This window comes from Micromonospora sp. NPDC051006 (genome assembly GCF_044456245.1).
Classification (GTDB): Bacteria; Actinomycetota; Actinomycetes; order Mycobacteriales; family Micromonosporaceae; genus Micromonospora.
Map to the genome: position 1 here is coordinate 88,486 of NZ_JBITFP010000017.1, position 55,906 is coordinate 144,391.

36 protein-coding genes and 1 pseudogene (1 of these 37 cut by a window edge) are annotated in these 55,906 nt (G+C 69.4%); 27 read left to right on the forward strand and 10 right to left on the reverse strand.

What is annotated here, in order from left to right; all coding sequences use genetic code 11:
* The 4 genes in view from ACIBBA_RS23440 to ACIBBA_RS23455 are tightly spaced (at most 52 nt apart) and all read left to right on the forward strand, a layout consistent with a single transcriptional unit that may run on beyond the window.
* Positions 1-3,512: the 3' portion of a class I SAM-dependent DNA methyltransferase gene (locus tag ACIBBA_RS23440; RefSeq protein WP_396700102.1), read on the forward strand. It extends 1,240 nt beyond the left edge of the window; only the last 3,512 of its 4,752 coding nucleotides appear in the window; the start codon falls outside the window, past its left edge; it ends in the stop codon at positions 3,510-3,512.
* Entirely contained in the window at positions 3,497-9,928 is a 6,432-nt protein-coding gene (locus ACIBBA_RS23445; RefSeq protein ID WP_396700103.1) for a DEAD/DEAH box helicase, read from the forward strand. The genes ACIBBA_RS23440 and ACIBBA_RS23445 overlap by 16 nt, the downstream gene beginning before the upstream one ends.
* Entirely contained in the window at positions 9,925-12,099 is a 2,175-nt protein-coding gene (locus ACIBBA_RS23450; protein WP_396700104.1) for a UvrD-helicase domain-containing protein, read from the forward strand. The genes ACIBBA_RS23445 and ACIBBA_RS23450 overlap by 4 nt, the downstream gene beginning before the upstream one ends.
* A gap of 52 nt (positions 12,100-12,151) precedes the next feature.
* Entirely contained in the window at positions 12,152-13,387 is a 1,236-nt protein-coding gene (locus ACIBBA_RS23455; RefSeq protein WP_396700105.1) for a protein kinase, read from the forward strand.
* Between the two features lie 3 nt (positions 13,388-13,390).
* On the opposite strand, the gene ACIBBA_RS23460 is transcribed toward ACIBBA_RS23455, so the two are convergent.
* Entirely contained in the window at positions 13,391-13,807 is a 417-nt protein-coding gene (locus ACIBBA_RS23460; RefSeq protein ID WP_396700106.1) for a GntR family transcriptional regulator, read from the reverse strand.
* Between the two features lie 244 nt (positions 13,808-14,051).
* Here ACIBBA_RS23460 and ACIBBA_RS23465 point away from each other — a divergent pair, with 244 nt between their 5' ends.
* Complete coding sequence (locus ACIBBA_RS23465) at positions 14,052-14,351, forward strand: DivIVA domain-containing protein (protein ID WP_396700107.1); 300 nt, start codon at positions 14,052-14,054, stop codon at positions 14,349-14,351.
* Entirely contained in the window at positions 14,348-14,599 is a 252-nt protein-coding gene (locus tag ACIBBA_RS23470) for a hypothetical protein (RefSeq protein WP_396700108.1), read from the forward strand. The genes ACIBBA_RS23465 and ACIBBA_RS23470 overlap by 4 nt, the downstream gene beginning before the upstream one ends.
* A gap of 184 nt (positions 14,600-14,783) precedes the next feature.
* Here ACIBBA_RS23470 and ACIBBA_RS23475 read toward each other — a convergent pair whose 3' ends face one another.
* Positions 14,784-15,281 (reverse strand): hypothetical protein, encoded by a 498-nt coding sequence (locus ACIBBA_RS23475; protein ID WP_396700109.1) that lies wholly within the window; start codon positions 15,279-15,281, stop codon positions 14,784-14,786.
* A 278-nt stretch (positions 15,282-15,559) separates the two neighbouring features.
* Here ACIBBA_RS23475 and ACIBBA_RS23480 point away from each other — a divergent pair, with 278 nt between their 5' ends.
* From ACIBBA_RS23480 to ACIBBA_RS23490, 3 genes are all read left to right on the forward strand, one after another.
* Positions 15,560-18,427: an AAA domain-containing protein gene (locus ACIBBA_RS23480; RefSeq protein ID WP_396700110.1), complete on the forward strand. Its 2,868-nt coding sequence runs from the start codon at positions 15,560-15,562 to the stop codon at positions 18,425-18,427.
* 107 nt (positions 18,428-18,534) lie between these two features.
* On the forward strand, positions 18,535-24,525 hold the full coding sequence (locus ACIBBA_RS23485) for a DUF4011 domain-containing protein (protein WP_396700111.1): 5,991 nt from the start codon (positions 18,535-18,537) through the stop codon (positions 24,523-24,525).
* 204 nt (positions 24,526-24,729) lie between these two features.
* Positions 24,730-26,943 carry an AAA family ATPase gene (locus ACIBBA_RS23490; protein WP_396700112.1) on the forward strand — a complete coding sequence of 738 codons (2,214 nt, stop codon included), beginning with the start codon at positions 24,730-24,732 and terminating at the stop codon, positions 26,941-26,943.
* Between the two features lie 880 nt (positions 26,944-27,823).
* Here ACIBBA_RS23490 and ACIBBA_RS23495 read toward each other — a convergent pair.
* Together ACIBBA_RS23495 and ACIBBA_RS23500 are read right to left on the reverse strand one after the other, a co-directional pair.
* A complete protein-coding gene (locus ACIBBA_RS23495) occupies positions 27,824-28,768 on the reverse strand; it encodes a replication-relaxation family protein (RefSeq protein WP_396700113.1) in 945 nt (314 codons plus the stop codon).
* 447 nt (positions 28,769-29,215) lie between these two features.
* Positions 29,216-30,070: a DUF2637 domain-containing protein gene (locus ACIBBA_RS23500; RefSeq protein ID WP_396700114.1), complete on the reverse strand. Its 855-nt coding sequence runs from the start codon at positions 30,068-30,070 to the stop codon at positions 29,216-29,218.
* A gap of 1,015 nt (positions 30,071-31,085) precedes the next feature.
* Here ACIBBA_RS23500 and ACIBBA_RS23505 point away from each other — a divergent pair.
* From ACIBBA_RS23505 to ACIBBA_RS23515, 3 genes are all read left to right on the forward strand, one after another.
* Positions 31,086-31,511, forward strand: coding sequence for a DUF2267 domain-containing protein (locus ACIBBA_RS23505; protein ID WP_396700115.1), 426 nt, complete (start codon positions 31,086-31,088; stop codon positions 31,509-31,511).
* Positions 31,512-31,747: 236 nt separating this feature from the next.
* Complete coding sequence (locus ACIBBA_RS23510; protein WP_396700116.1) at positions 31,748-32,140, forward strand: DUF2267 domain-containing protein; 393 nt, start codon at positions 31,748-31,750, stop codon at positions 32,138-32,140.
* A gap of 40 nt (positions 32,141-32,180) precedes the next feature.
* On the forward strand, positions 32,181-33,092 hold the full coding sequence (locus ACIBBA_RS23515) for a TIGR03619 family F420-dependent LLM class oxidoreductase (protein WP_396700117.1): 912 nt from the start codon (positions 32,181-32,183) through the stop codon (positions 33,090-33,092).
* Positions 33,093-33,108: 16 nt separating this feature from the next.
* On the opposite strand, the gene ACIBBA_RS23520 is transcribed toward ACIBBA_RS23515, so the two are convergent.
* A complete protein-coding gene (locus ACIBBA_RS23520) occupies positions 33,109-33,543 on the reverse strand; it encodes a TIGR03668 family PPOX class F420-dependent oxidoreductase (protein WP_396700118.1) in 435 nt (144 codons plus the stop codon).
* A 275-nt stretch (positions 33,544-33,818) separates the two neighbouring features.
* Here ACIBBA_RS23520 and ACIBBA_RS23525 point away from each other — a divergent pair, with 275 nt between their 5' ends.
* A complete protein-coding gene (locus ACIBBA_RS23525; protein WP_396700119.1) occupies positions 33,819-35,822 on the forward strand; it encodes a beta-propeller domain-containing protein in 2,004 nt (667 codons plus the stop codon).
* Positions 35,823-35,953: 131 nt separating this feature from the next.
* Entirely contained in the window at positions 35,954-36,304 is a 351-nt protein-coding gene (locus ACIBBA_RS23530) for a PRC-barrel domain-containing protein (RefSeq protein ID WP_396700120.1), read from the forward strand.
* A gap of 29 nt (positions 36,305-36,333) precedes the next feature.
* Here ACIBBA_RS23530 and ACIBBA_RS23535 read toward each other — a convergent pair whose 3' ends face one another.
* Entirely contained in the window at positions 36,334-37,269 is a 936-nt protein-coding gene (locus tag ACIBBA_RS23535; RefSeq protein ID WP_396700121.1) for an NAD(P)-dependent oxidoreductase, read from the reverse strand.
* Between the two features lie 92 nt (positions 37,270-37,361).
* Here ACIBBA_RS23535 and ACIBBA_RS23540 point away from each other — a divergent pair, with 92 nt between their 5' ends.
* Entirely contained in the window at positions 37,362-37,841 is a 480-nt protein-coding gene (locus tag ACIBBA_RS23540; protein WP_396700122.1) for a nitroreductase family deazaflavin-dependent oxidoreductase, read from the forward strand.
* A gap of 86 nt (positions 37,842-37,927) precedes the next feature.
* On the opposite strand, the gene ACIBBA_RS23545 is transcribed toward ACIBBA_RS23540, so the two are convergent.
* Entirely contained in the window at positions 37,928-38,917 is a 990-nt protein-coding gene (locus ACIBBA_RS23545) for an SDR family oxidoreductase (protein ID WP_396700123.1), read from the reverse strand.
* Positions 38,918-39,506: 589 nt separating this feature from the next.
* Between ACIBBA_RS23545 and ACIBBA_RS23550 the strand changes: the two genes are divergently transcribed.
* Positions 39,507-40,622: a WD40/YVTN/BNR-like repeat-containing protein gene (locus ACIBBA_RS23550; protein WP_396700124.1), complete on the forward strand. Its 1,116-nt coding sequence runs from the start codon at positions 39,507-39,509 to the stop codon at positions 40,620-40,622.
* Positions 40,619-40,915, forward strand: a complete 297-nt coding sequence (locus ACIBBA_RS23555; protein ID WP_357054756.1) for a MoaD/ThiS family protein — start codon at positions 40,619-40,621, stop codon at positions 40,913-40,915. The genes ACIBBA_RS23550 and ACIBBA_RS23555 overlap by 4 nt, the downstream gene beginning before the upstream one ends.
* A gap of 45 nt (positions 40,916-40,960) precedes the next feature.
* Here ACIBBA_RS23555 and ACIBBA_RS23560 read toward each other — a convergent pair.
* A pseudogene (locus tag ACIBBA_RS23560) lies at positions 40,961-41,554 on the reverse strand (endonuclease/exonuclease/phosphatase family protein); the annotation flags it as partial.
* 53 nt (positions 41,555-41,607) lie between these two features.
* Between ACIBBA_RS23560 and ACIBBA_RS23565 the strand changes: the two are divergent.
* Entirely contained in the window at positions 41,608-41,991 is a 384-nt protein-coding gene (locus tag ACIBBA_RS23565; RefSeq protein WP_396700125.1) for an alkaline phosphatase D family protein, read from the forward strand.
* Positions 41,992-42,341: 350 nt separating this feature from the next.
* Here ACIBBA_RS23565 and ACIBBA_RS23570 read toward each other — a convergent pair whose 3' ends face one another.
* Positions 42,342-42,713 carry a VOC family protein gene (locus ACIBBA_RS23570; protein WP_350873821.1) on the reverse strand — a complete coding sequence of 124 codons (372 nt, stop codon included), beginning with the start codon at positions 42,711-42,713 and terminating at the stop codon, positions 42,342-42,344.
* Positions 42,714-43,277: 564 nt separating this feature from the next.
* Between ACIBBA_RS23570 and ACIBBA_RS23575 the strand changes: the two genes are divergently transcribed.
* The 9 genes from ACIBBA_RS23575 (at position 43,278) to ACIBBA_RS23615 (ending at position 54,151) form a co-directional block, all read left to right on the forward strand.
* Positions 43,278-44,300, forward strand: a complete 1,023-nt coding sequence (locus ACIBBA_RS23575) for a LacI family DNA-binding transcriptional regulator (RefSeq protein ID WP_396700126.1) — start codon at positions 43,278-43,280, stop codon at positions 44,298-44,300.
* Between the two features lie 128 nt (positions 44,301-44,428).
* Positions 44,429-46,108 (forward strand): ABC transporter substrate-binding protein, encoded by a 1,680-nt coding sequence (locus tag ACIBBA_RS23580; protein ID WP_396700127.1) that lies wholly within the window; start codon positions 44,429-44,431, stop codon positions 46,106-46,108.
* Between the two features lie 114 nt (positions 46,109-46,222).
* Positions 46,223-47,353 carry an ABC transporter ATP-binding protein gene (locus ACIBBA_RS23585; RefSeq protein WP_396700128.1) on the forward strand — a complete coding sequence of 377 codons (1,131 nt, stop codon included), beginning with the start codon at positions 46,223-46,225 and terminating at the stop codon, positions 47,351-47,353.
* Entirely contained in the window at positions 47,350-48,330 is a 981-nt protein-coding gene (locus tag ACIBBA_RS23590; RefSeq protein ID WP_396700129.1) for an ABC transporter permease, read from the forward strand. Before ACIBBA_RS23585 ends, ACIBBA_RS23590 begins: the two co-directional genes overlap by 4 nt.
* A gap of 3 nt (positions 48,331-48,333) precedes the next feature.
* Positions 48,334-49,407 carry an ABC transporter permease gene (locus ACIBBA_RS23595; RefSeq protein ID WP_357054739.1) on the forward strand — a complete coding sequence of 358 codons (1,074 nt, stop codon included), beginning with the start codon at positions 48,334-48,336 and terminating at the stop codon, positions 49,405-49,407.
* A complete protein-coding gene (locus tag ACIBBA_RS23600) occupies positions 49,404-50,432 on the forward strand; it encodes an ABC transporter ATP-binding protein (protein ID WP_350873826.1) in 1,029 nt (342 codons plus the stop codon). Before ACIBBA_RS23595 ends, ACIBBA_RS23600 begins: the two co-directional genes overlap by 4 nt.
* Before the next feature lie 8 nt (positions 50,433-50,440).
* Entirely contained in the window at positions 50,441-51,853 is a 1,413-nt protein-coding gene (locus ACIBBA_RS23605) for a GH1 family beta-glucosidase (RefSeq protein ID WP_396700130.1), read from the forward strand.
* Between the two features lie 25 nt (positions 51,854-51,878).
* Positions 51,879-53,246, forward strand: coding sequence for a GH1 family beta-glucosidase (locus tag ACIBBA_RS23610; protein WP_396700131.1), 1,368 nt, complete (start codon positions 51,879-51,881; stop codon positions 53,244-53,246).
* 620 nt (positions 53,247-53,866) lie between these two features.
* Positions 53,867-54,151 (forward strand): DUF6817 domain-containing protein, encoded by a 285-nt coding sequence (locus ACIBBA_RS23615; RefSeq protein ID WP_396700132.1) that lies wholly within the window; start codon positions 53,867-53,869, stop codon positions 54,149-54,151.
* A gap of 448 nt (positions 54,152-54,599) precedes the next feature.
* On the opposite strand, the gene ACIBBA_RS23620 is transcribed toward ACIBBA_RS23615, so the two are convergent.
* On the reverse strand, positions 54,600-55,775 hold the full coding sequence (locus ACIBBA_RS23620; protein ID WP_396700133.1) for an RNA polymerase sigma factor: 1,176 nt from the start codon (positions 55,773-55,775) through the stop codon (positions 54,600-54,602).
* Between the last annotated feature and the right edge of the window lie 131 nt (positions 55,776-55,906).

Consider the following 55,906-nt stretch of genomic DNA (forward strand, 5'->3'; position numbering starts at 1 on the left):
ACGAGGGACTGATGTCCTACACCGGGTTCGTCGCCACCGAGCAGCTCTACGAGGTGGCCAAGAACGGCGAGCCCAAGGACGGCTCCTGGATGATCCCGGCCTCCAAGGTCGACGAGTACGACGACGGCGTCTTCGTCTACAAGGAGGACCCCTACACCGGCGTCCGCAGCCGGGTCACCTACGCCCCGGGCGCGTTCGTTTACCGGCTCGCCGGCCGGGACCGGCAGACCAGCGCCTCCTACTACACGCCGCAGTCCCTGACCGAGGTCACAGTCCAGCTTGCCCTGAAGTACCGACTCGACCAGGACGGCACCGTCACCAAGGCCCGCGAGCTGCTGAACTGGACGATCTGCGAGCCGGCGCTCGGCTCCGGCGCGTTCCTCAACGAGGCGATCAACCAGGTCGCCGCCGAATACCTGCGCCGCCGGCAGGAGGAGCTGGGCGTCAGCCTCGACCCGGAGCAGTACCACCTCGAACTCCAGCGGGTGAAGGCGTACATCGCCCTGCACAACTGCTACGGCGTGGACCTCAACCGCACCGCCGTGGAGCTGGCCGAGGTCTCGCTCTGGCTCAACGTCATGCACGCCGGCCTCCAAGCGCCCTGGTTCGGCCTGCACCTCCAGCGCGGCAACTCGCTCATCGGCGGTGGTCGAAAGCTCTACAGCCCGAAGCAGCTCGCCGACAAGTCCTGGCTGACCACCGTGCCGCAGGACAAGCCGTTCCGGGACGGCCCGATCGACGAGGGCACCATCCACCACTTCCTGCTCCCCGCTGACGGCTGGGGCGCCGTCGCGGGGGACAAGGAAGCCCGCGAGCTGGCGCCGGCCGAGACCGAGCGGCTCAAGAGGTGGCGTACGGCGATGAAGCGGGTGCCGACGGCCAAGGGAAAGAACTCGCAGCTCAAGCGGCTGCAGGCACTGGCCCGGCGGGTCGAGTTCCTGTGGGACCTCGTGCAACAGCGGCTGGCCATCTCGGAGCGGGAAATTCGCCGCGACATTGAGGTCTGGGAAGCTGAGGGCCTGTCGAAGGTGACGGAGGCCGTTCCGCGGGAGAAGATTCTGGCGGATCTGAACGCGCCGGGCACGCCCTACTGGCGACTCAAGACGCTGATGGACGTCTGGTGCGCCCTCTGGTTCTGGTCGCTGGATCAGGTCGGCCTGCTCGACGGGTCAGCCTCGGCCTACCCTGCAGCGCCCGTCGAGGTCGCCCACGTGAAGGACCTGCCGGTGTACGAGGAGCCGGCGACCTTCGAACTGCAGGACATCTTCGGTCAAGTGGCACCGCAGCAGCTCAAGCTGCCGACAAAGCCCACCGGCACCCGCAAGGTCACAGTAGCCGAGCAGCTCCGCAAGCAGGTCCCGCTGGCCGACCTCGATGACTGGCTCACCTTCGCCGAGGCGCTCATCGGCCGCGCGGACATTCCTGCCGAATCGCTGCTCAGCGGCTTTTCGTCGCTGGCGGAGCTGGGCGAGTACGAGGACATGCTCCCGGCCTTGATGGGCATGGACGAGTCCTACCGGCTCGCCGACCGGTTCCCCTGGCTGCAGGCCGCTGAGGCGATAGCCGACGAGCAGGGCTTCTTCCACTGGGAACTGAATTTCGCCCAGACATTCGCGAAGGGCGGCTTCGATCTTCAGGTGGGTAATCCGCCATGGGTGCGGCCCGACTGGAAGGAAGACGTCATCCTCGCGGAGCGCGATCCGTGGTTCCGGCTTGTCGACAAGCCCGAAACGAAGACCTGGAACGCACGTAGAGGCGATCTGATCACTCGCACCCCCGGCGTCAGCCGCTATTTGTTGCGGCAGTTGGAAGCTAACGGCGGCCTCGTGTTCTTCCTGACGGCGGCGGCCACGTACCCGCTTCTCGTCGGTACCCGCCCTGACCTCTACAGGGCCTTCATGTGTCAGGTGTGGGCACACGCCAACGCCTGCGGCACAGCCGGTCTCGTCCATCCGGACACCCACTTCGCTGGCGTGCGAGAGCGACACCTTCGCGCTTCGTCCTACCAACGACTGAGGCTGCACGCCCACTTCCACAACCGCCGGGGAATATTCCCGGAAATCCATTCCAACACCGAATTTGGTGTTCATGTCTACGGTCACCCCGGTCCGGTGGACTTCACGCACGTGAGCTGGCTGTTTGACACATCGACCCTCACTGGTTCGCTGCAAAGGGAGGGTGGGGCGTACGTCCCTGGCATTAAGCACGCTGGGTCGTGGGATATCAGGCCGCATGAGACGCGGCTTATCGAGGTTGACGCGGAGGTGTTGGCCGAATGGGTCGAACTCGCCGGTGAGGTTGAAGCCTCAGCGGCGGAGGCAAAGATGCTGTACCCGGTGAGTTCCGCGGAGTTGGACGCGATGCGAGTTCTCGGCAGACCCAGCGTCCGGCTGAAGGATCGCGGGCCGAGTGTCAGTCTCGGGTTCGACGAGGGAAAAGCCAAGAAGGACGGGTTGATCCGTTGGGACACGAGCACCGCGGACGACTGGTCTAAAGTCGTGCTGCAGGGGCCGCACATCTCGATAGCGACCCCTGCTTCGAAGCAGCCGAATCTTCCATGCCGGTCGAACAGAGACTGGACCGCGCCTTACTTCGTGCGACTGCCGGTCGACTACGTTCCGCGCACCAACTACCTCCGGGCGACGAGCCAACAGGTCTTTGAACGTGCGCAGGATGTCTGGCGGGGACGACTGTCTTCGGATTACTTCCGACTCGCCTGGCGGATGATGATTCCGTTCGATACGGAGAGGAGCCTTTACAGCGCGCTGATCCCGCCGGGACCGACACACGTCGACGCGATCAACACCCTGGCTGCCGCCTCCGATGAAGAGACCGCCCTGATCGCGGGGTTCTGGGCGGCGCTCCCCCTGGACTACCTTCTCCGGGTCAGAGGGAAGGGACAGTTCCGGATGACGGAGGCGCAGAACCTGCCCTCCCCGGACCCAGGGCACCCCCTGGCGCTGGAACTGCTGCTGCGGCTTCTACGGTTGACATGTCAGACCAAAGCCTTCGCGCCGCTGTGGAACGACCTCTTTCACAGGGAATGCTTCGCGACCACGGACTGGGCTGTCGACTGGCCCAACATCGCGCCGTTGGCACAGGGTCGTGCGACGTGGGAGGCGGGCACGTCGTTGCGTACCGAGTACGAGCGGCGCGCGGCGCTGGTGGAGATCGACGCACTCGTGTCGTGCTGGCTCGGCTTGACCGCCGAGCAGCTCGTTGCGCTCTACCGTGCCCGGTACCCGATCCTCGCTGACTATGACACTGCCACCTGGTTCGACATGAATGGCCGGAAGATCGCGAAGAATCACCACGCCTTCGGTTTCGGTCAAGACAAAGAGCACTACGAGCAGCTCATGGAGTACCTGGAGGACCCGGGACGGAGCCGGGTGCCGGCGGGCTACGTGGCCCCCTTCTACAAGGCGGATCGGGAGAACGAGTACCGGCAGGCGCACGCGGTCTTCAGCAAGCGGCTCCAGGACGCTATCGACGCCGGATGGCAGCTGTCATGAGGCCGACCATCGCCGCCGACACCCTCCAGCGCGCCCTCACCCAGTACCTGACCACCACCTTCGGTCTGACCGAGGAGGGCGTCCGCCACGGATTGGAGGGCTTCCTATCCCACCCGGAGCAGGGCATCTTCCGCGGGCCGTACCTGCGGATCCGCACGCCCTTCCGCCCAGCGGACGGCGACTGGGTGGCGAGCCTGGGCTGGGCGCCGGACGACTTCACGCCCTACCTGCACCAGGCGAAGGCATTTGCCCGCCTGTCGACGAAGGGCAAGGCGGCCGAGCCGACGCTGATCACCACGGGCACCGGCTCTGGCAAGACGGAGTCGTTCCTGATCCCGGTGCTCGACCACTGCCGCCGGCAGAGGCAGCAGGGGAGGGCCGGGATCAAAGCGATCCTGCTCTACCCGATGAACGCGCTGGCCACCGACCAGACGCAGCGCATCAACGAGCTGCTTTCCGATCCGGCGCTCAGCCAGGTCACCGCCGGCCTCTACATCGGTGACGTGGCGGCCATCGAGTACCCGCACGTGATGACGAAGCGGTCCGAGATGCGCCGCACGCCACCGGACATCCTGATCACCAACTACAAGATGCTCGACCTGCTGCTCCAGCGCGCCGATGACCTGCCGCTGTGGGAGGGCGCCGAGCCGGCGTACGTGGTGCTGGACGAGTTCCACACCTATGACGGCGCACAGGGCACCGACGTCGCGATGCTGCTGCGCCGGCTCGCCGCCGCGCTCGGTCTCGACCAGCCGGAGCGTCCGTTGGGGCCGATCTGCCCGGTCGCCACCTCGGCCACGCTCGGCGAGGGCGGCGGTCGGGACGGCCGCACCGCGATCCGCGAGGTCGCCGAGCAGGTCTTCGGGGTCGGCTTCGACGCCGGCTCGCTGGTCGGCGAGGACCGCTACGAGCCCGGGGAGTTCATCGCCCACCAGGACTTCAGCCTGCCGCTGCCCAGCCCGGAGCAGCTCGCCGCCGTCGACGACCGCGACCCGGACCGGATGATCGCCGACGTCGCCGAGTTGCTGCTCGGCGAGCGCTGCGCCGACAACCCGACCCGGCTCGGTGAGCTGCTGCGCCGGCACCCGCTGACCAAGGCGGTCCTCGACTCGCTCGGCCCGATGCCGCGCACCCTCGAAGAAGTCATCGACGTGCTGCCCCGCAAGAACGCCACCGGCTGGGGGAGCGCGATGAAGACCCCACCGGCGATCACCGCCAAGGCCCTGGCTCGGTTCGTCGGCCTGCTCTCCGAGGCGCAGAACCCGGAGGAGCCGGGCCGTCCGCTGCTCAACATCGAAACCCACCTGTGGGTACGCGCCGTCTCCCGGCTGCTGCGCGGCACCTCCCACCAGGCCGCCTTCGGCTGGTACGGCGAAGCGCCCCGGGAGTTGGACCCGTACGCGTCCGAGGTCGACGCGGTGGTGGCCGACAACCGCTACCCGCGGCTGCCCGCGATCTACTGCCGGCACTGCGGCCGTTCCGGCTGGATGGCGATCTCGCCGGAGAAGGACCCGCAGGAGCTGGAGATCGACCCGGACAAGGTCTACCGGGCCAGCGTCGGACGGGACAAGCGGCGGGTCCGTGCCCTAATCGCCGCCACCGAGGACGAGGTGCGGCAGCGATCGGGCGGCCTGCTGGTGCTGGAACACGGCCGGCGGGTGCGCCCCTTCGACCCGCAGCGGGACCACACGCCCACTGATGATTCGGTCGTCGTGCTCGGTGACACCCAGGACATCAACGCGGCCGAGAAGGACCGCTGCCCTTCCTGCGAGCTGGACCACGGCATCCGCTTCCTCGGCGCCGGACTGGCGACCCTCGCGTCCGTGTCGATCACCCAGCTCTTCACCGGCGGCGAGCTGAGTGAGGCCGAGAAGAAGACGCTGCTCTTCAACGACTCGGTCCAGGACGCCGCGCACCGCGCCGGCTTCGTCGCCAACCGGTCGTACTCCTTCTCGCTGCGCTCCCTGCTCGCCAGCCAGCTGCGGCCGGGGGAGTCGGTCGGGCTGGACGACCTCTTCGTCAACATGATCGAGGCGGCGGCCGATCCGCGAATCCTCTCCACCGTCGTGCCGCCGGATCTGCACGATCAGCCGGGGGTGGACAGCCTGCTCGCCGGTGAGCACACCGGCAGCCGCGACACCTGGTCGCTGATCAGCGAGCGGCTCGTCTTCGCCACCGTGATGGAGACCGGCCTGCGCGCCCGTCAGGGTCGCACCCTGGAGCTGACCCGCAGCGTCGCCGTGGAGGTCGCCCTCGACGACCCGGCGAAGGCCGCCACCGTCTGCCGGGACGTCCAGCTCACCGGCCCCGGCCACCTCGGCGGCGCACCGCCGGACGACGCGCGCTACCTCGCCTTCCTGCGCGGGCTGCTGGAGCGGCTGCGCACGCGCGGCGCGGTGTACCACGAGTGGCTGGCGCCGTACCTGAAGCGGGGTGGCACCCGCTGGCAGATCTGGGGCGGACGGCCCGCCGGCATGCCCGCGTTCCCCAGGGGGCTCTCGGCGCCCGCGTTCCTGCTCGCCACTCCGAAGTCCCGCTCCGAGTTCGACGCGATCACCGCGCGCGGCAACTGGTACCAGGACTGGACCTCCCGCTGCCTGGGCCTTGACCACGGCGAGGCCGCCGGCTACCTCTCCCGGCTGCTGCCCGCCCTGGCCGCCGACGGCATCATCGCCGCCGGCGACACCGAGGACGGCAACACCGTGTACGGGCTGATGCCCGGCCACCTGCGCGTCACCCGCCTCGACGACGCGGCGGCCGTCACCGCCGGGGTTGGCTGCGACACCTGCCACTGGCAGCAGACCGAACACCCGGACCGGGTGGCCGACTGGATCGGCCAACCGTGCCGGCAGTACCGCTGCGCCGGCCGCCTCCAGGCAGCCGTGGACGACACCGCGCCCGACGACTACTACCGGCGGCTCTACCTGGAGAGCCCGGTGTTCCGGGTGGTGACCGGCGAGCACACCGGCATGCTGACCCGGGCCCAGCGGGAAACCGTCGAGAAGCAGTTCCGCGAGGGTGACCGCTACACCGACCCGAACGTCCTCTCCTGCACGCCGACGCTGGAGATGGGCATCGACATCGGCGCCCTCTCCGCGGTGGTGCTGGCGTCGTTGCCGCACGGGCCGGCCAACTACGTCCAGCGTGCCGGCCGCGCCGGTCGTAAGAGCGGCAACGCGCTCGTGCTGACCCTGGTCGGCCGGACCGAGCGGGACCGTTACTACCTGACCGACCCGCGGGACATGATCGCCGGGCAGATCGTCCCGCCCGGCTGTTTCCTCTCCGCCGTGGAGATCCTGCGCCGGCAGTACCTCGCCCACCTGATCGACCTGGCCGCCCGCGACCGGCTGCCCGGCGTACTGCCGATGCCCCGCCGGGCACACGTCCTCTTCGGCCCGAGCGGATGGCTGACCAACCTGGCCGAGGCCGGACGCCGCGACGGCCCCCGGCTGGTGGAGGATTTCCTCGGCCTCTTCGGCGACAAGGTGCTCCCGGCCGCCGCCGACCAGCTGCGGGAGTTCGCGGTGGACGGCATCGTCCACCGGGTCAAGGAAGCCGGCGAGTCGTGGGAGGTCCGCCTGGCCGACCTGCGGCGCCGCCTCCAGGAGATCGACACGGCCCGCGGCACCCTGGTCCCGAGCGACCCGGACCACGCCCGCGAACTAAGGATGCTGAAGGCGGAGGCCGGCGCCGTCCGCAAGCGGCTGCGTGAGGTCAGCTCCGCCGCCGCGCACGGCACCCTGGTCGAGTTCGGCCTGCTGCCGAACTACGCGCTGATCGACACCCGGACCGATCTGGAAGCGGCCCTGACCTGGGAGGAGAAGACCGACGGCGACCGCCGGTTCCACAGCGAGCTGCGCGAGTACGCCCGGCCCGCCCGCCAGGCACTGGTGGAGATCGCCCCCGGCAACAGCTACTACGTGCGCGGCTACAAGCACGAGATCTCCGGGCTGGACGTCGGCCCGGCCGACCGGCCGGCGTACGAGCAGTGGCGGGTCTGCGCCCAGTGCGGCTACGTCCGCACCCACCTGGCGCAGGAGGACACCAGCCCCTGCCCACGCTGCGCCGACCCCGGCATCGCCGATCATGGACGCCTGTTCAAGGTGCTCCAGCCGACCCGGGTGCTCAGCCGGGACAAGCGCGACGACGCCAGGATCCGGGACGACGACGACGACCGGGACCGCCGCTTCTACGCCACCACCTACGCCGTCGACATCGACCCCGCCAAGGTCGAGTCGTCCTGGCGGCACGCGCACGACACCTTCGGCGTCGACTACAGCCGGCATGCGATGATCCGACACTTCAACCTCGGCGCTCAACGGTACGACCGGGTCGCCGAGCCGTTCGCCGGCGACGAGGTACGGATCAACCGGTTCCACACCTGCACGTCCTGCGGCGGCACCACGGTCGACGGCGCGCCGGCGGTCAGCCAGCAGCTCGCCGCGCAGGCGTCCGGCTCGACCGTCGCGCAGGGCGCCGAGCACCACCGGCCCTGGTGCCCGTACCGGCGCTCGCCCAGTACTCCGGACGCCCACGTCGACCTGATCCTCGCCCACGAGTTGGAGACCGAGGCGCTACGCATCCTGATCCCCGCGGCGACCGTCGTGGTGCAGGAGCGGCTCGTCTCGTTCGCCGCGGCGGTCCGGCTCGGTATCGCCGCCCAGTACGGCGGCGACCCCGCGCACCTCCAGGTCGTGCGGGCCACCATGCCCGACGGGCAGAGCGACGGTACCCGCAACTTCGTGGTCGTCTACGACACCCAGCCGCAGGGCACGGGCTACCTCCACCGCCTTGCCAAGCCGGAGGAGTTCCGCGCCGTCCTGGAACTGGCCCGGGACCTGATCGACACCTGCGTCTGCGGCAAGCGCACGGCGTGCCACCGTTGCCTCTTGCGGTACGCGCGCAACGACGAGTTCCCGCTGATGAGTCGGGACGAGGCGCTGGCCATGCTGACCCGGCTCCTCGACGGTTGGGACGTCCAGGAGGGGACGCGCACCGACGAGATCTCGCTCATCCACCAGGTGGAGAGCGAGCTGGAGATGCAGTTCCTCACCAAGCTACTGGTCCGGCCGGACCTGCGCGGATCCGGTCTGCGCATCGAAAAGGGCCACGACCGCGATGGCGCCCGCATCGCTGACCTCCACTTCAGCCGGGACAACGGCCGTAGCGTTACCCACTGGCAGATGAAGCTGCAGAACACCATCCGGGGCACCCGCCCCGACGTGCACTTCAAGCGCCTCGACGCGTCCTCGCCCGAGGTCGCCGTCTACCTCGACGGGTTCAAGTACCACGGCTCAGCCCAGTACAACCGGCTCGCCGACGACGCGGAGAAGCGTGCCCGCCTGCGTGCCCACAACTACCTCGTCTTCGCCGCCAACTGGGACGACGTCACCAGCTGGGGCAACGAAGGAAACCCCGGGAACTGGGCGCCCTATGCCGGGAATGGGCAGCAGAAGGCCCGCGACCTGTACCGGCAGATCGCCCCCGACACGGACCCGGACGATCTGAAGCGGTTCGTCTGGACGAACCCCATCGACCTGCTCATGCAGTTCCTCGCCGATCCCGATCTGGACCTTTGGCAGCGGCGGGCGGAGGCGACCCTCGCCGGCCTGCTCCAGCAGGCGCGGGAGAAGACGGGCGCCGCCTCCGGCGGGATCGGCGTCCGGATCCTCGCCGCGCTTCGCGGCGAACCGCTGCAACAACCCGAACAGGGCGGAATCGCGCTGTTCCGAGCAAGGGACGACGCCAACTGCCCGCTCACGCTGATCGTCGACGGCCGCGGGGGCACGCGAGTCTGGTCGGCGCTCACCGTGATCGACGACTCGTCGGCCGCGGTGGCCGGCGATGGTCACAAGAGGCGATGGGCGTCCTGGTTGGCGTGGGGCAACATCATCCAGTTCCTCACCAACGGGGGCGGGGACGCCGGGCAGCTCGCGCTCTCCACGCTCGACTCCTTCGAGCCGGCCTCCATGGCGGTCACCGAGGGAACCGGGTTCATGCTGGCGCAGCGCGCGCTGCCGTTGGACGAGGAGACCGCCACCTGGCTCGGCGTCACCGCGCAACCGGCACCGGCCGAGCCGGAGACGGTGAGCTCCGACTCGCCGTGGCACGAGGTGCTGCGGTACCTGGACCGGGACGAGAACACCTTGGAGCTGCTCGTTCAGCACCTGGCCCGGCAGGGCGTGCCGGCGCCGGTGGTCGGCTACGAGCTGGGTGACCAGGGCTGGCCGGCCGAGCTGGCCTGGCCGGAGCGGCGGATCGCGATCGTGCTCTCCGGGTCGCAGGATGATCCGGAGGTCGCCGACCGCGACCGGGCGTACGCGGAGGCGGGCTGGCACGCGCGGACCGCGCGCGAATGGCCCGCCGACGAGTTGGCGGCGCAGATCGAAGCGACGAGCGGGGGAGAACGTCGATGAACACCGGAGCAACCCTGCGGATGCTGGACCGGGCCGACAAGGAGGTCATGAAGCTCACCCGCGCCGACATTGGTGCGGTCTACGAGTTCATGCACAAGTTCCGGCACAACCCGGAGAACCCAGGGCTCAACCTGAAGTCGCTCAACGGCGACGCCCGGCTGATGTCCGCACGGATCAGCAAGGACTACCGGGCGCTGCTGCTGCACATCGCCGAGCGGGACTACCTGCTCGTCGCGGTCAAGCACCGCAGCGAGGTCTACGACGACCTGAGCCGGTACGCGTACCGGATCAACCGGGTCACCGGCGGCATCGAGGTCGTCGACCTGGAGCCGGTCGGCGACAGCATCATCGGCCGGGTCGTCCCGCCGGAGGTGGAGCCGGCGGCCACGCCGAAGCCGCTCTTCGACAAGTACAGCGACGCTCAACTCGTGGACCTGGGTGTGTCGGAGCCGCTCCTGCCGCAGATCCGGGAGCTGACCACCGAGGCCGAGCTGCTGGCGTTGCTCGACCGGGCGCCGCAGCTGACCACCGACGTACTCTTCGCGCTCTTCGACGGCACCCCGTACGACGAGGTGCTCAAGCAGGTCACCGATCCGGTACGGGCCGACGAGCCGGTCGACCCGGAGGACTTTGAGGCCGCGGTGGAACGCCCAGCCACCCAGGTCTCCTCGGACGATGAAGCGCTCCAGGCGATGCTCGGCGAGTCCTTTGAGCGCTGGCAGATCTTCCTGCACCCGACCCAGCGCAAGCTGGTGGAGCGGAAGTACAACGGGCCAGCTCGCGTCGGCGGCGGTCCCGGCACCGGGAAGACGATCGTGGCGCTGCATCGGGTCGCCCACCTGGCCCGAAAGCTTCCGCCCGGCGCCGACAAGCCCATCCTGCTCACCACATTCAACCGCAACCTGGCGGCCGACCTGCGAACGCGGCTGATGGCGCTCGGCGGTCAGGAGCTGGTGTCCCGGGTGGACATCGTCAACATCGACCGGCTAGCGAGCAAGGTGGTGTCCGAGGCGAAGGCAGGTGGCACCCGGCGGGTTGTTGACGACAACCGCGTCTCCCAGCTGTGGAGTGACTTCCTGGTGGAGACGGGGGAATCCGGCTGGGACGCCGAGTTTCTCGCGGCCGAGTGGTCCCAGGTGATCCTGGGCCAGGTGCTCAACTCGCGGACGGACTATTTCAAGGCCCGCCGGCCCAACCGTGGACGCTCCCTGACGCGGGCGGAGCGGGACCAGATCTGGCAGCTCGTGGAGCGGTTCACCACATGGCTGGAGGGTCAGGGCGTCTGGACCTGGCGGCAGGTCGCCCAGCGGGCGGCACGGCTGGAGATGGAGCGCGCTGCCGCTGACGCTTCCGCTGAATCCTCGGGCGGCTTCTATCGCCCCCGCTACCGGCACGTCGTGGTCGACGAGGCGCAGGACCTCAGCGCCGCGCACTGGAAGATGCTGCGCGCCATGGTCGCGCCCGGCTCGGACGACATGTTCCTCACCGGCGACACCCACCAGCGCATCTACGACAACCACGTGACGCTGAGCAGCCTCGGCATCAACATCCGGGGCCGCTCCTCCCGGCTCACCCTTAGCTACCGCACAACCCGGCAGATCCTGGCTGATGCCCTGCAGATCATGACCGGTGAGGTGTACGACGACCTCGACGGCGGCGAGGAGGACCTGGCCGGCTACCGCTCGCTGCTACGGGGCGGCCGACCGATCTTCCGCGGTGCGCCCACATGGGCCCAGGAACGGGATCTGATCGTTGAACAGTTGCGTGGCTGGGGCAACCCGACCGACGGCTCGGTGGCCATCTGCGTGCCGACGAAGGACCTCGCGGCCGACGTGATCAGCCGGCTGGGTGCCGACGGCTTGCCGGTGGTGGAGATCGGCCCCGACGGTCCGAAGCAACCCGACGGTGTCCACGTCGGCACCATGCACCGGTTCAAGGGTCTCGAGTACCAGCGGATGATCATCGCCGGGGTCAGCGACGGGCTCGTGCCTCGGCAGATGATCAGCAGATTCCGGGATACCGACCCCAAGCGCTACCAGCGCGAACGCCAGCGGGACCGCTCCCTGCTCTTCGTCGCCGCCACCCGTCCCCGCGACGAGCTGGCGGTGTTCTGGCACGGCACACCCAGCCCGTTCCTCACCAGCCGGCTCGTGCAGCGACAGCTACCGTGAGCACCGGCGCCCGTGTCAGCGGGGGCCGGCTCTAAGCGCAGGGGGGCCAAAGGTGCAGGCGGGGGACCGCATCGGCGAGCGGTACGAGTTGACGTATCCGGTCGGACGCGGCGGAATGGGCCAGGTCTGGGCCGGCTTCGACGAGCGACTCGACCGGCCAGTGGCGATTAAGTTCCTCCGGCAGCTGGAGGTACCGGAAGACGAGCGTGAGACGGCGGTCAAACGCTTCCGGCGCGAAGCGAGAGCGACCGCCCGGCTCGACCATCCCGGCGTGCCGGCCGTACACGACCTCGGCGTGTATGGCGATGACCTCTACCTCGTCATGCAGCTCGTGCCCGGAATCGTCCTCGCCGACCACATCGCCGAGCAGGAGCAACTACGCGTCGGCGAGGCGGCGTCGATTGCCGCGCAGATCTGTTCTGTGCTCGTCGCCGCCCACGCCGCCTCCCTTGTGCACCGCGACTTGAAGCCCCAGAACCTCATGGTCACCCCATCCGGGGTGGTGAAGGTGCTCGACTTTGGGGTCGCCGCGCTGCTGGGTCCGGCCGAAGCGTCGCGCCTCACCGCCACCGGCCGCACGCTTGGCACGCCCGCCTATATCGCACCCGAGCAGGCCAAAGGCGGCTCCGTCGGACCCGCGGCCGACCTCTACGCCCTGGGATGCATCCTCTTCGAGATGCTCGCCGGTAACCCTCCCTACGACGCGGCGAACGCCCCCGACATGCTGCGCCAGCACATGCGCTCGCCGATCCCCATCATCACCGAGCACCGCTCGGACGTGCCCGACGACCTGGCGCATCTCCTTTACTGCCTCCTGGCCAAAGAGCCAATGGAGAGGCCAGCGTCGGCTGAGGAAGTTCAGCAGCTTCTAACGCCGTTCGTCGACGAAAGCGCCAGTCTCCGGGTCGTAGCCCCCCCACCGGACCCGGCCACTCAGGCTCTTCCGCCGCCCGGGGCTGTCTCCGCGCCGCAACAAAGATCCCAGCAGGAACTGGTCGAGTTACGCGCACAGGCACATGAGCTGGCCGAGAACGAACGCTTTGTGCAAGCGGCCGAGGTGTTGGAGCGTGCCCTCCGTTCGGCACCCGCCGGCCATGAACCGCTCGCTACGCAGATCGTCGCGCTACGACTAGATCTCGCCAACCTTTACATGCTCGCAGGTGATTTCCGGCAGGCTCGTCAGGCCTTCGAGGCGTTGGCCCGAGACTTGGGCCAGTCGGAAGACGAGCACGAGTTTGCCGAAGAGTGCCGACAAAAGGCGATGGCCTGCCAGTTCGAGCTGGGTTAAGACCTATCCATCTGCTGGGCGCGTCAGCTCGACCTGGTCGCCGGGCTTGACCTCCACCTTGCCCGTGCCGTGGCGGATCTCCACCACCGGGACGCCCTCGTCGAGGTGCAGCTCGTTCCGTTCACGGCCCGTCGGCATGCGAGCGACAACCGACGCGCCAGCTGGCAGCTCCACCAGCTGCCGCTCGGGCGTCCCTCGCACCCGCGTTCCGTGACCGCGAACGGTGCTGACCAACCCCTCCGACCGCAAAATCGACATCGCCATCCGGACGGCCTCACGGCCGATGCCGTACTCCTGGGTCAGTCGCGCCTCACTCGGCAGCGATACCCCGGGCGCCAGCTCACCGGATTCGATCCGCCTCCGCAGTATGTCGGCGACCTGCACATAGACGGGCGTGTGCGAGCGCGGATCGATGGTCATACCTCACAAGCCTCGTCCGCCCGTGGGGCAGACTGGTTGTGCCCCTGTGCCCCTGTCCGTATATTTACCGAAGCGGTGACGTCCCGAGGCGGGAGCTGGATCTATAACTCGGTCGAGTGACGCCGTTGAGCAGCCCTGGTGCCGTACCGCTGATCGAAGCTGCGGTGGCAGGGCGGGGTGGGCCCGCGCGAGCGGTGTGAGTGGTGGGCCCACCCTTCCACTAAGAGGAAGGCAGGCCGAGCAGATGAACGTCTCCAACCAACGACCGGCACGGGGGAGCGGTGCGACTTATCGCTCCTCGGCGTACACAAGCCTGCTGCCTTGGCAGGTGCGCGAGCGCCGCTTCGCACCGACCGGGCTCGGACGCCGCGGCCTGAACCCCGACGACGTGTACGCCTTCCTCGACCGCGTTGCCGTCGACATGTCGGCGCTCCATACCGCCCTCGCCGAGAGCCGCCGGGAGACCGCGCGGATCAAGGACGCGCTGCGGCGCTGGCAGGCCGACCACGCCCGCGCCGGCAACGAGCGGGACCAGGCCCGATGAGCCAGCGGTACGTCATCCATCTGCCCGTCGTCGCCGCCGATCTACCCGCCGCGCAGCGCCTGGCCCGGGTCATCGGCCGGTGGATGGCGCTGCTGCCGATGACCGACCCGGGGGAGACCACCGTCTCCGAAGAGGACCAGCAGTTCCTCCGCCACCGGGTCTTCTGCGACCTGAGGTTGCCTGGCGGCCGGCGGTGCCTGCTCCGCGACGGCCACGATGGCGAGTGTGCCCGCCGTCTACGACGCTGACCGACGACCCGGCATGTGGGGGTGGCGTTGCTCAGTCAGCAGGCCGATCCCCGGACTGTTCCGGCCACCGTCCGGCAGCCGCCCACCGCTGCACCCCACACGCGTTCATCGCCGCAGGCTGCACCGCTGGTCCGGCTGCCGACGCCGAGCCAACGGTGCGCCAGTTGGGAGTGGGTGGGAACCGTCAGCCGACGAGCGGGCTGAAGCTGCGGCCGTCGAGAACGTTGATGAGATCGTCGTCGCGAGTCACCTCGTAGCCGCGCTGGCGCAGCTCCGCCACCAGCTCGGCCTCTTGGGCGAGCGGGATCTCAAGGATGTCCCCGTTGTGCACGGTGAACTCACGCTTCCCGAACTGAGCCTGCACGTCCTTGGGGAGCAGCTTGAACGCCCGCTCCGTGACCATCGGGGGCCAGTCGCCCTCCGCGACCGCACTGACCTCGTTGATCTTGAACGGCTTGTCGTCGGCGTACCCGTCCTCCGGCTCGTAGTAGTCCGGACCGGCGGGGTTCCACAGGTGGGTCATCTGGACCTGCCGGGCTTCGCCCCAGGTGCGGGCGGCGGCGAGCGCCTTGATCTCTCCGCCCTCCTCGGCGGCGGTGTTCGCGTCGGCGAAGGCGAGGCAGTCCTGCATCTGCGCGTGGCCGTAGACCAGGCGCCGGGTGGTGGGGTGGTGCGTCGTCATGGCGCACATCGTGCCGTAGGAGTACGACATCCAAGATCAGGTTTTGATGTGCGAGCTGAACCGGGATTGGCCATTTCATCAGCCAGACGGGTCACTAATGATCACGAAGGGACGAGCTGACATGCGGTCCGGGCGAAGGATCTTGCCCACTCGGGCCAGCTACCCGCGGCGCGACCGCCCCTAGCCTGGTCCGCGCAGCACCCGGTCAGCACCGGTGCAACTCAGGTGTGGGCGAGCGGCGGTGCTGTTGAGATGCGGGACCGCTGTCGATTCCGCTGGTGACGGGGGTCGGTGTGGGGGTCGGAGCCGAGCGCAAGCTCATCAAGGTCGTGCAGGAGGCGCTGTCGCAGGGGCCGATGTCGCAGGAGACGCTACTCGCGACGCTCCGGCAGGCGGGCGTGCGCACCGACAGCAGCGACCTCTATATCGCCTGCGCCACGCATGGTCTCGCCGACCTCCAAGGCGACAGCTGGGTACCGCGAGGATGGGCCGCACCGATGGCCGACACGGTAGCGGCGCCCCCCGTACGGCGCCCGCCGGATCCGCCCGCTGCCCGGCGGGCAGCCATCGAGGTGCGCCAGCTCGCCTCCTCGATCGGCATCCCCATGGACGAGTCGACCCCACCGGCTGGGCCGGTGCCCGCTGCGTGGCCGCGGATCGCCGAGCAGGCCGCCCGGGCGCTCCACGACGAACTTCGGGCCGTCACTGACCGGCGCACCCTCCAGGACGTGCAGGTCAGTGGCGGATTCGTCGTCGCCGAGACGACGTCGCGGAAGCTGATGCGGTTCGAGGCCGAGGGTGATCTCGGGGTGTCCGAGGGCGCTCAGGCGACGCTCGTCGTCGACGGCGTGCCGATCGATGTCGAGGTGGTATCGGTCTTCGGTAACGTCGTGACGCTGTCGGTGCCGCCAGGGGCGACCGTGCCGGCGGAAGCCACCCTGCGCTGCGACCTCTCCTGGCTGCTCTCCGCACAGAGCAGGCGCCTGCGCGAGTTGGTCAACGGTGGGCCGGGCTTCAACGCGGAGGCCGCTGCGGCCCTGCTGACCGCGGGCCGCGAAGCCGCGCCGCAGGAGCTGCCGACCGTTGCGGCCGACGGCCTCAACCACGGCCAGCGGTACGCCGTCCAGCTCGCGCTAACTCCCGGTGTCACCTGGCTCTGGGGCCCGCCGGGAACCGGGAAGACCACCACCATCGGCGCCCTCGTCGCGCAGCTCTGTGTCAGCGGACTGCGCGTGCTGCTCACCGCCCCCACCAACGCCGCGGTCGACGTCGCGGTCCGGGCGGTGCTGAAGGAGATTCCGGAGCTCGCCGGTGGTGGCCTGGTCCGACTCGGTCAGCCCTCCGACACCTCGCTTATCGGGCGCAGCGAGGGACACGTCCTCATCGACGAGATCGCCGCGAAGCGCGGCGAGGCCCTGGCCCAGCTGCGGGTCCGCGAGGGACAACGGAACCGGAGCCTGCGGGAGCGGCTCAAACCCCTGGAGCGGCGGCACGCGAGCCTCACTGACGAGGAGCAGGGGCTGCGGCTGACCCTGGAGCGAGACCTGGCCGAATCCACCGCCCTGGTCCGAGAACTCGACGAATCCCTGCACCACGTGCGCCGACAGGTCTGCCGCGAGGCGGAGGTGGTCGCCGCGACCTCGCATCAGGTGGTGCTGAGGACGTTGCGCGAGTTGGCCTTCGACGTGGTGATCCTCGACGAGGCCAGCATGACCACGACGGCATTGGCGATGCTGGTCGCGGGCGCGGGCAGCGGCCACACCGTCGTCGCGGGTGACTTCCGGCAACTGCCGCCGGTCGTCGTCGCCGACACCCCGTCGGCCGGGGAGTGGCTGCTGCGCAGCCCGTTCGAGAAGGCCGCCGTGGACGTGGCGGTGGGCAGCGGCCTGCTACCCGGCCGGCTCGCGGCGCTCACCGAGCAGTACCGCATGCGTCGCGACATCAACCATGTGGTGAGCGAGGCGTTCTATCCGGAGAGCCCGCTCGTCACCGCCCAGACGGTCTCCACCAGGCCGCGAGGCAGCAAGGCAGACTGGGCCGAGGGAGAACTCGTCCTACTCGACACCTCCCGGATCGGTGCGCGGACCGCGCGCAAACAGGGCATGTCCTCCCGGTACAACCTGATGCACGCGCAACTCGTTGCCGGACTTCTCGCCGATGCGAACGCTGTGGTGTCCAGCCTTGGCGTCATCTCGCCCTTCGCCGCGCAGGCCCGGCTGCTGGAGTCGCTTCTTCCAGAAACGGAGCTGGAGAACTGGGCCGCATCGACCGTGCACCGGTTCCAGGGAGGCGAGCGGGACATCGTCGTCTACGACACTGTCGACAGCGGAAACGGCGTACGCCCGCTGCACCGCTGGTTCACCGAGGGTGAGCCCGGCGGTGACGGCGCCCGACTGCTGAATGTGGCTGCCAGCCGTGCCCGCGACCACCTCGTGGTCGTCGCGGCCTTGGACCAACTGCACGGGCGTCGCACCACCAGAGACGCGGTGTGGCAGTTCTTCGCGAAGCTGATCGAACGGGGTCGGATCGTTGCATGGGAAGAGGCGCTCAACCACGCCCCGGTCACTCAACGGGTCACCGGCGACATCGGCGGGCTACTGCGAGACGACCTCGTGGGCGCCCGGTCCGTCGAGATCTGGCTACCCCGGGCGCCGCTGGTCGGGCTGCGGTCGCTGATCCCGTCGCTGAAGCTCATCGCCGAGCAGGATGTGGAGATCGAACCGGTGACGGTCTGGGTGGAGCCAGACCCGGACGGCTACCTGTCGGCCGAAGCGATGGAGACCAAGCGCGGCGGGGTAAACGTCCGCCCCTGCGTCCCGATCCTCGAATCAAGCGCCGTGATCGACGAGGTGGTGTGGACCTCGACCGGGTCGCTGCTCGGTCCCGACCCCGGCGTGGTCCTGCGGACTGAGCACCCAGCCTTCGCCGACGCGGTACGCCGGGCGCAGCGGCGGCGCCCCGGCATCGCACCAGGCAGTGGGCAACTCGGCGACGACTGCGGTCGCTGCTCGCGTACCCTCGTCAGGTTCGAGGTGGGCCGGCGTGGCCTGCCGACCGTCGGTTACGGCTGCCCGCTGTGCGACAGCGCCAAGAAGAGGCAGAGCCGGGACGCGCCGGAGCGGCAGGCGACCAGGGGACGTTCCTGAGGCGATTAGCGTCAGGAGGGACCCTGCCGGTAGGGCCGGGGCCCTCTCCACCGGTCGGGTGGCCGCTAGGCTGACCCTCCCTGGCCGTGCCACCTGGAGAAACGCCCATGTCCGACAGCGTCTTCGCGCAGTTCACCGCCGATGACGACCAGCTCGCCGTCGGGCTGCTCGTGCAGCCGGCGATCAACGCCGCCCTGGTGCACAACCGGGTGCCGCTGGTCCGTCACCTCACGCTGGTCAACCACGGTCCGGTACCGCTGGCGGACGTGACGCTGACGCTGGAGCTGCTCGGCCCTGACGGCGCGCTGATCGAGCCGTGGACGCGTACGTTGACCGCGCCGTTGCGGCCCGGCGCGAGCACCGGCTGGGACGACTTTCGCGACGTCACGCCCGACCGTGCCCTGCTGTACCGCACCGACGAGGCGTTCCCTGTCGACTACCGACTCACCGTCGAGGCAGACGACCAGGCGTTGACGCTGGTCGCCCCATCGAGAGTGCTGGCGCACAACGAGTGGTTCAACAGCCCCGCCCTGTATGACAGCCTGGCGGCCTTCGTGCAGCCGAACACCCGGGCGGTGGAGGCGGTCCTGCGGGCTGCCGCCCAGCTCCTGCTTGCGCGGACCGGCTCCGGCTCGCTGCAGGGCTACCAGGAGGGTTCGGAACGGGCAGCGCTGATCGCCGGCGCCGTGTACGAGGCGCTGCGCCAACTGGAGATCACCTACCAGACCCTGCCGGCGTCGTTCGAAAACAGCGGGCAGAAGGTGCGGACGACGGCCGCAGTGCTGGACGGGCGGCTCGGGAACTGCCTCGACCTCTCCGTCACGTACGCCGCGTGCCTGGAGGCGGCAGGGCTGCACCCACTCGTCTTCATCAGCGAGGGGCACGCCTTCGGCGGCTTCCTGCTGAAAGAGGAGCGGCTGGGCTCAGCCGCGGTGACCGAGACGAACCTGCTGATCTCGATGGTCGACTCCGGCCGGGCAGTGCCGGTCGAGCTGACCCGCATCGGGCCCGGCGCGCAGTCGGCGACCTTCACCGAGGCGGTACGGGTCGGGCTCGGCCACTTCCGCGGCGACGCCCAGCGTCTGCAGGGCGTCGTCGACGTGCACCTGGCCCACCGCTCCGGCATCCGGCCGTTGCCCTCGGCCGACGAGCTGGTCGCGCCCGCCCCGATCGACGCCGAGGCGACGCCCCACGTCACCGCGTCCCTGGACCTTCCGCCCGGTGTCGCCGCGGCGAAGCTGCGGCAGCTCGCCGACGAGGGCGACGAGGTGCCGCAGCAGTCCGACGGGTCACCGGCGCGCATCCAGCAGTGGAAGAAGTCGCTGCTCGACCTGAGCCTGCGCAACCCACTGCTCAACCTGCCCAAGCGGGGCCGGGGCCTGGACCTGCACGTGCCTGCCGGCGCGTTGCCCCTGCTGGACGATCTGATCCACGACGGCAAGCAGGTGCAGGTCATCCCGCAGGACGACATCAGCCACGTCCACGAGCTGGCCGGGGCGCGCCGGGCGCAGGACCTCGACGCCGAGATCCTGACCCGGGAGCTGCGTACCGACCGGCGGGTCTACGGCGCGGTCACCGACGTCCGGTACAAGACGGTCATGCGGGCGCTGCAGCGCGAGGCGCGGACGATGGAGCAGGAGACCGGCAGCAACTACCTCTACCTGACCATCGGCACGCTGGTGCACACCAAGACGACCGGGGGAGAGGCGTACGCGCCGCTGTTCCTCCTGCCGGTGCGCATCGAGGGTGGCACCGGCCGCCGCCCGTACGCGATGGTCATCGACGGCACCGAGGTCGCCAGCCCGAACTACTGCCTGATCGAGTGGCTGCGGGTCAAGCACGGCGTCCGGATCCCGGAGCTGGAACAGCCGGTCCTCGACGAGCACGGCATCGACATCGCCAAGACCCTGGCCGCGATCAACACCGGCCTGGTCGACAACCGGTTGAACTACCGCATCGACGAGACCGCCAGCCTCCGGCTGCTGCAGTTCTCCACCTTCCAGATGTGGCGGGACCTCACCGAGCACTGGCCCCGGTTCATGGAGAACCCGGTCGTCCGGCACCTGGTCGAGTCTTCCGGCGCCACGTTCGACGACCCGGCCCGCCCCGACCACGACGCCGACGTCGCCGTCGACGAGGGGGACCTGCACCTGCCGATTCCCGCCGACGGTTCCCAGATGCAGGCCATCGTGCGCGCCGAGCGTGGCCAGTCCTTCGTCCTGGAGGGGCCGCCCGGCACCGGTAAGTCGCAGACCATCACCAACATGATCGCCCGGGCGGTCACCGCCGGCCGGTCGGTGCTCTTCGTCGCCGAGAAGCAGGCCGCGCTGGAGGTGGTAAAGCGCCGCCTCAAGCAGATCGGCCTCGGGCCGTTCGCACTCGACCTGCACGGGCGCAAGCAGTCCCTCAACGCGATCCGCCAACAGCTGCGCGACGCCCTCGACCAGTACGACCACGGCGGCGACGGCACGTGGACGGCCGTCGAGACCGCCTACCGGACGCGGCTCGCCCCACTGGCGGAATACCCGGCCCAGGTCCACACCGCGAACCCCGTCGGGATGTCGCTCTGGTCGGCCTACGAGCAGGTTCTGGCGTACGGGGACGGCCCGGTCGCCCCGATCCCGGTGAGCTACCTGCACGCGCCCGCCGCGGCGCGCGCCCAGGTCGAGACGACCCTGCGGGAGTTCCCGGCCGCCGCACGCTCGGCGCGGGTGCGGGCCGCGCACCCCTGGGCGCTCAGCGGCTGCCGCACCCTCGACGGGCTGCACAGCGCCGCGGTCACCGAGATCGCCGCCGAGCTCGAACGCCTCCGGGCCGACCTCGCCGCCCACCCGCACCTGGTCGGGCTGCTGCGGACGCTGCCCGCCCCCGAGACCGTCGGCGAGCTGCAGGCGGGCGCCTGGCTCGCCGTACGCGGGCTGCTGCCGGACCGGGAGACCACCCTGCGCGCCAGCGACCGGCGGTGGGACGAGGCGGTGACCCGCCTCCAGGCGGACCTGGCGGCCTTCCGGCAGGGCTTCGCCGGCGAACTCGCCACCTTCCGGCCGGACGTGTTCGCCCGCCCGGAACTGACCGCCTGGCACGCCGAGGCCCAGGAGGCGGCGAAGAAGCTGCTCGGCAAGCGCAAGCGCCGGCAGGCCATCGTGGACCGGTTGGCGGTGCACCTGGTCGCCGGTGCGACGCTCGACGTCGAGCGGGTGGAGGTGGCCACCGGTCGGCTGGTCGCCGCCCAGGCGCAAGCCACCGCGCTCCACCAGCAGGCCACGGCACTGGGCGGGCTGCGGCTGCCGGCGTGGCAGTCCACCGACCCCGACGCGCAGGAGCGGCTGGCCGACGCGGTCGAGGCGACTCGGGCCGGCCGGACGCTCCTGGCCCGGCACCCGCAGGCCTGGGAGCTGTTCCACGCCGGGTTCACCGACGTCGGCGCGGCCCTTCTCGACCGGGCCGCCTCGCGGTGGCGGGCCTGGCGCGGCGTGCTGCGCTCGGCCGGGCCGGAGCTGACGCTCTGGGCGGCCGGTGCACACTGGGTCGACGCCTGGCAGCGGGACGGCGCGGCGTGGCTGCACGAGCTGCAGGCCGAGGAGCTCTTCCCGCTGCGCCGGTGGGCGACCGTGCTGACCCACGCCGACGTGCTCGCCTCGGCCGGCCTCACCGAGTATCGGGACCAGCTGCTGCGCGCTGAGGTGCCCTCGCAGCTCGCCGAGGAGGTCTACCGGCGGGGTGTCGCGGCCGCGTCTCTCGCCGAGCGGGTCCGGGCCGGCGGGCTGCAGTACTTTGACCCGGAGCTGCACGACGACGAGATCAGCCAGTTCGAGGCGGCTGCCGGCGAGCTGCGGTCCGCGCTGCCGACGCAGCTGCCGTCGGTGCTGGTCCGCCGACGCCCCTTCAGCCCGACCGACCGGCGTGGCCGCTTCGCCGACTTCGCCGCGGAGCTTCGCCGCAAACGGGGCGGGCGGTCGTTCCGGGAGCTGTTCGAGCAGTACCCCGACGCGGTGCTGGCGCTGACCCCGTGCGTGCTGGTCAGTCCCGCGTCGGCGGCGAACTTCCTGGCGCCGGGGAGCCAGCGCTTCGACCTGGTCATCTTCGACGAGGCGTCGCAGATCCGCGTGGCCGAGGCGATCGGCGCGATGGGTCGGGGCAGCGCCGTGGTGGTGGTCGGCGACTCCCGGCAGATGCCGCCGAGCAGCATCATGCAGGCCAGCCACACCACCGACGACGTCGACGAGGGCAACGGCCCGGTGCCGGAGGACCTGGAGAGCATCCTCAGCGAGGCCGTCGAGTCAGGACTGCCGCAACGCTGGCTGTCCTGGCACTACCGCAGCCACGACGAGTCCCTCATCGCCTTCTCCAACCGCTATTACTACGACAACAAGCTCTCCAGCCTCCCGTCGCCCGGTGCCACCAGCACCGCGGGCGTCACCTGGCGGCGCGTCGACGGCCAGTACGACCGGGGCGGCTCCCGGACCAACCAGGTCGAGGCGCGGGCGATCCTCGCGGACATCACCCGGCGGCTGCACGACCCGGCGGCCTCCACCCAGTCCATCGGTGTGGTCACCTTCAACATCCAGCAGCGGGACCTCATCCTCAACCTGCTGGAAGACAGCACCGATCCGATCATCCGCGAGCACCTCGCCGGGGCGGTCCCGGAGCCGATCTTCGTGAAGAACCTGGAGAACGTGCAGGGCGACGAGCGCGACGTCGTCCTGTTCTCCCTGGCCTTCTCCACCAACCCGGAGACCGGCCAGCTTCCGCTGAACTTCGGTCCACTCAGCCAGGCCGGCGGCGAGCGGCGGCTCAACGTGGCCATCACCCGGGCCCGCCGCCAGGTCGTCCTCTATTCCTCCTTCGACCCGTCGGACATCGACCTGTCCCGCACCTCCGCGCTGGGCACACAGCACCTGCGGGCGTACTGCGAAATGGCCGCCGCGGGCGCGGACCGCCTGGGCGACCTGGCCACCGACCGGGCCGAACGGCGCAGCCGGATCCGCGACGAGGTGGCCAAGGCGCTGCGCGACCGCGGCCACGAGGTCCGCACCTCGCACGGCCTGTCCGACTTCACCGTGGACCTCGCCGTACGCAGGCCCGGGGCACCGCGATGGCAGGTGGCCGTCATGCTCGATAGCCCCGACTGGAGCGCCCGCCCGACGGTGGCCGACCGGGACGCGGCACCCGCGCTGCTCCGCACGATCATGGGCTGGCCGGAGGTGGTGCGGTTCTGGCTGCCGGCGTGGATCCACGATCGGTCGGCGCTGCTCGACCGGGTCGACGAGGCGGTTACCCGAGCCGAGACCCCCGCGACCGCCGAACCGGAGCCCGAGCCGGTGGGGGCCGCAGCGCCACACGACATCGACCTGCCACAGCCGCGCTCCGCCACGGACATCGAGCCGTCGCCGGCCACCGCGTTGCCACAGTCGCGCGTCGCGGCGGACGAGGAGCCCCTCCTGGGCGCGTCGCCGGCACCCGTCACCGGACTCGCCGCTGCGCCCGCATCGCCTCCGGTGACGGTCGCGCCGGCGACAGCGACCGGCACCATCACGGCGAGTCCGTTCGTTCCGTACCTCCCGACCTCGCTCGGCGATCAGGCCGACCTCGACCTGCTCGCCACCGACCAGCGGGTACGCGGCCTGATGCGGACCGCGCTCCGCGAGATCATCGAGGCGGAGGGGCCTATCGAGCAGCACCGGCTCGCCCGCCTGGCCCTCGCCCGGTTCGGCTTCCTCCGGACCCGGGAGGACCGCCGCACGACCGTGCTCGCGCTCGTCGACTCCCGCCGGCTGTACGCGCACCCGACGGTAAGTCGGTACGCCTGGCCCGACGGGGCTGACCCGCAGACCTACCGCGCGTACCGAGTCACCCAGGCGAGCAACGACCGGGCGTTCGAGGAGGTGCCGCCCGAGGAGGTGGCCAACGCCTTCGTGCACGTGCTGCAGGACGTACCGAGCATCGACGAGGAGCGGCTGCTGCGCGCCGGCCTGGAGCGGCTCGGCTACCGCCGGCGCACCGACAAGATCGACAAGCTGCTTCGGTACGGGCTGCACGTCGCCCTGACCAGCGGTCGCCTGCGCCTCGACGAGGAGGGACGTCTCACTCTCGGTTGACGCGGACTTGCCGCCTCAAACCGCGCCACCCCGCAAACGTCGGGGAGGCACTATCACTTTGCCCGAACGCGCATCCCGCGCAGGCGATCGCGTCGAATGGCCGATGCCGTCGGCCGCTCGGACCAGGCCTCTTCGGCGTTGTCACTCGATCCTCCACTTCGTAGTCTTCCGTGGTGTGAGCGTGTGAACCGGAGGTGCTTTCCGATGACTGAACTCGTTCCTGGTGCCTCTTCAGAGATTGTGGCCGTGAAGGTAGGGGCCTACAAAGGGCTACGCGAGCAGTGGGTGCAGTGGTCGGACGGCTTGGCCCTGTTTGGCGTCAACGGTGCCGGTAAGACGAACTTCCTGGAGGCGCTCGCCATCCTGATGGGAACTCGGGAGACCGTCCGGCTGGCGAGTGGACGGCTCGCGGAGGCGCGGCAGGGCAGCCTTGAGCTCCTCGTCCGAACCTCCGCCGACGAGCTTCCCTGGGCACCGAACACGGCCCTCAACCACGAGATGCAGCAGTTCGCACTGACCTTCGGCAAGAACGCGGCAAGGCTCTCTCGGATCCCCTCGGACGCTGCGTGGTGGGACACTGTCGGAATCCGCGAGGGGGACACTTTCTTCGACGCGCTCCGGCGTCTAAACCCGTCCAACGCAGTCTCGGAATACTTGGCGGTGCAGTGCCAGCGCCCGATTGTCCGCTACACGCTTCAACGCTTCGCCATCGAGCCGAGCGGCGACATCAGCCGCCGGTTCACCCGCACACTCGTCGGAGTCAGGACCGATCAGGCGCTGCTGTCGGAGGTGAAGGCCGCCTTGCGTCCTATCGTCAGTCGGCTGGGCGCCCAGCCAGCCAGGCAGGGCTTCCGTCACCACACCGATCTGCTGCCATTGCCGGAGACTCACACGGCACCGGCTCACCTCGAGTGGCTGCCGCGCCGTAGAGACTGGGATGAAGTAGTCGAATACCTTCGTGCTGAGTTCCGTCCCGCTCTTCCTCTCGCCATGGAGCTTGCGGAGAGCCTCAGCCTTCTTATCGACACCGGGAACGCCGACGCCGATCCGCACTGGTGGCTGCACTCGGTTGCCGCCCGCCATGCCATGGTCGAACTCGCCGTAACTGCCCCTGGTGTTCAGGTGAAGCCCCGTGGGGAAGACGACGCGGACCTGGTCGTCACCGAAACGCACCGGCCTCAGCAGGATATTTGGGTAGACGACGAAAGAAAGACGCTGGAGCAGCTGTCAGCCGGGCAACGACGATGGGCGGACGAGGCACTTGCCACCGCAGCCCGCAGCCTCGCCGAATTCACCCGGCAGGCGGCGTGGCGGGCCAGCGTCCTGCGTAGTCTCGACACCGCCGACCTGGCACCGGTGATCGCACCGATCGAGAACGAGGTCCGGTCAGCCCTGAAGTCCTTCGGATTTTGGACTAGTGAGGCGAAGGACCAGGTCCTCGACGCTATCGACAGCACCCTGGTAACGGCGGCCCGCCGCCAACTAGCGGAGTGGGACGATGAGGGTAGGCGGGCGATCTGGCAAGCGGCCCAGGATCTGTCCGGCCTACAGCCGCAACTGACGATTCGCGTGATCGACGAGCCGGAAGCCCATCTGCACCCCAAGGCCCAACGCGGGACGGCGCGTGCTCTTGAGGACCTTCGACGGGCGGGTCAGAACATCGTCGTCGCCTCGCACAGTCCACACTTTCTCGAACTCACCTCGTGGCAGGTGATCCATGTGCTGCGGCGCAATGGCGCGACGATTTTGTCACCGCTCGCACCAGGCGACCTGCAGGTAGGCTCCGCCTTCGCTCGCGACCTCGGTCTGAGCCGGGGAGAGTTATTCACCGCGATCTCGCTCATTCTCATCGTTGAAGGCGACCATGACCAGCTCATCCTGGAGTCGCTGTACCGCGAGCGACTCCACCGCGCCGGCGTCGCCATGATCCGGATGCGGGGTACGAATCAATTGATCAACGTCGCGCAGCTGGACTTCATCGAACAGCACCTCGACATCCCCGTTGCGGTACTACTCGACTACAGCCGTCCGGACGAGGTCGATGATGGAGTTTCGGATGAGCGTCGGACCGAAGAGCGCAAACTGCAGGAATTCCGTAAGGCCTGTAAGCTGCGGCAGCGACATGTGAAGGACTTCGCCCTCATGCGCCCGGACATCATCGCCTACCTCAATGAGGATGCGATTCGGCATGACGTGCAGAATTTCCCTGGCTGGCACCCGGTCCTCGACCATTTCGAGACCCTGCGGCCTCGTCCGTCATTCAAGCACTGGCTACGGGTCGAATACGGGGTGGACCTGCGGACGACCGCCCGCATCCAGGCACTCGTTCAACGGATGATAGAAGCCGGCCTGCCAGCGCACCCAGACCTAGAGAGCGCCGTCGACGACGTGGTGTGCTTCGCACAGCAAGGTCGATAAGGCCAGGGATCATCTCGCGCACTCGGCCACGAACACCGGCCAGAAGCTCGAGCACTCGCGCGGCTCCTGGCTGAGCGGCAGATCCCGGTGGGTTCGGCGCTGACCATGTCGCGGCCGTATCGGCAGCGAGGGGCCCACGCCACCTGCAGGCGGATCTCCGGCCGTTGATGACCCCGACGAGACCAAGTACGCCTTCCACGGAGCCACCCAGATAGTGCGGTCGGCCGCGGCGAGCGCATCGGGATGGCCGGTACGGTTGTGAACCTCGGCGGCCTGCTTATCCCCGACCGGATCGCCGAGGGCCAAGCCGAGATCCGCTCTCTGCGGACGCCACAACCGGCGGACCGGCGCTCATCCCGAAGCTAGCGAGATGGCCACGGCCGGTGCTGGTCTGGGCGGCGACGCGAACAACGGTGTGGTGGATGCGCACCGACTCCGGGTAGGGCTGAGAAACGAACTGATCTACCACTGCCGTCCTCAGTGCATCGTCGAACAGTCCTAGCTGGTTCACTGTTGCTGTCTCCAGGTGGATAATGCTGGGTCATGGCGCAAGAGACGTACGGCCGATGGATTCGCCGGCGGGTCTACATGGAGTGCACCGGGTGCAAGCGCTACGTCGACTTTGGGCCTGGCGTACTCAGCGCCGATGGCAGCGTCGAGATCCGGACGTGCGACGAGTGCGGTGCTCAGGTCGAAACCGAGGCGTTCGTGACGGCGCCACCGGGGGAGAGCACGCACTGGAACTTGCAGTAGCCACGCCAGGTGGCCGAGTGGCATTGGATCGAGACATAACCTACGGCAGTGGCGGCTCGCGAGCCCGCCTGCCCCAGTTCTGTCGCCGTTGCAGGGATGGCACTGGCACGGCGCCGTCGCCGATACCCTAATGAGCCAGTTCGCCGTCAGGTTTGGGCGGTGCCGGCGTAGGGAGCTCGGTGTCATAGGGGGCGTTGGTGTATGGCAGGTCCACCAGCCGAATCCGGCCGCCAGTGCCAAGACCCCAGAGTTGCCACACCCGCCCGGCGGGGCTGGCGTCGAGTGCGGCGCGGAGCTCGGCGGTGGTGGTGGCGATGATCGCCGTCGGCGCGAGGGCAGCGAGGCGGTGATGCAGGTTCGCCTCCCGGCGGGCGGAGGGCAGGTGGAAAAGGGCAGGCCACCCCCACGTGGTCATCGCGTACAGCCGCTCGTACTTGGCGACCTTCTCGGTGAGAACGTCGAGCCGTTCGCGGCCGGTGTCGTACTCGAGGAAGAACGGCACGGACCGTCCGTGCTCGGTCCAGACGCCGGCCCCGTCGGGACGGGGCAGCCCTGTCGGTCCGCGGGCCATCATCTGAGGGTTGTCGCCGTCACGGTAGAACACCCCCGGACTATGGAAGGCCGAAGCAGGCTGCCAGCAATCCAGGGCAGCGTCCCGGTGGGCGCGGGCGTAGGCGGCGAGGTCGATGAAGACCTGGTTGCCGCCGAGCAGGTGCGGCAGGTCCGCGCGCGAGGTGAGGGACTGTTTGCGGCGGCGGGCCTGGTCCCGGCGCGGCGGTCCGAGTCCGCGTTGGGCGTGGACGTGCTCGTAGCCGAGCTGGTCCAGCACGTAGTGGTACGGGTAGGAGCCGCCATCGGGCTTGTTGGGCCGGAACCGGTCTGTCGCCCGCAAAGTGGTAAGGCGGCGCAGCCGGCGTTGGGCGAAGTCCCGGGACGGGAACAAGGCGGCGGCGATCTGTTCGGTGGTCAGGACCCCGTGGTCGTAGAGCCAGCCGAGGAGCCGGTCGTCGCGGGCGGTGATGCTGGCCTGCAGCCGCAGCAGCGGATCCGGAGCCGGTAGGCGACTACGCATAGGCGTCCCCAGGGGGGAGACCCCAGAGAAGGGGGTCTGTCTGGAGCGCGTAAGAAGCGGCCAGAGTAGGCCTGAGCTGGGCCGTGAGCGGGTTCGGGGGGTCGGTTTGGGGGTCGGCGTCAAGGCGGACGGCGAAACGGAGAGCCACACCGACACCCACACCCCATCCCGGGATGTGGTGGCGTGCGAGAAGCCGCGGGGCCGATCGGTGACGACGATGCCGGCGCGGGCGAGGACGCTCGGGCTGGGTGAACATGCCTGTTGCTCCTTGATCAGGATGCCTGGGCGCAGGCGGCGCGCACACCGGCCGGTCCGGCGAGGTGGACGGCGGGTGAACGCGCTGCCAGGTCCAGTCAGGTTCTGTCAGACCGTGGGCTTGCTGACAGATGCGCGGGCTCGTCTGACAGGAAAGGGTTCGCCTGACAGACGTCGCAGGTCGTGGTTCTGTCACGCGGCCGCCCGCTGTGACAGATCCGGCGCGGGCTGGTGGGGTGGGGTGGTCTCGGCGCGGAGGACGCGCACGAGCGCCGAGGCGGTGGCGTTGGACAGCTGATGCCCGTCCGCGCGCAGCTGGTGGGCGAGGGCGGTGCGAGACAGCGGCGTCCCCTGCACCGCCAGAGCGCGGGCGGTCCGGGCGGCCGGGACCAGCGCGGCGAGCTCTGGTCCGCTGTCCCCAGCCGGCGCTTCGCCGGCCCGCCAGTCCGGGATCGCCGGACGCCGGTCCGCAGAGGCCGGGACCGCGGTGGCGCCGTCCTGGACCGCGGCCGCGCTGGCCTGGACCGACGCGGACGGTCCGGGGACCATCTCATTACCGTCCCGGACGGCGGCGTCCGTGGCGAGGGCCGGTCCGGACGCGGTCCGTGCGGTCCGGGCGGGTGGGGCAGGGTCGGCGCGCCCGAGGGCGATCTTCACCATCGCCAGGAAACCCAGCGCCGGCAGCGCGGCGGCGATCCAACCGATCACCGACGCCTCCGCCTTCACCACCTGAGCCGACAACGACAGGAACACCGCCACCGTCAACAACGTGGCGGGGAAGGCGACGCTCTTGCCCAGGCGCCGGTTGCGGCGCAGCTCCAGGCCTGCCGCGATCGACGTCAGCTCCAGCACGACCGCGTCGGCCCACGCCAGCCAGCCCGGCTGCCCGTGCGCAGCCGCCACGTCGTGGACGTGACGGAACGACGCCGCGCCGGCTGCCCCGCCGATCAAGAGCATGATCAGCACCTGGACTCGGTTCTCCAGCTGCTCCCGCCCCGACCACACCTGGCCGGAATGCTCGTGCGGTAGATGCTCAGGTCTCGCCAACGGCCCACCACCTGTAGCGAGGCGGTCCGGGCGGGGCCTCGACTAGCGTGGCCGGGCCGGTGCGCACCAGGGCGGCAGGTGCGACGGCCGGAGCCGCCAGCACTGCCGGGTTGATGTCGAGTGAAGTCATGTCGGTGCTCCAACGTCGGTCGTAGGGATTCGAGGCACGGCGTAATGCCCCCGGGGTCACGTCCGCCGCGGCTTACTTGCGGGCAGGCATTAGGGCGGCAAGCGGCGCCACAACCTGCACAGCAGGCTGAGCACAACGAGCGGACAGAGGGCAGACGGCCAAGCCGAGCCACGAAGGGTCAGGACTCACCACCGACCGCGCTCCAGGAAGCGCAACAGTGGTGCGGCGGTTCAACTCGCCCGCGGACGGTCCTTCATGTGGGGCCTCCCATCTCGCGACGTTCCTGGCGGCAGCGGCGCGAACATGAGTGGGCACTCGCCCTAGGAGTACCTGCTCGCCAGTTTGCGGCCGACCGCACCGGCCAACGGTTCGGGAACGTGCAACCAGTACGCCCCGTGAACACCCGTCGAGTCAACCCCAATTCCGCACGGACCGGTCACCGGGTTGCAGTCGCCCGAGCCGGGGAGTGAAAGGTGACCCGGCGTTACGTCATCCGGCATACGGGATCCGACGCAACTGCGGTAGTGGTGAAACCACCACTCCTGATTCGCCCTATCGGGATGAGGCACGCTCACCCCGCGTCCCGGACGGCTGTCGAGGTACCAGGTCGCTGCGCGACAACCAGTTGGGATCACGGGCGAGCTCAAGGAGCGGGAACGCAGGGGAATCCTCTCTCCGTCGCCGGGAACCCAGGGACCGGCCAGTTCGACAACGTCGTGACGCTGCGGGGCGACATCGACCCGAACAGCGTCGGCGCGGGGTCTTCCTGGGCGGGGTGTTGACCCTTACGCGTGGGCAAGACGCACCGGACCGAATCGCGGCGTATTGAGGTCAGAGGCTCATAACTGGCGGTTCGACGGCGATCGGGCCGGAGAGGAGAATCAGGTGGAATACCAGGATTTCATCAACGCAGTGGCCACGCGGGCAAAGGTGTCGACCGATCAGGCGGCGACACTCACCCGCGCGACGTTGAAGACATTGGGAGATCGGATCAGCGCCGGCCAGGCTGAGGACCTTGCCTATCAGCTTCCCGATGGGCTTGACGATCACCTGCGCAAACCGCCACCGAATAGAAGGGAGGAACAGGCCAGGTCGTTCGGGCTCGACGAGTTCGTGCGGCGGGTGGCGGAGGCGGACCGCCCGGCCATCGACCGTGCGCTCGCCGGTGCCGGGGTCCGCGCGGTGCTCACCACGCTACGTGAGGCTGTTACCCGTGACGAGTTCGAGAACGCGGTGGCCCAGCTTCCGACGGAGTTCCAGCAGGTGATCGAACCGGTGGGTGCCGGTGGTGGGCAGCGCCCCAGCTCCTAGCACGCGCAGTTGAGGCAGGAGCAGGTGTGCCCGCATCGCCCACGCGGGCCGTTGTCGACTGGCCCGGGGAGGTGTGGATGGCGACCGAGGCGCAGCTTCCAGAGGAGTTTTGGGACGTACGCCAGCCGGTCGGGTCGCGCGCCGGCGCGGCGCCCGCAGGTGGACGCATGAAGGAGAACTCTCGACGCCGGTCACGGACGCCACGACGCACCCTGACTGGTCCGGAAGGAGAACTGGTGAACTACGCCGAGTTTCTCGAAGCGGTGGGGAAGCGGGCGGGCATGCCGGCGGCGGAGGCGGCGACGTTCGTCGGAGCCACGCTGACGACCTTGGCGGAAGGGGTCAGTGGCGGCGAGGCTCGGCACCTGGCCACTCGGGTCCCCGAGGAGTTGCGGGGGTACCTGCACAAGGACGTGGACTTCGCCGAACGGCTCGACCTCGTGGAGTTCCTCAACGAGGTAGGGGTCCGCGCGGGAACGGATGACGAACGGCCAACTGAGGGCGCCCGCGCCGTGTTGACGACCCTACGCGAGGCGTTGAGCCCCGGGGACCTCGACAGTCTGGAAGCCGAGCTGCCGAGGGATATCCGGCAGCTGCTTCATCCAGTGGCCCGCGGCGTCGGGCCCTGAACCGAGCCACTTCCTGGCCCGATCCGGGTACGGTGCGCGGGTGGAGGTTGGATTCGCCCCGCCCGTCTCCGGCTCGTGGGCCACACCGGAGCGCATGGTCCACGTCGCCCGCCGCGCCGAGCAGCTCGGATACCACTCGCTCTGGACGTTCCAGCGGCTCCTGGTGCCCGCCGACCTCGGCTGGAGCGAGACCTACCACAGCGTCCAGGACCCGCTGACCACGCTGGCGTTCCTGGCGGCTCACACCACGCGGGTCCGGCTCGGCGTGGCGGTGCTCAACATGCCGTTCATCTCTCCGGTGCTGCTGGCCAAGCAGACCGCGACTCTCGACATCCTCGCCGGCGGACGACTCGACGTGGGACTCGGCCTCGGCTGGGCGGACGAGGAGTATCAGGCGACGGGGGTGAGCAAGCATCGGCGGGGCCGTCGGGCCGAGGAGTTCCTCGCCGTTCTCCGCGCCCTCTGGCAGGACGACGTCGCCGAGCATCGCGGCGAGTTCTACCAGGTCCCGCCGACACGCCTGGAGCCGAAACCCGTGCAGCGGCCACACCCGCCGATTCTGCTCGGTGGCCAGGCGCCGGCCGCGCTGCGCCGGGCCGGCCGGCTCGCCGACGGCTGGGTCAGTGGCAGCCAGGCGGACCTGACGGGCATCGGCGAGGCGATCGCGACCGTCAAGGCCGCCGCCGCGGAGGCGGGCCGAGATCCGCGCTCACTGCGATTCGTCTGCCGCGGCGCGGTCCGCGTACGCCCGACTGGCCCGCCCGAGCGCGAGCCGCTCACCGGCACGCTCGAGCAGATCCGGTCGGATCTCGGCAGGCTCGCCGAAGCCGGCATCACCGAAGTGTTCGTCGATCTCAACTTCGATCCGGAGATCGGCTCACCCCGCGCCGACGCGCAGGCCTCGCTGCGCCGGGCCGACGAGGTGCTCGACGCCCTCGCTCCGAGCCGCTGACACCTCTGACCGGCGCTCACCCGGCCGGGTCGGCTGCCGCGTCCGCCGCGGACCACGCCGACCAGGTTCTCACCGCTACCGCGATCACCGGCCCGGCTGGTGGCCGCTGGACGTACTGCGGGTACTTGTCGGCCAGCGCCGCGCGGGCTGCGGCCTCCTCCGCGCGGTCCTCCACCAGCCGGCCGTGCCCGTCCAGCCGGACCCACCACAGCCGCGACCAGTCCTCGTCGTACTCGTCGACCAGCAGGCAGGCGTGCCCCGTCGCCCGGATGTTCTCCAGCCGGCGTAGCCGCCGGTGGCGCTTGGGCTTCTCGTCCACCGCGTGGTAGACCACATCGTCGAGCAGGACGAAGCACACGGGCACCAGGTGTGGACGCCCATCCGCTCGGACCGTGGTCAGCCGCGCCACCCTGGCCGACCGGACCCGATGCCGGAGTTCGTCGGCGGGCACAGGCCCGACGGTAACAGCCGACACCCGTCACGGTGACTCGTTGTGGCCGGGCGTCGTCGAGCCGATGGGTGTGCCGGCGCCGCATGTGCCGATCGGAACTGGGAGAGGCGTGATGGCGAGCGAGGCGCCCGACCGAGACCCGCACCCCCGGTCGACAACTTGGCGGGGGGTCTGATGGTGGGAACCCGGCCTGGGGGAGCCACGTCGTAGGGGGCATGACGGGTAGCAGTGCCCACGTACCCCATCCAACGGCCGCCACCGGCGTCCCCCGAGTCATGACTCCAGCTCGCGTCATCGGCCTGGCCCTGGTCGCCGGCCTGGCGCTGGTCACCGGCTGTACGGCGGAGCCGGTCCCCGTGCCGCCACGTGACCAGGGAGTGCCGGCCGGCGGGTTCCGGCTCGTCGCGTTCGACTCCTGCCCGGAGGCGCTGCGGCAGCTGAAGACGGCTGCCAAGGCATACGTCGGGCCCTGGGGGTTCGGGCCGAACGGGGACATCCGTACCTTCGGCCGCGCGGAACAGGCGGTGGCGCCCGCCGCCGCGGGGCGGGCGGACGCGGCGCCCAAGGGCTACTCGGGCACCAACACGCACGAGGCCGGGGCCGATGAACCGGACCTGGTCAAGAGCGACGGCAAGCGGATTGTCACCGTGAGCGCCGGCAAGCTGTACGTGGTCGACCCGGCCACCCGTCGGCTGACCGGAGAGCTGGAACTGGCACCGGGTGCCGATGGGTTTGGCGGGGCCGAAGACGCCCTGCTGCTGCACGGTGACCGAGCGCTGGTGCTGCGCCGCGACGGGTGGGCCGGGATGGCGAAACCGGCCGTCCCCGGGGAAGGCACGCGCGCCGTCCCGGCAGACGCCCCGATGCCGGACGGCACCGTCGGCCCCCGGCTGATCATGGTCGACCTTTCCGGCGCGCCGAAGGTCATCAGCGAATACGGGATCGACGGCAATCTGGTGGACGCCCGCCAGGTGGGCACGACGGTCCGGGTCGTGGTCCGCTCCGCGCCGCGGCTGAACTTCCCGTACCAGGAACGGGCCACCGACGAGCAGCGCACCGCCGCCAACCGCGAGATCATCGACAACGCCACCACCGACGACTGGCTGCCCCGGTACGAGGTCACCTCCGGCGGGCGAACCAGCACCGGACGGGTCGGCTGCGACCGGGTGAGCCGGCCGGCCGTCTATTCCGGCACGTCGCTGGTGACCGTGCTCAGCTTCGACCTCGGTGCGGCCACGCTCGGCGCCGGCGACCCGGTCACCGTGATCGCCGACGGCGACACCGTCTACAGCAACGGACCTCGGCTGTACGTCGCCAATGACCAGCGCTGGCGGGTGCTGCCGATGTTGACCGCGCGAAACGTCGCACCCGGTCCCAAGGACGAGACCACCGAGATCTACCAGTTCGACACCTCGGGCGCGGGTGCCCCGCGCTACGTCGCTGCCGCGTCCGTTCCGGGCTGGCTCATCAACCAGTACGCCATGTCCGAGTGGGACGGCCACCTGAGAGTGGCCACCACCAGTGGCCGTACGTGGGGCGACAAGCCGAACTCGACGTCGAGCGTGTACGTCCTGCGCGCCGACGGCACGGCGCTGACCCAGGTCGGCAAGGTCACCGGACTGGGCAAGGGGGAACGGATATACGCGGTACGGTTCGTCGGCGGCACCGGGTACCTCGTCACCTTCCGGCAGACCGACCCGCTCTACAGCGTCGATCTGCGTGATCCGGGGGCGCCGAAGGTGAGCGGCGAACTGAAGATCAACGGGTATTCGGCGTACCTGCACCCGGCCGGCGAAGGACGACTGCTCGGCGTCGGGCAGGAGGCGTCCGACCAGGGCCGTGTCCAGGGCACCCAGCTCTCGCTCTTCGACGTCGGCGATCCGGCCAAGCCGACCCGGATCGCCCAGTATCACGTCAAGCAGGGGCACTCCGAGGCGGAGTTCGACCCGCATGCGTTCCTCTACTGGCCGGCCGAACGCCTGGTCGTGGTCCCACTGACCGTCTTGGGCGCAGGCGCCGTGAGCAGACCCGGTGCGGTGGACGGCCCGGGCAGCCCGGTCCTGCCGAGCAACGTGGCGCTGGCTGTGCGGGTCGGCGACGGCGGGTTCACCGAGGTCGGCACGGTCGATCACACGCTGGGCACGGGGCGTCCCGAGGATCTAGCGCCGATCCGCCGGTCACTGGTGGTCGACGGAGTGCTCTGGACCGTTTCCGGCGCTGGCCTCAAGGCGACCAGCCTCTCCACCATGAAGACCCTCGGCTGGCTGCGTACGGCGTGACCGGCATGGTGGTGTCCGGGGTGGCCCGCCCTGGGTGGGCGCGGCGGTTGCCCGCCGCGCACCGCCTGGCGTCCGCACCGACCACGAATGATCGGGCCCATGGCGATCAGGCGGCGGGTAACGTGAGCGTCGTGGAGGATCTCGGCGTGCGGGTGTCGTACCTCGCGCTCGCCGTCGGCACCCGGGTCTACGACGTCGACTCGGCATCCGTCGGCGTGGTCGAGCACGTGATCGCCGACGAACAGGCCGACATCCTCCACGGCGTGATCGTGGCACCGCCGAAGCCGTACGGGTCCCACCGCTTCGCCCACCGGGAGCAGATCGCCGACCTGTACGAGCGGGGGGTCGTGCTGTCGGTGCCCGGTTCCGAAATGCACGAGCCGGGCGAGGACGCGCCGGCCAGAGAGGCCGAGGGCGCGGGTGACGACCCGGTGCAGGTGGGCCTCCGCCGCGCCTGGGAGTGGCTGAGTCGACCGCGCTGAACCTGACGGGCCTGCCGCACGGCCAGGTCTCAGGCTGATCGGGCAGTGTCGGTGATGTGCGCGATTACGGCCGAGTAGTCCCGGTCGCCAAGGCCGGCCTCCTGGGCTGACGCGACCCACTGCCGCGCGGCCGTCGCGACCGGCAGTTCGACGTCTGCCGACTCGGCGGCCGACACGACCAGATCGGCGTCCTTACGGGCGAGTGACAGCGCGAACCGGAATGGGAACTGATCGGACTCGATCGCTGGTCGTCGCCGATCCGCTTGCGCGCCGACGGGAGTCGCGGACAAGACCTCGAACGCCGTGTCACGCGGCAGTCCAAGCCCATCCGCGAGGGCGAGCGCCTCACCGAGAACAGCGAGCACTCCGAAGAGGGTCGAATTGGCTACCAGTTTGGCGGCCGCGCCGGCACCGAGCGGTCCGACATGCATCGGCGAGCCAAGCGCGCCCAACACCGGCATCCACCGTTGGGCGAGCGGCTCCGGCCCTGCGACGAATATCCGTAGCGAACCGGACTCCGCCTCCGAGACGCTGCCCAGCACCGGCGCATCGAGCAGGCCAACGCCGTCCGGCAGCATCGCGGCCAACCGTCGCACGGCGGCCGGCCCGACCGTGGACATTTCAACGAGCGTCGTCGACGCGATAGCACCGGCGAGGATCCCATCCGGGCCCTCGGCCACTTCTTGCAGCGCAGCCCGGTCGGACAGCATCGTGATGACCAGGTCGGCATGGCGGGCGGCTTGTGCCGGACTGTCGGCAGCGACCGCCCCACGCACCACAAGATCGCTCGCCCTCTGCGGTGTTCGGTTCCAGACAACGAGGTCATGGCCGGCATCGAGCAACCGGCGGGCCATCCGGCTACCCATTCCACCCAGACCGATCACAGCGACCGTGGCCATGGCGCCATCCTGCCAATTTCGCCCGGGCAATGCCGCACAAAGCGCCGGCTTGTCTACATCGATCATCAGCTCCGTGCTCTGAGGGTCGGTGGGCAGGGGTAGCGAGCCGGTGCAGCGATTGAAGTGTCGCCGACGCTTCGATCGCGCTTTGGGAAAGAATGGTGGCCATGGTGTTACCAAGACGGTTGGCGCGATTCAACCGGGTCGTCACCAACCGCGTGACCGGTCCGCTGGCCGGGTGGCTACCCGGCTTCGCCGTCGTCATCCATGGCGGCCGCCGCTCCGGTCGCGAGTACCGGCCGCCGATCAACATCTTCCGAACGTCCGACGGATACGTTGCTGCGTTGACCTACGGGGTCACTGACTGGGCGAACAACGTCCTGGCGGCCGGCGGCTGTGCGCTGGAGATCCGCGGCCGGCAGGTTCCCCTCACCCGTCCCCGCCTCGTGCACGACCCCACCCGCCGGGACATGCCGCCGGTCGTCCGCCAGCTCGTCGGGATGATCGGCGTGACGGACTTCCTCTACCTCCGCACCGCGCCTGATGCGGACAACGTCGAGGTCTCCGGCGTGACGTCCCGGAAGTCGTCCCAGCCGGCGGATCTACTTTCACCGCGCCGGTCTGCTGCTGACCCGTAGTAGTCATAGCTGCAGATGTTGATGCGCCGGCCCCCGGACCGCGTCCGATCGCAAGCCGCAGTTGTGGCAGGCGGTCGGTTGTCGTCCTACTGCCGATATCGCTCGACCAGCTGGTCCATCACCGCGTCCAGCCGCGCGTCGGTCTGCTGCCGCGACGGGTCTTCGTCGTGCCACGCGACGATCTCCCGAGCGCCCTGGGCGAACGGGATCGTCGCGACGAAGTCCGGGACGACACTGCGCAGCTTGCTGTTGTCGAACACCATCGAGTGCGCCTTGTCGCCCAGCAGACCGGCACCCCACTGCGGGTGGGCCACCGCGATGGCGTCCGACGGCACGTGGACGATGCGAGCCTCGACCCCGGCGGCGGCCGCGAGAGTCTCGGCGATCTGGTTCCACGTCAGGGCCTCGTCGGAGGTGATGTGGAAGACGTCGCCGAGCGTACGGGGGTGGCCGAGCAGGGGTACGAAGCCACGGGCGAAGTCCGTGTGGTGGGTGAGCGTCCAGAGCGAGGTGCCGTCGCCGTGCACGACGATCGCCTTGCCCTGCCGCATCCGGCCGAGGACGGTCCAGCCGCCGTCGAACGGGACCAACGTCTTGTCGTACGTGTGCGAGGGTCGCACGATCGTCGCTGGGAACCCCTCGTCGCGGTAGGCCGCGACGAGGACGTCCTCGCACGCGATCTTGTCTCGCGAGTACTGCCAGAACGGATTGCGCAGCGGCATCGACTCGACGATCGGCACCCGAGCGGGCGGAGTCTGGTACGCCGACGCGGAACTGATGAACACGTACTGTCCGGTGCTGCCGCGGAACAGATCGACGTCGTTCTTCACGTGTTCCGGGGTGAACGCGACCCAGTCCACGACGGCGTCGAACTCGCGCCCGCCGAGGGAGGTCCGCACGGATTCAGGGTCGCGGATGTCGGCACGCAGCACCGCCGCCTCCGGCGGTATGGGCCGGATGGTGGTGTCTCCGCGAGTGAGCACCGTCAGCTCGATGCCCCGCTCGACGGCGACGCGGGCGCAGGCCGAGCTGATGATGCCGCTGCCGCCGATGAACAGGACCTTCAAGGCAGTCACAGCTGTACGCTAGGCGATCATTCGCCGGCTCGTCCCGGCGGGTCGAGGTTCGCGTGCGGCGGTCCCGGCGTATCCGTCAACGGACCAGCCCAGTGCCGTCGGTGGTTCGGTCGACGGAGGCGTCTGGATCGCCACCAGCACGTCGTGGCTCAAGTGCACGTGTCGGCGCCGACGGCGACCGCCCGCTGGTACGCGTACATGGCGTTCGACGGCGCCCCGCTCCCGCCGCTCTGGTGCGCGATGTGCAGCAACCGCTCGACCAGTCAGAGATTGCGTGACTCACCGGGTCGCGAGGTACCGTCGGCCTGGGCCGGGCTGCCCCGCTATGGCAGCGACGGCCAGCACGGCCAACAAGGGACGATGCGCCTGAACCGTCCGGAGCTCATGCCTTCGGAGCCTTCTAACGCCCGGGAAACCCCCGGGTCCGGGACTCGTGACCGGACGAGCAAATCTGAATCAGCCCCTCAGCCCGGGTATCCGGCGTCGCCGATTCGTCGTACCCGGAAAGTACGACTGGTGGAGACCGATGAATCTCGGCGCAACGGACGGTCTAACCCTCCGTACCGTCGACAAGCGGAAGGACGAGGCCATGAGCGGCATACGGGTGCTGGTAGGTACGCGCAAGGGCGCGTTCACGTTGACGTCCGACGGCAGGCGCGGCGACTGGACAGTCGACGGCCCGCACTTCGGCGGCTGGGAGATCTTCCATCTCACCGGATCCCCGGCCGACCCGGACCGGCTCTACGCGTCCCAGTCCGGCGGCTGGTTCGGGCAGTTGATCCAGCGCTCGGACGACGGCGGCAAGAGCTGGACGGCAGTCGGCAACGACTTCGCCTACGCGGGCGACGTGGGGGAGCACCTGTGGTACGACGGCACTCCGCGCCCGTGGGAGTTCAAGCGCGTCTGGCACATCGAGCCGTCCCGCGATGACCCTGACACGGTGTACGCGGGCGCGGAGGACGCCGCCCTCTACGTGTCCACTGACGGCGGCCTGAAATGGAAGGAACTGAGCGCGCTTCGTACCCATCCGACCGGGCCGACGTGGCAGCCGGGCGCGGGCGGCATGTGCCTGCACACGATCATCCTGGACCCGGTGCACAAGGACCGGATCTACGTCGCCATCTCGGCGGCCGGCGCGTTCCGCAGCGATGACGCCGGCGCCAGCTGGCTGCCGATCAACAAGGGCCTGCGCTCGGGCGAGATCCCCGACCAGGACGCTGAGGTCGGCCACTGCGTGCACCACATCACCCAGCACCCGTCCCGGCCCGACACGCTGTTCATGCAGAAGCACTGGGACGTCATGCGCAGCGACGACGCCGGTGCGAACTGGCGTGAGGTCAGCGGCGACCTGCCGTCGGACTTCGGGTTCCCGATCGCGGTGCACGCGCACGAGCCGGAGACCATCTACGTCGTGCCGATCAAGAGCGACTCCGAGCACTACCCGCCGGAGGGCAAGCTGCGCGTCTACCGCAGCCGCACCGGCGGCGACGACTGGGAGCCGTTGACCACGGGCCTGCCGCAGTCCGACTGCTACGTCAACGTGTACCGCGACGCGATGGCGGTCGACACGCTCGACCCGTGCGGGATCTACTTCGGCACCACCGGCGGCCAGGTCTACCACTCGGCGGACGGCGGCGACAGCTGGGCGCCGATCGTACGGGACCTACCGGCCGTGCTCTCCGTGGAAGTCCAGGTGCTGCCGTGATCCGGGTCGTCCTCCCGGCCCACCTGAAGAACCTGGCTCACGTCAGCGGCGAGGTACGCCTTGAGGTGCCCGGGCCCGCGACGCAGCGCCTGATCCTGGACACCCTCGAGGCGCGCTACCCGATGTTGCTAGGGACGATCCGCGACCGGCACACCGGCACGCGTCGGGCGTTCGTGCGGTTCTACGCCTGCGAGCAGGACCTGTCCAACGACGCACCCGACACGCCACTGCCTGAAGAGGTGATCGCCGGCAAGGAACCGTTCATCATCCTCGGCGCGATGGCCGGGGGATAGCCCGGCCCATCGCGCGAGATGGACCCCTCGTGCTGCCTGCTTGGATCAGCTCCGGGGGCGGACCCGGACGTCGAGCCAGACCAGGCGGTGGTCGGAGCTGGGGAAGGGAAATGTGCCGGTGAGCCGCGACAGCGGGGCGCTCGCTGAGGGCCAGAAGACGCCGCCGTCGCTGACGGTCAACCCGCGCGAGGGCAAGACGTAGTCGGCGCGGAGGTTGCCCGGTCCCGGTACGTCGGCGAAGTCGGCCGTGTCGTACGCGGGTTCGCCGCGGTGGGCAATGTTGGCGCCGCCCTGCAGAGCGCTGGCCTCGGCGGCGCCGCTGCTCGACGGGATGCCGTTGGCGTTGATCCAGCGGTGGTCCAGGAGCTGCTGGACGGCGCCGGGGACGCTGTCGCCGTCGTACGGGTCGGAGTTCATGTCACCGGCAACCACGAACTGCGAGCCGGGGCGCAGCCCACCCCGCCGCCCCTCGTCGTCGTAGATGTAGCGGCCGCTGCCGGGGCGCACGTAATCGGCCCAGAACCGGATCTCGTCGAAGTTGCGCCGCCCGTTGCGGTCCTCCGCCCCGTCGAAGACCGGCGGGGTGGGGTGGCTGACCAGGACATGTCCGGCGTCCGATCTGGATCGGCACGTCCCAGTGGCTCTTCGAGGACAGCGGAAGGGCGGCCAGTTCCTGCGGGGAGTACCAGTCGGTGCTGTCCGCGGTACGGGCCAGCGGCGCCACGAATCCGATCGTGCTGGCCGGCGACATCCACTCGACCTGGGTGAGCGAGCTGAAGCTCAACTTCGACGATGCGGCCTCGCCCGTGGTCGCCACCGAGTTCGTCGCCACCTCGATCACCTCGGAGTTCCCGCCCGAACTGGTGCCGGTGGTAGAGGCCTCGAACCGGGCGTTCAACCCGTGGGTGCGCTACTTCAACGGCCTCACCCACGGGTGGCTGCGAATGGATGTCGACCGGTCTCGCTGGTTGACCGAGGAGCGTTCGGTCGCCGCCATCGACTCGGCCGACGCTCCCGCGTCGACGACAGCGCGGTGGGTTGTCGAGGCGGGCCGACAGGGGGCTGTACGGGTCTGAACCAGCCCGCGACGCCGCCACCGACTGGCTCTAATCGGCATGACCGCGCGGATCGCGGCCAGATCCGCGCACCGCAGTGGATTTACGCTTACGGCCGTGGATGGCCGCTTCTATCGCTACCGCTGCGACGATTCGCGCGGTGACGAGTTCGACGCATGGGGGCACTGGTCTGGTACTTCGAGGTCGATGACGACGGTTGGCCGGTCCGGCAGATCGAGGTTTACGACGCTGGGCCGGTCATCCGCTACGGGCCCGGACACGAAGAAGACCAGTACGGCAGCCTCGGGTCAGCAACCATTACCCGGCCATCGCCGAGCGGTGATGGTCAAGCCGAGACGCGATCGCGTCAATCAGCCGTTGGGGCGCGACTCGATCGCCTGCAGCGACCAATTGTTCCCGTCGGGATCGCGGAAGTAGACGAAGCTGCCCCACGGCTGCACCTCGACCTCGCTTGCATCGACGCCGGCGTCGAGCAACTGCCTGCGCGCCGCCGCGGCGTCGGCGACCACGACCTGGATCTCCTGCGTGCCGGGCGTCTTGTCGGTGATGCCGTCGCCAATCACGATGGAGCAAGCCGAGCCGGGCGGTGTCAGCTGAACGAACCGCAGACCTTCGTGCACCCTGTGGTCGTGGTCGGCGTTGAAGCCCACCTTCTGATAGAACGCCTTGGCCCGGTCGACATCGGTCACCGGAACGGGGATGAGCTCGATCTTCCAGTCCATCGTCCCACCGTAGGACGTGGGTATGACGTTGCGGCTCCCTACCGTCTTCCAAGCAGCGTGCGACAGCGAAATCTCGCTCTCTATCCCGGCGCACGAGCCGGGCATCGGCGTGGTAGCCCGCGGAACGCGGCATGACAACTGTCGAGATAGCACGGGTGGCCAGCCCGACGACCGTGGAGCGTCGACGGTAGGAAGGGCAACGGCTTCCCGCCTCACCCGTCAAAGCCAACCGCCTCCCCCGGCAGAGGGACCCCGGCGGGAAGTCACCGGGGCTGTACCGGTTCAGGCGTTCCGGCTGTTGGAACAGCGAGGCGCGGCCTGGGGTGGTGCGCCCGCGGCCCGCTCCACATCGGTTGTGGAGCGGGCCGTGCCGCACGTGGGCGGGCTGGCTCAGACGAGCCAAACACAGGTGTTAGGTGCTTGGTTGGCCACGTCTTAGTTCGTTATCTCGGCGGTATTGACGTGACGCAGGTCACTCCGGTTGACTCCGTGCCGGAACCGCTTCCGCAACCGGTTCCGTATCCCGCGTTAACTCATCAGACACACGCGCGGAGGGAGGTGCGGGTGCCGATCACCATCGCCGACGTGGCCGCGCGGGCCGGGGTCAGCAAGACCACTGTGTCGCGGGTACTCAACGGCAAGGGCGAGCTCGACGAGACCACTGCGGCGCGTGTTCGGCGGGTGATCGACGAGTTGGGCTACGTGCCGAGTGCCCGCGCGGTCGGGTTGGCCCGCGGCCGAACGCAGATCGTCGGCATGCTGGTGCCGTCGCTGACATGGCCGTGGATGGGGGAGGTCGTGCAGGGCGTCGTGGACGTCGTGGAGAGCGCGGGGTACGGGCTGCTGCTGTTCACCTGCAACCGGGGTGAGGAGTCGATGCGGCAGTTCGCCTCGCAGGTGTCCGCGAAGTCGTTCGACGGGCTGCTCGTGATCGAGCCCGAAGGCACCCTCGACTACATCGCCGACCTGCACCGCGGTGGCCTGCCGGTGGTCCTCATCGACGACCGCGGCCACCAGCGGCCCTTTCCGTCAGTCGCCACCACCAACCGCAGTGGTGGCGAATCCGCCGCCCGCCACTTACTCGAGCTCGGCCGGCGTCGACCGCTCGTCATCACCGGCATCGAGGCTTTCGGCTGCACCCAGGAGCGGCTGGCGGGGTTCGCCGAGACGTACGCCGACGCGGGCCTGCCGCTGGACCCGCAGCTCGTGGTCGAGGGCGACTTCACCTACGACTCGGGTCGGGACGCGGTCAACGGGCGATTCAAGGCCGGCATCGAGTTCGACGCCGTCTTCGCTCACAACGACCTGTCCGCTGGCGGCGCCCTGCAGGCGATCCGCGAGGCGGGTCGCACGGTGCCGGACGATGTCGCGGTTGTCGGCTTCGACGACGTCCCGTACGCGGCACACACCGAGCCGCCACTGACCACAGTGCACCAACCGATGCGCGAGATGGGAGAAGCCGCGGCCCGGATGCTCATGTCGTACTTCGAGGGCGTGCCGCTGCCCGACGCTCCCACCGTCATCCCCACCACCCTGATCACCCGCACCTCGACGGTCTCGGCCCTCGCCGCGACGCACCTCGCCTAACCCCCACGCCGCCCAAGGGCGGCCTTGCCAACGCAAGTAAGAGAGCGCTCTACCGAATGGTCGGGTCCGCACAACCGCCCCGACCGCTCCCAGATTTCCCACCGCCACCATGACAATGGGAGGAATACATGCGCATGAGACGTACGCTCGCGCTCGCCCTCGCGAGCGTGACCGCGATCGGACTGCTCGCCGCCTGTGGCGACAGCCCGAACGCCAACAAGAACAAGGCTCAGACGGCCACCGTGCTGAACGTCGGCATGCCGAACGGACCGCAGACCGAGAACCACAACCCGTTCCTCACCACGTCGGCTGCTAGGTCGCTGGGCTACGCCTACCAGATCTACGAGCCGCTGATGATGTGGAACCCGGTCAAGCCGGCCGACCCGATGAAGCCGTGGCTCGCCACCAACGCCGAGTGGGCGCCCGACTACACGTCGGTCAAGGTCACCATCCGCGACGGCGTCAAGTGGTCCGACGACAAGCCGCTCACGGCCGAGGACGTCGCGTACACCTACAACCTGGTCAAGGACAACGACGCCCTGAACGACCAGGGCACGCCGTACAAGGAGGTGAGCGTGAGCGGCAACGTCGTCACGCTGACCTTCGACAGCCCTCAGTTCGTCAACCAGCCGAAGGTGCTGTTCCGTGTCCCGATCGTGCCCAAGCACATCTGGGAGAAGATCAGCGACCCGAAGACCGACATCAACAAGAACCCGGTCGGCAGCGGCCCGTACACGTTGAAGTCCTTCACCCCGCAGACCACCACCCTGTCGGTGCGTACCGGCGGCTACTGGCAGGACCTGCCGCAGGTGAAGGAGCTGCGCTACACGTCCTACACGGACAACAACGCGCAGACGACCGCGCTGGCCAACGGCGAGTCGGAGTGGAGCTTCGTCTTCATCCCGAACTACAAGACGGTCTTCGTCGACAAGGACCCGGCCAGCCACAAGGTGTGGGCGCCGGCGGTCCTCGGTATCCACGGCCTCTACATCAACACCACCAAGAAGCCGTTCGACAACGTCGCCCTGCGCAAGGCCATGAACATGGTCATCAACCGCGAGGACATCTTCGTCCAGGCCGAGGCGGGGTACTTCCACCCGCAGGTGAAGAGCGTCACGGGTCTGCCGAGCCCGGCCGGCGACTCCTTCATCGCCGAGGAGTTCAAGGGCAAGGAGCACGCGGTCGACGTCGAGGGCGCCAAGAAGCTGCTCACCGACGCCGGCTTCAAGCTCGAGGGCACCACGCTCAAGGACCCGACCGGCAAGCCGGTCAAGCTGACCCTGACCGACCCCGCCGGATGGTCCGACTACCAGACCAGCCTCGAGATCGTGAAGGACAACCTGTCCAAGATCGGCATCGCGGCGACCGTCGACAAGGCCAATCAGGACGCCTGGTTCAAGAACGTCGAGGCGGGCAACTTCGACGCGACCTTCCGGTGGACCGAGGGCGGCGCCACGCCGTACGACATCTACCGGACCGTCATGGACGGTGCGCAGCTGAAGCCGATCGGCACCGCCTCCCCGGCGGGCAACTTCGGCCGCTTCAACAACCCGGAGGCCACCGCGGCGCTGCGGGCGTACGCGGCCGCGACGAGCGACGCCGACCGCACCACGGCGATGGCCACGCTGCAGCGGATCTTCGTCGACCAGATGCCGATGATCCCAGTCGGCGCGGACCAGGTCGGCGGCGCGTACAGCACGAAGAACTGGGTCGGTTGGCCCGACGATGCGAACCCGTACGGCGCGATGCAGCCCACCCAGCCCAACGCGGTGGACGTGGTCCTGCACCTCAAGCCGGCCGGTAGCTGATCCGCAATACCGCATCCCCCGGGTGGCCACCGGCCACCCGGGGGAGCGGCACCCGTCTCCACAGTGGCATCACGTCACCTCGGTGACATGGACACCCCCAGACAGGAACTCGGCATGACGGTGAGCGAAAGCGCGGCGGCGCCGGGCAGCGAGGTGGTGCTGGAGGCCGTCGGCCTGACCAAGCACTTCTCCGTCCGTCGGCGGTTACGCGACCTCTTCTCCCGGACGCGGGCCAGCGTCCACGCGGTCGACGACGTATCGTTCGAGCTGCACCGCGGTCGGGTGACGGCGCTGGTCGGCGAGTCCGGCTCCGGCAAAACGACGGTCGCCCGACTCCTGGCCCAGCTGTACCCCCGCACCGGCGGCGACATCCTGTTGCACGGCGTATCGACGTCGGTCCGCGGCGGCCGCCGCTTCCGCGCCTACGTCCGACGCGTGCAGCTGATCTTCCAGGACCCGTTCGCGTCGCTGAACCCGGTGCACACGGTGCGGTATCACCTCACCCGGGCGCTGCGCATCCACGGCAACGCCGGCCGCACTTCCGAAGACCTCGAGCGGGCCCTCGCCGAGCTGCTCACGCGGGTCAGTCTGACGCCACCCGAGCGGTATGTGGACAAGTTCCCGCACGAACTCTCCGGCGGGCAGCGGCAGCGCATCGCGATCGCCCGAGCGCTGGGCGCCAACCCGGAGGTGCTCCTCGCCGACGAGCCGGTCTCCATGCTCGACGTCTCCATCCGGCTGGGCATCCTCAACCTGCTGCGGGACCTCAAGGATCGACTGAACCTGGCCATCCTCTACATCACGCACGACATCGCCTCCGCCCGGTACTTCGCCGACGAGACACTGGTGATGTACGCCGGACGCATGGTCGAGGGCGGTGACAGCGAGACGGTCACCCAGAGCCCAGCCCACCCGTACACCCAGCTGCTCATCGAGTCCGCCCCGGACCCGGACCGCATCGCCGGAATCGCCGCCACCACCGCTCAGGACCGCGGAAACGGGGAGCCACCAAGCCTGATCCGGCCGCCGGCCGGCTGCCGGTTCCACCCTCGTTGCCCGCACGCGATGCCGCGCTGCACCACCGACCTGCCGCCGCGGCTTCCAGTCGATGACCAGCCCGGCCACTGGGCGGCGTGCTGGCTCTACGACCCGGCCACTGTCGCCGCCGAGGTACCCGGATCGGTGGCCGGCGATCCGACGCTCCCGACCCCACCGGTCCTCACCCTCTCGGAGGAGGCACGATGACGTTCCTGCTGCGGCGCATCGCCTTCTACCTGTTCACGGCGTGGGCGGCCATCACGCTCAACTTCTTCATTCCCCGGATGATCCCGGGCGACCCGATCAGCTCGCTCCTGTCGAGGTACCAGGGGCGGCTCAGCACCGACGCCATCCAATCGTTGCGCGTGCTCTTCGGGCTCGACAAGAACCAGAGCCTGTTCGAGCAGTACATCGACTACTGGAACCAGCTGTTCCACGGCAATCTCGGCGTGTCGTTCACGTTCTTCCCGTCACCGGTGTCGGAGGTCATCGGCAACAGCCTGCCGTGGACGCTCGGCCTGGTCGGCATCACCACGATCATCAGCTTCCTGCTCGGCACCGCGCTCGGCGTGGTGGCCGGCTGGCGGCGCGGCTCGTGGATCGACGGCCTAATGCCGGCCACGACGTTCCTCTCCTCGATCCCATACTTCTGGCTGGGTCTGGTCGCGATCGCGCTGCTGGCCGGCCCAGGGAGCTTCTTCCCGTCGTCCGGTGGCTATGAGCCGGGCCTGGTGCCCGCGTTCGACCAGTACTTCATCCCCAGCGCCGTGCAACACAGCCTGCTGCCCGCGGCAACGATCTTGATCTCGTCGATGAGCGGCTGGGTTCTCGGGATGCGCAACATGATGGTGACCGTCTCGGCGGAGGACTACATCACCGTCGCCCACGCGAAGGGCCTGTCGGAGCGGCGGGTGGCGCTGAGCTACGCAGCGCGCAACGCCCTGCTGCCGAACGTCTCGGGCTTCGCGCTGGCGTTGGGGTTCATCGTCGGCGGCACGCTTCTGGTGGAGATCGTTTTCTCCTACCCGGGCCTCGGCTACCAGCTGTTCCAGGCGGTAGGCGCCAAGGACTATCCGCTGATGCAGGGCATCTTCCTGATCATCACGATCGCCGTCCTGGTGGCCAACCTGCTCGCCGACGTCGCCTACCTGCTGCTCGACCCCCGCACCCGAAAGAGTGGCTGACCGATGACCATCTCGTCCTCCAGCATTGAACAGGTCATCCCGGGCCAAGGGTCCATGGCCCAGCCGGCCCTCGAGCCGACCAAGAGCAAGCGAGAGCGGTTGCGCTTCGTCTCGAACGCCAAGGTGGCCACCGGGCTGGGCATCCTCGCCGTCTACGTCCTCTTCGCGATCATCGGGCCGTGGGTCGCGCCATACGACCCGGACGCGCGCAGCTCGGACCTGGTCCAGCCGCCGTCCGCCGAGCACTGGTTCGGCACGACCCATCTCGGGCAGGACATCTTCAGCCAGATCCTGGTGGGCACGCGCGGCGTGGTCGTCGTCGGTCTGATCGCCGGGGTGGTGGCGACCGTGTTGTCCGTCCTGATCGGGGTGACGTCCGGATACCTCGGTGGCGCCGCCGACGAGGGCCTCTCCGCGGTCTCCAACGTGTTCCTGGTGATCCCGGCCCTGCCGCTGATCATCATCGTGACGTCCACCATCAGCAACGCCGGTGACCTGATCGTCGCGCTCGTGATCGGGTTGACGTCGTGGGCGTGGGGCGCCCGCGTGCTGCGCGCACAGACCCTGTCGCTGCGCCGCCGCGACTACGTGGAGGCGGCGCGGGCCAGCGGTGAGAAGACCTGGCGCATCATCGGCTTCGAGATCCTGCCCAACCTCACCGCGATCATCGCGTCCGGCTTCGTCGGTACCGTCATCTTCGCCGTCATGTCGGAGATCACGCTGGCCTTCATCGGCATCTCGTCGATCTCGACGTGGAACTGGGGCACGATCCTGTTCTGGGCGCAGGGCCAGCAGGCTCTCGCGCAGGGCGCCTGGTGGTGGTTCGTTCCCGCCGGGCTGGCCATCGCGCTGCTCGGCACCGCGCTGTCGCTGGTGAACTTCGGCATCGACGAGTTCGTCAGCCCGCGCCTGCGCAGCAGCGGCAAGACCCGGATCAAGAACGCGGCCGGGCACACCGTGCGGATGCGGGTCGGCTTCACCCCGGTCCTGGATCCGCCGCGACCGGGCCCGCCGGGGAACGTTCCGACCGGCGCTGTCGTGGTGAGCAACACCGACGGGAAGGGTGCCGGGCGATGAAGCGACCCGTCCTGGAGATCCGGGACCTCAACGTCGACTACGGGCTGGGCGACGACGCCGTGCACGCGGTCCGGAACGTGAACCTCACCCTGCACCGCGGTGAGGTGCTCGGGCTGGCGGGGGAGAGCGGCAGCGGCAAGTCCACCCTCGCCTATGGGATCACCCGGCTACTGCCCCCGCCCGGTGTGGTCAGCGGCGGATCGGTGCTCTACCACCCGTCCGGCGGCGAGCCGATCGATATCATGGCGCTGACTCCGGCCGAGCTGCGGCGTTTCCGCTGGGCGGAGACGTCCATCGTGTTCCAGGGCGCGATGAACTCGCTCAACCCGGTGCACAAGGTGTCCACCCAGCTGCTCGACGTGATCAAGACGCACGAGCCGACGATGAGCAGATCGGCCCGGTTGGAGCGCGCCCGCACCCTGCTGAAGATGGTCGGCATCTCGGCCGACCGGATGGACAGCTATCCGCATCAGCTCTCCGGCGGCATGCGCCAACGCGTCATGATCGGCATGGCGCTCGCCCTCGAGCCGCAGATCGTCATCATGGACGAGCCCACCACGGCGCTCGACGTCGTGATGCAGCGGCAGATCCTCCGCCAATTGGTCGAGCTGCGCGAGCGGCTGGGCTTCTCGGTCCTGTTCATCACGCACGACCTGTCGCTGCTGGTGGAGTTCTCCGACCGCATCGCCATCATGTACGGCGGCCGGATCGTGGAGGAAGCGCCCGCCGCCGCCCTTTACCGCGACCCGCTGCACCCGTACAGCGATGGCCTCTTGCACTCCTTCCCCGCGCTGCGCGGCCCGCGCCGCGAGCTGACCGGCATCGCCGGCTCTCCGCCGGACCTGCGCGCGATGCCGACCGGCTGCGCCTTCCACCCGCGCTGCCCGAAGGCGTTCGACCCGTGCGCCGGGGAATTGCCGGTGCTCGGCGCGCCGCCGGTGCCGGACGGGCGGACCCGGACCGTGGCCTGCTGGCTGCACCCGACGAAGGACACCGCCCCCCTGATACCGGCACCTCGCAAATGAGGAGAAGCATGACCACAACCAGTCCCCTGACCAGCGCGCAGTCCGACCTCATCGCCGGCCTGCCACCGAGCTTCCGGTGGGGCGTCGCGACGTCCGCGTACCAGATCGAGGGCGCGGTGCACGAGGACGGCCGAACCGCGTCGATCTGGGACACCTTCTGTCGGGTGCCGGGCGCCGTCGCCAACGGTGAGACCGGTGACGTGGCCTGTGACCACTACCACCGCATGCCGCAGGACGTCGCGCTCATCCAGGACCTCGGGGTGGACACGTACCGCTTCTCGGTGGCGTGGCCACGGGTGCAGCCCGGCGGCCGGGGCCCGGCCAACCCCGCCGGCCTGGCGTTCTACGACCGCCTCGTCGACGAACTGCTCGGCCGCGGCGTCGACCCCTGGGTGACGCTGTACCACTGGGACCTACCGCAGGAGTTGGAGGATGCCGGCGGGTGGCCGGCCCGGGACACCGCCTATCGGTTCACCGACTACGCGATGCTGGTCTTCGACCAGCTCAGCGACCGGGTGCGCTCCTGGACCACCCTCAACGAGCCGTGGTGCTCGGCGATGCTCGGCTACGCGTACGGGGCGCACGCCCCGGGCCGCCGCGACTTCACCGCCGCCATGCATGCGGTGCACCACCTGCTGCTCGGCCACGGCCTGGCCACTCAGCGGATGCGCGCCGCCGCGACCCGCCCGGTCGAGCTCGGCATCACGCTGAACATGGGTACCGCCGTGGCGCAGACGGACAGCGAGCTGGACCGGGCGGCGGCGCGCCGCGCGGACGGTCTGGGCACCCGGATCTACCTGGACCCTCTGCGGTACGGGCGCTACCCCTCCGACGTGCTCACCGACCTAGCCGCGCGCGGGGTCGAGCTCCCGGTGCGCCCGGGAGACCTGGAGATCATCTCGGCGCCCTTCGATCTGCTCGGCGTCAACTACTACAGCAGCCACGTCTTCTCCGGAGTGGACGACAACGGGCGCGCCGAGGACGCGGACGGCAACCCGGTGGAGCGGGCAGTGCCGCGCGGTTTGCCGACCACGGCGATGGACTGGGAGATCTTCCCGCAGGGGCTGACCGACCTGCTGGTCCGGATCAGCCGGGACTACCCCGGCCTGCCGATCGTGATCACGGAGAGCGGGGCGGCGTTCGACGACCGGCCGGACGAGACCGGGTTCGTGCGCGACGACGACCGGACCGCGTACCTCGCGACGCACATCGCGGCCGTGGCTACGGCCCGGCAGGCCGGCGCGGACGTGCGCGGGTACTTCGCGTGGTCGCTGCTCGACAACTTCGAGTGGGCGTACGGCTACGACAAGCGGTTCGGCATCGTCCGGGTCGACTACGACACGCAGGCGCGCGTCCCCAAGCAGAGCGCGCTCTGGTACGGGGACACCGCGCGGCGGGTGCGCAGCGGCGTGTCCGAGTAGTACGGCGGCCGGTCCGAAGAAAGACATGAAGGAGAAGAGCGTGTTCGACCTCGCCGCCCTGCCGCCGACCTTTGTCTGGGGCGCCGCCACCTCGGCGTACCAGATCGAGGGCGGAGTGACCGCTGACGGCCGTAAACCCTCGATTTGGGACACCTTCTGCCGCGTCCCGGGCGCGATCGACAACGGCGACACCGGCGATCTCGCCTGCGACCACTACCGGCGGTGGCCGGAGGACATCGCTCTGATGCGCCGGCTCGGCCTCGACGCGTACCGATTCTCGGTGGCTTGGCCGCGGGTAATGCCCGACGGCGTCGGCCGGCCCAACCCCGCTGGGATCGCGTTTTACGACCGACTCGTCGATGGCCTGCTCACGGCCGGCATCCGCCCGTTCGCCACGCTGTACCACTGGGACCTGCCCCAGGTGCTACAGGACCGCGGCGGCTGGCCGGCCCGCGACACCGCGCTCGCCTTCGCCGACTACGCCGCCACCGTAGCCGCTGCGCTCGGCGACCGGGTCACCGACTGGATGACCGTCAACGAGCCGCTCTGCTGCGCCTGGATCGGGTACCTGGAGGGCCGGATGGCGCCCGGAGAGCGCGACCTGACCCGCGCGGTGTCCGCCTCGCACCACCTGCTGCTCGGCCACGGGCTGGCCGCCGCCGCGGTGCGCGCCAACGCCACCGCGTCGGCGTCGGTCGGGGCCGTGTGCAATCTCAGCCCAATCGAGCCGGCCAGCCGCAGCGACGCCGACGTCGCCGCCGCCGTACGCGCCGACGGCCACGTCAACCGCTGGTGGCTCGACCCGCTCTTCGGCCGCGGCTACCCGCCCGACATGCTCGACACCTACCGGGTCGCCCCGCCCGTCCACCCCGGCGACCTCGAAGCGATCGCCGCGCCGCTGGACTCCTTCGGCCTCAACTACTACTTCCGGCAGGTCGTCGCCGACGATCCCGGCGGGCCCGCGCCGTACGCCCGCCAGGTGCCCGTGCCCGGCGCCCTTGAGACCACAATGGGTTGGGAGAGCCACCCCGCCGGCCTGACGGAGTTGCTCGTCCGCCTCGCCGAGGATTATGGCGCCACCAGCATCTACGTCACGGAGAACGGCTCGGCGTGGCGGGACGAGGTCGGTCCGGCGGGAGAGGTCGAGGACAAGCGGCGCACCGAGTACCTCGAACTGCACCTGGAGGCGTGCGCGGCCGCCGCCGCCCGGGGAGTCCCGGTCGACGGCTACTTCGCGTGGTCGCTGCTGGACAACTTCGAATGGGCGTACGGCTATGACAAGCGATTCGGCCTCGTGTACGTCGACTACCTCACCCAGCGCCGCACGATCAAGGCTAGCGGACACCGGTACGCGGAGGTGATCCGAGAGCACAGGCAGCGTCGGCAGGCCTGAAGCTGCTGAGGACGAGGGATTTCAGCTCCGGCCGGCGTCCGGCACGGCGACCACTCGCACGCCGGCGTCGGTCAGGGCGCGCGCACCGGTCGGTTCGTTGTCGGCCGGGTGGAGGCATGTGCGCGGTACGGGCGAGATCGCCTGGCTGCGGGAAACGCTGATATCACTTACGCGATGACCACCCGGACCGCCTTCCGGTCGGCCGACTGTCCGCAGCCCCACCAACGCGCACATCTGCCACAGACCGGACGTCACGCAGCGTCACAGGTAGTTGAGCTAGCCGACGTCGGTCGTGCCGAGATTTGTACGCCTTAGTACAGGATGACCCGCCACCCGGCGGGGTCTACGCCGTGGCCCACGGCCACCGCACGATGTTCGGTCGTCCTCACAAGTCATCGGTGATCAACGCGGTGGCCGTCCTCATGCTCGTGCCACGCCCAACACCCGAAACCAGGTGGCGTCAGGTGCTGGGGTTTGCCGACCCTCAGGCAGGCGAGTGCCGGACGTGTCCACGGCGCTGTGACATAGTGCCCATACCCAGGGGCCAGCGAATCCGACAGCCGATACCTACAGTCGGGCCATGGGCACCGACGAGGGTGTGCGGGTCTGGCTTCGCCGGCATGGAGCTGAGCAGATCGCATCCCGGGGGCAACCTGTACGCCCACCTGTGTCGAGTCAGCGAACGACTCGCCGTGCTTGGCTGGAGCGGTGAAGTGCAAGCCGCGGGTCTTACCCACGCCGTCTACGGCACCGACGGGTTCGACCTCGCCCTGCGTGATCGGGCCGATCGTGCTGTGCTACGGGATCTCGTTGGTGCCGACGCCGAGAAGCTTGCCTATCTGTATCGCGCCTGCGACCGTAGGCGCAGCTGGCGGGAGCTGGCACAGACCATGCCGTCGCCATGAAGTAGGAGTGATCGTCCGCGGCGTGCGTAACACCACCGACCTTCGCGCCGAGTACCGGCTCGCCGCGATGAACCAGTCGCCGGGTGTCCCCACGGTATTTCTGCCTGCGCAGCCCGAACTGGCCGCGGTGTCTTCGACCGCAATGCGCATGTTGGGAAAGACCTTCGCCTACGCAGCCGTAGGCTGCCGGACATTGGCGAATCCCTCGTCGGACCACGTCATGCCGGTGCTACCGGCCCACGTGCGCGTGTTTCGAGCCAATGGCCTTGCGGTCAGTGACGCGAACTGGGCAACCAAGCTTCGCGCGGTGGCCGCCTCACGAGCCAGGTCGCGATGCGGGAGAGCGGGGGACGGGCCATCAGTGACCAGTACGCCGACGACTGCATGAACCGCCACGGCCGTCATGGCATCGATGGGTACTTCGAGACCGTCCGTGAGGTGCTGACGCTTACAGATACCGCTGCACTTCCGTGAGCCGCTCGGTGAGGAAGGCGCGCTCGACTTCGTTGTCGGTGAGGGTCAGCGCCTCTTCGTAAGCCGTCATGGCCTGGGGCCACTGCCTCAACTGGCGCAGGAAGTCGGCGCGGGCGGCACTGAGATATCCGTACGTGGCCAGGGCCGGCTCGGCGAGCAACGGCGCCAGCGCATCGAGTCCGGCCCGGGGACCGTCGCGCAGCCCGATCGCGACAGCGCGATTGAGATCGACTACGGGCGAGGGCCACAGCCGGAACAAAGCATCATAGAGCCCGGCAATCTGGGTCCAGTCGGTGTCCTGCCACGTCGGCGCCTCGGCGTGCAAGGCAGCTATCGCGGCCTCCAGGGCGTACCGCGTCGGCGGTCGTCGGCGCAGCACATCGGTCAACAACGACTGACCTTCGACGATGAGCTGCCTATCCCAGCGTGAGCGGTCCTGCTCGGACAGGAGCACCAGGCGCCCGTCGGCGGACAATCGGGTGTTCTGACGCGACGCAATGAGGAGCAGCAGCGCGAGCAGAGCGCTGACCTCGGCGTCGGTCGGCATGAGCAGATGCAGCATGCGGGCCAGCCGGATCGCGCAATCCACCATGTCCTGGCGGACCAGATCAGCGCCGACCGGTGCAGTGTGGCCGGTGGTGAAGATGAGGTGGACGACCTCGAGTACGACGCTGACCCGCTCCTCGAGTTGGTCCGGATCCGGCACTCGGTACGGGATACGTGCCGCGGCGATTTTCTTCTTGGCCCGGGTGATCCGAGCGGCCATGGTGGCTGGCGGCACCAGGAACGCGCGGGCTACCTCGGACGTGGACAACCCGCACGCCAGGCGCAGGGTCAGGGCGACCTGCACCTCTCTGGACAACGCGGGGTGGGCGCAGGTGAAGATGAGCCGCAGCCGGTCGTCGGCGAGGCCGTCCTCGGGTCCCGGCACCGTCTCGTTCGCGACAAGCAGCGGCATCTTGCGACGGAACACCGACTCACGGCGCAGGACGTCGCGGGCCCGGTTACGCGCGATGGTGGTGAGCCAGGCGCCCGGTCGCTCGGGGATGCCAGCCTTCGCCCAGGTCTCCAGGGCCTGTGCGAACGCGTCCTGGGTGCACTCCTCGGCGAGGTCGAGGTCGCGGGTCAGATGGGCAGTGGTGCTGAACACCTGGGCCCAGTCGCGGGGGGGGGGCGGCGCGGCCCCCCCCCCCCCCGCGAAGAAAAAGCAGTGGTTTGCACTACAACACTAGTCGTCCACCCCACCGAATAAAAAAACCCCGAGTGTACGCTGACACACGC

Bases quoted from the DNA above. Each gene is read 5' to 3' on its own strand.
- ACIBBA_RS23445 (WP_396700103.1), top strand. From the start codon at position 3,497: ATGGCAGCTGTCATGAGGCCGACCATCGCCGCCGACACCCTCCAGCGC.
- ACIBBA_RS23450 (WP_396700104.1), top strand. From the start codon at position 9,925: ATGAACACCGGAGCAACCCTGCGGATGCTGGACCGGGCCGACAAGGAG.
- ACIBBA_RS23460 (WP_396700106.1), bottom strand. From the start codon at position 13,807: ATGACCATCGATCCGCGCTCGCACACGCCCGTCTATGTGCAGGTCGCC.
- ACIBBA_RS23465 (WP_396700107.1), top strand. From the start codon at position 14,052: ATGAACGTCTCCAACCAACGACCGGCACGGGGGAGCGGTGCGACTTAT.
- ACIBBA_RS23470 (WP_396700108.1), top strand. From the start codon at position 14,348: ATGAGCCAGCGGTACGTCATCCATCTGCCCGTCGTCGCCGCCGATCTA.
- ACIBBA_RS23475 (WP_396700109.1), bottom strand. From the start codon at position 15,281: ATGACGACGCACCACCCCACCACCCGGCGCCTGGTCTACGGCCACGCG.
- ACIBBA_RS23485 (WP_396700111.1), top strand. From the start codon at position 18,535: ATGTCCGACAGCGTCTTCGCGCAGTTCACCGCCGATGACGACCAGCTC.
- ACIBBA_RS23490 (WP_396700112.1), top strand. From the start codon at position 24,730: ATGACTGAACTCGTTCCTGGTGCCTCTTCAGAGATTGTGGCCGTGAAG.
- ACIBBA_RS23495 (WP_396700113.1), bottom strand. From the start codon at position 28,768: ATGCGTAGTCGCCTACCGGCTCCGGATCCGCTGCTGCGGCTGCAGGCC.
- ACIBBA_RS23525 (WP_396700119.1), top strand. From the start codon at position 33,819: ATGACTCCAGCTCGCGTCATCGGCCTGGCCCTGGTCGCCGGCCTGGCG.
- ACIBBA_RS23535 (WP_396700121.1), bottom strand. From the start codon at position 37,269: ATGATCGATGTAGACAAGCCGGCGCTTTGTGCGGCATTGCCCGGGCGA.
- ACIBBA_RS23540 (WP_396700122.1), top strand. From the start codon at position 37,362: ATGGTGGCCATGGTGTTACCAAGACGGTTGGCGCGATTCAACCGGGTC.
- ACIBBA_RS23550 (WP_396700124.1), top strand. From the start codon at position 39,507: ATGAGCGGCATACGGGTGCTGGTAGGTACGCGCAAGGGCGCGTTCACG.
- ACIBBA_RS23570 (WP_350873821.1), bottom strand. From the start codon at position 42,713: ATGGACTGGAAGATCGAGCTCATCCCCGTTCCGGTGACCGATGTCGAC.
- ACIBBA_RS23580 (WP_396700127.1), top strand. From the start codon at position 44,429: ATGCGCATGAGACGTACGCTCGCGCTCGCCCTCGCGAGCGTGACCGCG.
- ACIBBA_RS23585 (WP_396700128.1), top strand. From the start codon at position 46,223: ATGACGGTGAGCGAAAGCGCGGCGGCGCCGGGCAGCGAGGTGGTGCTG.
- ACIBBA_RS23590 (WP_396700129.1), top strand. From the start codon at position 47,350: ATGACGTTCCTGCTGCGGCGCATCGCCTTCTACCTGTTCACGGCGTGG.
- ACIBBA_RS23595 (WP_357054739.1), top strand. From the start codon at position 48,334: ATGACCATCTCGTCCTCCAGCATTGAACAGGTCATCCCGGGCCAAGGG.
- ACIBBA_RS23600 (WP_350873826.1), top strand. From the start codon at position 49,404: ATGAAGCGACCCGTCCTGGAGATCCGGGACCTCAACGTCGACTACGGG.
- ACIBBA_RS23605 (WP_396700130.1), top strand. From the start codon at position 50,441: ATGACCACAACCAGTCCCCTGACCAGCGCGCAGTCCGACCTCATCGCC.
- ACIBBA_RS23610 (WP_396700131.1), top strand. From the start codon at position 51,879: ATGAAGGAGAAGAGCGTGTTCGACCTCGCCGCCCTGCCGCCGACCTTT.
- ACIBBA_RS23615 (WP_396700132.1), top strand. From the start codon at position 53,867: ATGGAGCTGAGCAGATCGCATCCCGGGGGCAACCTGTACGCCCACCTG.